The sequence below is a fragment of the Paenibacillus dendrobii genome (genome assembly GCF_009807035.1).
In the GTDB taxonomy this organism is placed as follows: domain Bacteria; phylum Bacillota; class Bacilli; order Paenibacillales; family Paenibacillaceae; genus Paenibacillus_AQ; species Paenibacillus_AQ dendrobii.
In genome coordinates this window covers 1153429-1211099 of record NZ_WUBI01000001.1, presented here as the reverse complement: position 1 = coordinate 1211099, position 57671 = coordinate 1153429, and the positions used below count along the sequence as shown (strand labels likewise).

56 protein-coding genes and 1 pseudogene (2 of these 57 only partly in view) are annotated in these 57671 nt (G+C 47.2%); 45 read left to right on the top strand and 12 right to left on the bottom strand.

Features of this window, described 5'->3' with window-relative positions:
* The 14 genes from GRF59_RS05125 to GRF59_RS05060 form a co-directional block, all read left to right on the top strand.
* On the top strand, positions 1–381 hold the 3' portion of the coding sequence (locus GRF59_RS05125; RefSeq protein ID WP_160496558.1) for a sugar phosphate isomerase/epimerase family protein. The gene continues 366 nt to the left of window position 1, outside the view; only the last 381 of its 747 coding nucleotides appear in the window; the start codon falls outside the window, past its left edge; the stop codon is at positions 379–381.
* A gap of 28 nt (positions 382–409) precedes the next feature.
* A complete protein-coding gene (locus GRF59_RS05120) occupies positions 410–1501 on the top strand; it encodes a Gfo/Idh/MocA family protein (protein ID WP_160496557.1) in 1092 nt (363 codons plus the stop codon).
* A 175-nt stretch (positions 1502–1676) separates the two neighbouring features.
* Complete coding sequence (locus GRF59_RS05115; protein ID WP_160496556.1) at positions 1677–2678, top strand: Gfo/Idh/MocA family protein; 1002 nt, start codon at positions 1677–1679, stop codon at positions 2676–2678.
* Positions 2679–2720: 42 nt separating this feature from the next.
* Positions 2721–3671 carry an AraC family transcriptional regulator gene (locus tag GRF59_RS05110; protein ID WP_160496555.1) on the top strand — a complete coding sequence of 317 codons (951 nt, stop codon included), beginning with the start codon at positions 2721–2723 and terminating at the stop codon, positions 3669–3671.
* A gap of 15 nt (positions 3672–3686) precedes the next feature.
* The gene (locus GRF59_RS05105) at positions 3687–4775 is read left to right on the top strand and encodes a Gfo/Idh/MocA family oxidoreductase (RefSeq protein ID WP_160496554.1); all 1089 of its coding nucleotides are present in this window, start codon (positions 3687–3689) and stop codon (positions 4773–4775) included.
* A 394-nt stretch (positions 4776–5169) separates the two neighbouring features.
* The gene (locus GRF59_RS05100) at positions 5170–6435 is read left to right on the top strand and encodes an MDR family MFS transporter (protein WP_160496553.1); all 1266 of its coding nucleotides are present in this window, start codon (positions 5170–5172) and stop codon (positions 6433–6435) included.
* A gap of 110 nt (positions 6436–6545) precedes the next feature.
* The gene (locus tag GRF59_RS05095) at positions 6546–7085 is read left to right on the top strand and encodes a superoxide dismutase family protein (protein WP_160496552.1); all 540 of its coding nucleotides are present in this window, start codon (positions 6546–6548) and stop codon (positions 7083–7085) included.
* A 244-nt stretch (positions 7086–7329) separates the two neighbouring features.
* On the top strand, positions 7330–7743 hold the full coding sequence (locus GRF59_RS05090) for a VOC family protein (RefSeq protein ID WP_160496551.1): 414 nt from the start codon (positions 7330–7332) through the stop codon (positions 7741–7743).
* A 205-nt stretch (positions 7744–7948) separates the two neighbouring features.
* Positions 7949–9775 (top strand): assimilatory sulfite reductase (NADPH) flavoprotein subunit, encoded by a 1827-nt coding sequence (locus tag GRF59_RS05085; protein WP_160496550.1) that lies wholly within the window; start codon positions 7949–7951, stop codon positions 9773–9775.
* A 40-nt stretch (positions 9776–9815) separates the two neighbouring features.
* Entirely contained in the window at positions 9816–11555 is a 1740-nt protein-coding gene (gene cysI / locus GRF59_RS05080) for an assimilatory sulfite reductase (NADPH) hemoprotein subunit (RefSeq protein WP_160496549.1), read from the top strand.
* Positions 11556–11685: 130 nt separating this feature from the next.
* On the top strand, positions 11686–12039 hold the full coding sequence (locus GRF59_RS05075; protein ID WP_160496548.1) for a hypothetical protein: 354 nt from the start codon (positions 11686–11688) through the stop codon (positions 12037–12039).
* A 257-nt stretch (positions 12040–12296) separates the two neighbouring features.
* Positions 12297–12791, top strand: coding sequence for a cation:proton antiporter regulatory subunit (locus tag GRF59_RS05070; RefSeq protein WP_160496547.1), 495 nt, complete (start codon positions 12297–12299; stop codon positions 12789–12791).
* Between the two features lie 4 nt (positions 12792–12795).
* Positions 12796–14016, top strand: coding sequence for a cation:proton antiporter (locus GRF59_RS05065; RefSeq protein ID WP_160496546.1), 1221 nt, complete (start codon positions 12796–12798; stop codon positions 14014–14016).
* A 74-nt stretch (positions 14017–14090) separates the two neighbouring features.
* On the top strand, positions 14091–14942 hold the full coding sequence (locus tag GRF59_RS05060; RefSeq protein WP_237391771.1) for a YitT family protein: 852 nt from the start codon (positions 14091–14093) through the stop codon (positions 14940–14942).
* 108 nt (positions 14943–15050) lie between these two features.
* On the opposite strand, the gene GRF59_RS05055 is transcribed toward GRF59_RS05060, so the two are convergent.
* From GRF59_RS05055 to GRF59_RS05045, 3 genes are all read right to left on the bottom strand, one after another.
* Positions 15051–15494, bottom strand: coding sequence for an SRPBCC domain-containing protein (locus tag GRF59_RS05055; protein WP_160496545.1), 444 nt, complete (start codon positions 15492–15494; stop codon positions 15051–15053).
* Between the two features lie 25 nt (positions 15495–15519).
* Positions 15520–15885: a VOC family protein gene (locus GRF59_RS05050; protein ID WP_160496544.1), complete on the bottom strand. Its 366-nt coding sequence runs from the start codon at positions 15883–15885 to the stop codon at positions 15520–15522.
* Positions 15886–15954: 69 nt separating this feature from the next.
* Positions 15955–16746, bottom strand: coding sequence for a helix-turn-helix domain-containing protein (locus GRF59_RS05045; RefSeq protein ID WP_160496543.1), 792 nt, complete (start codon positions 16744–16746; stop codon positions 15955–15957).
* 182 nt (positions 16747–16928) lie between these two features.
* Here GRF59_RS05045 and fdhF point away from each other — a divergent pair, with 182 nt between their 5' ends.
* Both fdhF and GRF59_RS05035 read left to right on the top strand, forming a co-directional pair.
* Complete coding sequence (gene fdhF / locus GRF59_RS05040) at positions 16929–19880, top strand: formate dehydrogenase subunit alpha (protein WP_160496542.1); 2952 nt, start codon at positions 16929–16931, stop codon at positions 19878–19880.
* A 2-nt stretch (positions 19881–19882) separates the two neighbouring features.
* Positions 19883–20419 carry a helical membrane plugin domain-containing protein gene (locus tag GRF59_RS05035; RefSeq protein ID WP_160496541.1) on the top strand — a complete coding sequence of 179 codons (537 nt, stop codon included), beginning with the start codon at positions 19883–19885 and terminating at the stop codon, positions 20417–20419.
* A gap of 86 nt (positions 20420–20505) precedes the next feature.
* Here GRF59_RS05035 and GRF59_RS30360 read toward each other — a convergent pair.
* Positions 20506–20580 (bottom strand): annotated as a pseudogene (locus GRF59_RS30360) (hypothetical protein); the annotation flags it as partial.
* 203 nt (positions 20581–20783) lie between these two features.
* Here GRF59_RS30360 and GRF59_RS05030 point away from each other — a divergent pair.
* The 6 genes from GRF59_RS05030 to GRF59_RS05005 all read left to right on the top strand — a co-directional run bounded on the left by GRF59_RS05030 (position 20784) and on the right by GRF59_RS05005 (position 28649).
* Positions 20784–21116 (top strand): metal-sensitive transcriptional regulator, encoded by a 333-nt coding sequence (locus tag GRF59_RS05030; protein WP_272914979.1) that lies wholly within the window; start codon positions 20784–20786, stop codon positions 21114–21116.
* A gap of 476 nt (positions 21117–21592) precedes the next feature.
* Complete coding sequence (locus GRF59_RS05025; protein WP_341480006.1) at positions 21593–24028, top strand: heavy metal translocating P-type ATPase; 2436 nt, start codon at positions 21593–21595, stop codon at positions 24026–24028.
* A gap of 58 nt (positions 24029–24086) precedes the next feature.
* A complete protein-coding gene (locus GRF59_RS05020; RefSeq protein ID WP_160496539.1) occupies positions 24087–24710 on the top strand; it encodes an NAD(P)/FAD-dependent oxidoreductase in 624 nt (207 codons plus the stop codon).
* 127 nt (positions 24711–24837) lie between these two features.
* The gene (locus GRF59_RS05015; protein ID WP_160496538.1) at positions 24838–25881 is read left to right on the top strand and encodes an acyl-CoA dehydrogenase family protein; all 1044 of its coding nucleotides are present in this window, start codon (positions 24838–24840) and stop codon (positions 25879–25881) included.
* Between the two features lie 99 nt (positions 25882–25980).
* Positions 25981–27657, top strand: coding sequence for a ribulokinase (locus GRF59_RS05010; protein WP_160496537.1), 1677 nt, complete (start codon positions 25981–25983; stop codon positions 27655–27657).
* Positions 27658–27809: 152 nt separating this feature from the next.
* A complete protein-coding gene (locus GRF59_RS05005; RefSeq protein ID WP_160496536.1) occupies positions 27810–28649 on the top strand; it encodes a metallophosphoesterase in 840 nt (279 codons plus the stop codon).
* Here the strand turns inward: GRF59_RS05005 and GRF59_RS05000 are convergent.
* Positions 28625–30988 carry an nSTAND3 domain-containing NTPase gene (locus GRF59_RS05000; protein WP_160496535.1) on the bottom strand — a complete coding sequence of 788 codons (2364 nt, stop codon included), beginning with the start codon at positions 30986–30988 and terminating at the stop codon, positions 28625–28627. The two genes, GRF59_RS05005 and GRF59_RS05000, sit on opposite strands and share 25 nt — an antisense overlap.
* A gap of 210 nt (positions 30989–31198) precedes the next feature.
* Between GRF59_RS05000 and GRF59_RS04995 the strand changes: the two genes are divergently transcribed.
* The 15 genes from GRF59_RS04995 to GRF59_RS04925 all read left to right on the top strand — a co-directional run bounded on the left by GRF59_RS04995 (position 31199) and on the right by GRF59_RS04925 (position 42087).
* Positions 31199–32086: a DMT family transporter gene (locus GRF59_RS04995; RefSeq protein WP_160496534.1), complete on the top strand. Its 888-nt coding sequence runs from the start codon at positions 31199–31201 to the stop codon at positions 32084–32086.
* A 239-nt stretch (positions 32087–32325) separates the two neighbouring features.
* Positions 32326–33000: a response regulator transcription factor gene (locus tag GRF59_RS04990; RefSeq protein WP_160496533.1), complete on the top strand. Its 675-nt coding sequence runs from the start codon at positions 32326–32328 to the stop codon at positions 32998–33000.
* Positions 32997–34406: a HAMP domain-containing sensor histidine kinase gene (locus tag GRF59_RS04985; RefSeq protein ID WP_160496532.1), complete on the top strand. Its 1410-nt coding sequence runs from the start codon at positions 32997–32999 to the stop codon at positions 34404–34406. The genes GRF59_RS04990 and GRF59_RS04985 overlap by 4 nt, the downstream gene beginning before the upstream one ends.
* Before the next feature lie 111 nt (positions 34407–34517).
* Positions 34518–35150, top strand: coding sequence for an undecaprenyl-diphosphatase (locus tag GRF59_RS04980; protein ID WP_160496531.1), 633 nt, complete (start codon positions 34518–34520; stop codon positions 35148–35150).
* A gap of 56 nt (positions 35151–35206) precedes the next feature.
* Positions 35207–35371 (top strand): hypothetical protein, encoded by a 165-nt coding sequence (locus GRF59_RS04975; RefSeq protein ID WP_160496530.1) that lies wholly within the window; start codon positions 35207–35209, stop codon positions 35369–35371.
* 247 nt (positions 35372–35618) lie between these two features.
* On the top strand, positions 35619–36143 hold the full coding sequence (locus GRF59_RS04970) for a cysteine hydrolase family protein (RefSeq protein WP_160496529.1): 525 nt from the start codon (positions 35619–35621) through the stop codon (positions 36141–36143).
* A gap of 94 nt (positions 36144–36237) precedes the next feature.
* A complete protein-coding gene (locus tag GRF59_RS04965) occupies positions 36238–36753 on the top strand; it encodes a DinB family protein (protein WP_160496528.1) in 516 nt (171 codons plus the stop codon).
* Between the two features lie 208 nt (positions 36754–36961).
* Entirely contained in the window at positions 36962–37555 is a 594-nt protein-coding gene (locus tag GRF59_RS04960) for a bifunctional transcriptional activator/DNA repair enzyme AdaA (protein WP_160496527.1), read from the top strand.
* A 3-nt stretch (positions 37556–37558) separates the two neighbouring features.
* The gene (locus GRF59_RS04955) at positions 37559–38098 is read left to right on the top strand and encodes a methylated-DNA--[protein]-cysteine S-methyltransferase (RefSeq protein ID WP_160496526.1); all 540 of its coding nucleotides are present in this window, start codon (positions 37559–37561) and stop codon (positions 38096–38098) included.
* Positions 38091–38804, top strand: a complete 714-nt coding sequence (locus tag GRF59_RS04950; protein ID WP_160496525.1) for a 2OG-Fe(II) oxygenase — start codon at positions 38091–38093, stop codon at positions 38802–38804. The genes GRF59_RS04955 and GRF59_RS04950 overlap by 8 nt, the downstream gene beginning before the upstream one ends.
* A gap of 30 nt (positions 38805–38834) precedes the next feature.
* Positions 38835–39653: an SPL family radical SAM protein gene (locus tag GRF59_RS04945; protein ID WP_160496524.1), complete on the top strand. Its 819-nt coding sequence runs from the start codon at positions 38835–38837 to the stop codon at positions 39651–39653.
* 52 nt (positions 39654–39705) lie between these two features.
* Complete coding sequence (locus GRF59_RS04940) at positions 39706–40320, top strand: DNA-3-methyladenine glycosylase family protein (RefSeq protein ID WP_237391630.1); 615 nt, start codon at positions 39706–39708, stop codon at positions 40318–40320.
* Positions 40321–40359: 39 nt separating this feature from the next.
* Positions 40360–41055: a DNA alkylation repair protein gene (locus GRF59_RS04935; protein WP_160496523.1), complete on the top strand. Its 696-nt coding sequence runs from the start codon at positions 40360–40362 to the stop codon at positions 41053–41055.
* 110 nt (positions 41056–41165) lie between these two features.
* Positions 41166–41828, top strand: coding sequence for an S-layer homology domain-containing protein (locus GRF59_RS04930; protein WP_160496522.1), 663 nt, complete (start codon positions 41166–41168; stop codon positions 41826–41828).
* A gap of 160 nt (positions 41829–41988) precedes the next feature.
* Complete coding sequence (locus GRF59_RS04925; RefSeq protein ID WP_160496521.1) at positions 41989–42087, top strand: sporulation protein YjcZ; 99 nt, start codon at positions 41989–41991, stop codon at positions 42085–42087.
* An 80-nt stretch (positions 42088–42167) separates the two neighbouring features.
* On the opposite strand, the gene GRF59_RS04920 is transcribed toward GRF59_RS04925, so the two are convergent.
* Positions 42168–43931, bottom strand: a complete 1764-nt coding sequence (locus GRF59_RS04920; RefSeq protein ID WP_160496520.1) for a methyl-accepting chemotaxis protein — start codon at positions 43929–43931, stop codon at positions 42168–42170.
* 204 nt (positions 43932–44135) lie between these two features.
* Between GRF59_RS04920 and GRF59_RS30110 the strand changes: the two genes are divergently transcribed.
* Both GRF59_RS30110 and GRF59_RS04910 read left to right on the top strand, forming a co-directional pair.
* Positions 44136–45944 carry a sulfatase-like hydrolase/transferase gene (locus tag GRF59_RS30110; RefSeq protein WP_160496519.1) on the top strand — a complete coding sequence of 603 codons (1809 nt, stop codon included), beginning with the start codon at positions 44136–44138 and terminating at the stop codon, positions 45942–45944.
* A 92-nt stretch (positions 45945–46036) separates the two neighbouring features.
* Positions 46037–47008, top strand: a complete 972-nt coding sequence (locus tag GRF59_RS04910) for a ring-cleaving dioxygenase (protein ID WP_160496518.1) — start codon at positions 46037–46039, stop codon at positions 47006–47008.
* Positions 47009–47093: 85 nt separating this feature from the next.
* Here GRF59_RS04910 and GRF59_RS04905 read toward each other — a convergent pair whose 3' ends face one another.
* Positions 47094–47354, bottom strand: a complete 261-nt coding sequence (locus tag GRF59_RS04905) for a hypothetical protein (RefSeq protein ID WP_160496517.1) — start codon at positions 47352–47354, stop codon at positions 47094–47096.
* A 28-nt stretch (positions 47355–47382) separates the two neighbouring features.
* Positions 47383–47754, bottom strand: coding sequence for a DUF2500 domain-containing protein (locus tag GRF59_RS04900; RefSeq protein ID WP_160496516.1), 372 nt, complete (start codon positions 47752–47754; stop codon positions 47383–47385).
* Positions 47755–47963: 209 nt separating this feature from the next.
* On the opposite strand from GRF59_RS04900, the gene GRF59_RS04895 reads away from it, so the two are divergent.
* Positions 47964–49289, top strand: coding sequence for an alpha/beta fold hydrolase (locus tag GRF59_RS04895; RefSeq protein ID WP_160496515.1), 1326 nt, complete (start codon positions 47964–47966; stop codon positions 49287–49289).
* Here the strand turns inward: GRF59_RS04895 and GRF59_RS04890 are convergent.
* The gene (locus GRF59_RS04890) at positions 49250–49957 is read right to left on the bottom strand and encodes a TioE family transcriptional regulator (RefSeq protein ID WP_160496514.1); all 708 of its coding nucleotides are present in this window, start codon (positions 49955–49957) and stop codon (positions 49250–49252) included. The genes GRF59_RS04895 and GRF59_RS04890 overlap by 40 nt on opposite strands.
* Positions 49958–50168: 211 nt before the next feature.
* Between GRF59_RS04890 and GRF59_RS04885 the strand changes: the two genes are divergently transcribed.
* The gene (locus GRF59_RS04885; RefSeq protein ID WP_160496513.1) at positions 50169–50597 is read left to right on the top strand and encodes a GNAT family N-acetyltransferase; all 429 of its coding nucleotides are present in this window, start codon (positions 50169–50171) and stop codon (positions 50595–50597) included.
* 120 nt (positions 50598–50717) lie between these two features.
* Here GRF59_RS04885 and GRF59_RS04880 read toward each other — a convergent pair whose 3' ends face one another.
* A complete protein-coding gene (locus GRF59_RS04880) occupies positions 50718–51329 on the bottom strand; it encodes a cupin domain-containing protein (protein ID WP_160496512.1) in 612 nt (203 codons plus the stop codon).
* Between the two features lie 192 nt (positions 51330–51521).
* Between GRF59_RS04880 and GRF59_RS04875 the strand changes: the two genes are divergently transcribed.
* Positions 51522–52769: a stalk domain-containing protein gene (locus tag GRF59_RS04875; protein WP_160496511.1), complete on the top strand. Its 1248-nt coding sequence runs from the start codon at positions 51522–51524 to the stop codon at positions 52767–52769.
* 99 nt (positions 52770–52868) lie between these two features.
* On the opposite strand, the gene cls is transcribed toward GRF59_RS04875, so the two are convergent.
* Positions 52869–54317, bottom strand: coding sequence for a cardiolipin synthase (gene cls, locus GRF59_RS04870; protein ID WP_160496510.1), 1449 nt, complete (start codon positions 54315–54317; stop codon positions 52869–52871).
* A 39-nt stretch (positions 54318–54356) separates the two neighbouring features.
* Positions 54357–55271 (bottom strand): LysR family transcriptional regulator, encoded by a 915-nt coding sequence (locus tag GRF59_RS04865; protein WP_160496509.1) that lies wholly within the window; start codon positions 55269–55271, stop codon positions 54357–54359.
* Between the two features lie 200 nt (positions 55272–55471).
* On the opposite strand from GRF59_RS04865, the gene GRF59_RS04860 reads away from it, so the two are divergent.
* From GRF59_RS04860 to GRF59_RS04850, 3 genes are all read left to right on the top strand, one after another.
* Complete coding sequence (locus tag GRF59_RS04860; RefSeq protein ID WP_160496508.1) at positions 55472–56227, top strand: SDR family NAD(P)-dependent oxidoreductase; 756 nt, start codon at positions 55472–55474, stop codon at positions 56225–56227.
* Positions 56228–56279: 52 nt separating this feature from the next.
* Positions 56280–57023: an SDR family NAD(P)-dependent oxidoreductase gene (locus GRF59_RS04855; RefSeq protein WP_160496507.1), complete on the top strand. Its 744-nt coding sequence runs from the start codon at positions 56280–56282 to the stop codon at positions 57021–57023.
* Positions 57024–57174: 151 nt separating this feature from the next.
* A protein-coding gene (locus GRF59_RS04850) for an arylamine N-acetyltransferase family protein (protein WP_160496506.1) crosses the window boundary here: on the top strand, positions 57175–57671 show its 5' portion. The gene runs 289 nt beyond the window's last position; only the first 497 of its 786 coding nucleotides appear in the window; the start codon lies at positions 57175–57177; its stop codon lies off the right edge, out of view.

The following is a 57671-nucleotide window of genomic DNA, read 5'->3' as shown; positions in this document are numbered from 1 at the left end:
CGATTGGGGTATCACAATCACGGAGTAGAGTTTCAGAAGTTTGAAGGTTTGACTGGTCTGGAATGGCTGGCCAACCACACGCACCCGGATCATTTATTCCTGGAATTGGATACATACTGGGCTGAACATGCGGGCTTCACTTCCGTTGATTGGATCGAGACACTGAAGGAGCGATGCCGCATCTTGCACATCAAGGACATGAAGAGCGAGCAGGACAAGCGGAACACGGAGATCGGCTCGGGCATCATGGATTTCAAGGCGATCACTGCGGCTGGCAAGCGTTACGGTGTCGAATGGTTCACGGTGGAGCAGGAGGAATTCGAAATTCCCCAGCTGGAGAGCATTGAAGCCAGTCTCACGTACCTTCGACAAATATTATAAACTAATGTAATCAAGGAGATGACAATGAATGGCTGAACAACAAAAAACACTTCGTGTGGGCATTATCGGCTGCGGGGGAATTGCAAACGGCAAGCATATCCCGAATCTGAATGCGCAAAAAAACGTTGAATTGGTGGCATTCTGCGACATTATCGAAGAACGCGCAATTCAGTCGGCACAGAAAATCGACAGGGAAGATATCGCCATCTACACGGATTATCAAGAGCTGCTGAAGGATGAGAGCATCGATCTGATTCATGTATGCACGCCCAATAAATCCCATTCCTTCATTACCATTGCGGCGCTGGAAGCAGGCAAGCATGTCATGTGCGAAAAACCGATGGCCAAGACCTCCGAGGAAGCTAGAGCGATGCTGGAAGCGGCCAAGCGTACAGGCAAGAAACTGACGATCGGTTACGATAACCGTTATCGTCCGGATTCGTTGCTGCTGAAGAAAATATGCGAACGCGGAGACTTGGGCGATATCTATTTCGCGAAGGCGCATGCGATTCGCAGACGCGCGGTTCCGACATGGGGCGTATTCCTGAACGAGGAAGAACAGGGCGGTGGCCCGCTCATCGATATCGGTACGCATGCCCTGGATTTGACGCTGTGGCTGATGGATAACTATAAGGTGAAGAGCGTTGTGGGTAACGTATATCACAAGCTCGGCAATAAAAAAGATGCTGCGAACGCATTCGGTCCTTGGGATCCGGAGCAGTTCAAGGTTGAAGATTCCGCATTCGGATTTATCACAATGGAAAATGGTGCAACCGTGACGCTGGAATCCAGTTGGGCGCTGAACACCCTGGATGTAGGCGAAGCCAAAGCGACGCTGTGCGGAACGGAAGCTGGCGCGGATATGCGGGACGGACTCCGGGTCAATGGCGAAGAACTTGGACACTTGTACACCAAACAACCTGAGCTGAATACCGGCGGAGTGGCTTATTTTGACGGGAAATCGGAAAGTCAGGCTGCCAGAGAGTGCAGACTTTGGATCGATAGCATTCTGAATGATACGGAGCCGATGGTAAAGCCTGAGCAGGCACTGGTTGTCACGGAAGTGCTGGAAGCGATCTACGAATCGGCACGGACGGGAAAAACCGTCTATTTCGAATAGAATTGAATGGTTAAAGAATGAAGGCTCACCCTTTTCTGAAAGAGAGAGTGAGCTTTTTCTTATATGTCGTAAATTTAGATACATTTGTCGCAATGTTATACTGTTATGATCGGGGTTTCCTATGATAGATTAAGGGCATGATGTCCTAATATTAAATAGATTGAGGTGGCTGGAAATGATTAGAATCGGAAAAATTAGTTATTGGCATGTACATGCATGGGATTATACAAAACAAGCTCAGGAGCATCCTGAGGCAGAGATTGTAGCGGTATGGGATGAAAATCCGGAACGCGGGCAAGAAGCGGCTGAAAAACAAGGCGTCAAGTTCTACGACTCGCTGGACGAGATGCTGGCACAGGACGATATCGATGCAGTAATCGTAGATGCTCCTACGCGTATGCACCGTGAAGTCATGCTTAAAGCTGCAGCAGCCGGCAAGCATATTTTTACGGAGAAAGTGTTGGCTTCTACGCTGCATGAAGTTAACGATATCTTGAATGCGGTCCAAGAAAATCATGTGAAATTGACGGTCTCCCTGCCCCGTTTAAATGATGGCTACACGCTTGCCATCCGTGAGATTCTTGAACAGGAGCTTCTTGGGCAAGTAACGCTGGTACGTGTTCGTTTGTCCCATAACGGGGCAACGGCAGGCTGGCTGCCGGAGCATTTCTACAGCTTGGAAGATTGCCTTGGAGGGGCGCTCATTGACCTTGGTTGCCACCCGATGTATTTGACGCGGCTGTTCCTGAACCAAGAGCCTATCGATGTCAGCGCGCAATTCGGCTATGTTACAGGTAAGGAAGTAGAGGATAATGCAGTTGCCACTTTGTCCACGAAAACTGGAGCCGTGGGTATTGTTGAAGCAGGTTTCGTAAACAATTTCTCACCGTTTACCATCGAGGTTCACGGAACCGACGGTACGCTTTTATATGGAACGCCGAATGAGAAGCTGTTGATCCGTACCACGCGTAAGGAAGAGTATAAAAATGAATGGGTGGAAGTGCCTGTTCCGGGAGCACGCGAAAGCGCGTTCCATCAATGGATCGGACATATCCAGAACGATACGACTGCAGATGAGAATGTGGCCTTTGCGGTTGAACTGACCAAGCTGATGGAAGCGGCGAATCAGTCGGCCCGCGAACACCGGAATGTGCGCCTTTCCGAGCTGCAGGGTTAGCAGTGCCGAATCCCCCAAATATGGAATCAAGGAATGTGCTGCATGATAAACAACTTTCCGTATGACATCATGGTGGAGCGTCAAGACGCTTTGGAACGTCTGGATTTGAAGGTGTACTGGGGAACGTACGAGATTCGGGTATTACGATTTCACTTCGTAACGTTCCCCTCGGGCAAAATGGTGACCTTTCACAAGCATGCCGAGTATGAATTTCATTTTATACCGCGCGGCAAAGGCAAGGTCATATTAGAGGATGAGCCGTTTGCGCTGCGTGAAGGCATGTTATATCTGACAGGTCCCGGCGTCATGCATTATCAGGAAGCTGACGCGGCGGAAGCCATGGATGAGCTCTGCCTTCATGTCGATATCGTAAATCTGGCGGACAAAGAGAAGAATAACGGGAAATATGCACGTCACGGAGCAGATCCTTGGGAGATGGCCGAAGCTCATGACTGTATGGAGAAGTTAACACGGCTGCCGCTCAGACCCGTGATGGATACGCACCGGGCGATGCCCTTTTTCCTGGAAGCCTATCAGGCTTCGCAGATGAAATATGCAGGTTTGTATACCACGATCAAGCACTGCGTCATACAGATTTTGCTTCGTGCCGTAAGAGCATATGAATCTGAGCCGATGGAGGCGATGCTGCCCGCAAGAGACATGAAAGCCTACCGTTATCAGCTCGCTCTGGAATACATGCAGGCGAATTCGTCCGGGGAGGTTATCCTTGATGATGTTGCGGATAAGCTTCATATCAGCACGCGCCAGCTGCAGAGAATTATTAAGGAGATGGGGGGCGGACATTCATTCAGTGCAATTCTGGAGGATATCCGCCTGCAAGCGGTGTGCCGCAGATTGGTGGAAACCAAGGAACCCATGGATACCATTGCCAGGCTGGAAGGTTTCTCGAGCGGCAGCTATCTACATACGGTGTTCCGGAAAAGGATTGGCATGACACCCACCGAATACAGGAATTTGAACACAAGCATATAGGAGGATGGCATATACGTGGGAAAGACGATACGGATAGGTATAATCGGAAGCGGAGGCATTGCAGGCGAGCATGCCCGCGCATACAAAAATATCGAGGATGTTGAAATTGTCGGCGTAGCCGATATTTTACCGGGCCGGGCCGATCAATTTATTGAGCGCTGGGATTTGCTTCAGGCGAAGGGCTTTGACGACCATCAGAAGCTGCTTGAAATGGAGCTGGACGGGGTAAGCATCTGCACGCCTAATGTAGCGCATCATCATACCACGATCGACTCCTTGCTTGCCGGAAAAAACGTCATGGTCGAAAAACCGATGTCCGTCACGCTGGAGCAGGCAGTTGACATGGTGCAAATCTCCAAGCAGACCGGCAAAATCCTCAACATAGGATTCCAGCCTCGTTATGATCCGAACATGGGACTGATCAAGGATCTCGTGCAGAGAGGGCAGCTCGGGAAAGTCTATTATGTAGAAACAGGCGGGGGAAGACGCCGGGGAATGCCGGGAGGCACATTTATTCGCAAGGATATCGCCGGTGCGGGTGCGATGGCCGATATCGGTTGCTACTCGCTTGATCTGGCTTTGAATACATTGGGTTATCCCAAACCGTTGACCGTTTCGGCCTACACTTCAAGTCATTTCGGCACGAATCCTAAATATCACCCGGAAGCAGATCGGTTTGATGTGGAGGACTTTGGCATCGCGATCATCCGTTTTGAGGGCGATTTAGTGCTGAATTTCAAGACGTCCTGGGCCATGCATATGGATACGCTGGGGGCGACCATGTTCCTGGGAACGGATGCAGGCATGAAGGTACTTCCGGGTAGTTCAGGCCCTTGGGGAGGCGTCTGGGATGGCAATGTCGGTGCCATATCCCTTTTCCATGATATCCAAGGCCATCACACGGAGAGTATCATTCCGTTGATCGATCATAAACTCAGCGTCTTTGAGGAGAAAATCAAGGCCTTTGTCCGGGCGCTCCGCGAAGGGGGACCTGCGCCGATTCCGGGAGAACAGATCCTCCGTAATCAGGCGATTCTGGACGGCATTTTACGTTCGTCTCAAACGAAGAAGGAAGTCGAAATTCAAATTCCGGATATCGGTTGATTCCGGCTGTTCATGCAACAGTCTGCCTCCTGGCTGCCAGGGGCAGACTGTTTTTGCTGGGTAGAGGCGTTTGGGATTCCCATAGAATGAATTATACTAGGCAGATTGATTTCTGACTGTGATGAAGTTCACGACGACTAAGAAGCGATCACAACGATCATCTGGACGTGAGGATGATTCCTTCAATTTCATAAAGATCGGATCAGGTTCGATCATACAGTCGTCCATGAGTCAAAATAGACTAGGTTCAAGTCCGTTGAACCCGGTCTGTTTTGGCTTTTCGCTTGTGGTTTTTTGATTTTGTGGTATATTAGAACTCCTTCCTTTTTTCCCAACATCTCACTATTCATACGGAAATCGATCTTTGCAAATCCAAGCAGGAGGACTTTGTTTAATGTACTGGTTGAAATGGGATCTTAATCTCAAAATCAGGCTTATTGGTGATACGCTGTTTAACATGCTTTTTTGGATGTACTTCCCATTTATTACCCTTTATTTCAGCGGAGCCTTCGGCAAGTCCGTTGCCAGTTTGCTCATGACTGTACCACCGCTGGTCGGCATCTTCGCGAATTTGTTTGGAGGGTTCCTGTCAGACCGATTCGGCAGACGGCCTTCCATGCTCTTGGGCTCTTGCGTGCAATCTGCGATGTTCGCTGTATTTGCTTGTTCCACCAACCATTGGCTTGATTACGTGGCTTATATCGGCATTGGGCTGGGAGGATCTATTTTCACGCCTGCCAGTTCAGCCATGGTTGCAGACATTACGTCCGAAAAAGACCGCAGAATGGTTTTCGCGACATTTGTTACAGGCCGGAATATCGGTGCGGTTTTCGGACCTGCGCTTGGGGCGGTGTTTTTCATCCACTACCGTACGGAATTGCTGTGGACGTGCACACTGGTAACGCTGCTTTATTTCATCACGATCTGGTGGAAAATCCGCGAGACTCTTCCGGTTCAGGCAAACCGTCCACGGAAGCAAGAGAAATTGTCCGGGCTCCTGAAGGAGCAAATCCGCAACTACGGAGTCATATTTAAGGACAAGGCATTTGCCATATACATTCTGGCCGGGGTCCTGGTGACGATTGCTTTTATGCAGCTGGACATGTACCTTGCCACGTATGTCAAAGAATACGTACCTGCCCAGCCGCTGCTTGCGTTTAAAGGTTGGTCCTTTACGCTTAGCAATACTGGGGTTTTTGGATGGATGATCGGGCTTAATGGCCTGCTGTTTGTCCTCTGCGTGATGCCGGTAACGAAGCTGTTCGAGCATTGGAGCGACCGGAACGTATTTATTTTTTCATCCGTTTTGTTCGGTCTTGGCATGTTTCTGATGAGTTTTACGACCAACGTATGGTTGCTCTTGATCTTCGTGACGATTATGACAATCGGAGAACTATCCCGCTCGCCGGTTACGGAAAGCTTTGTCAGCAAATATGCGCCTGCGCATGCCCGGGGACAGTATATGGGAGCTTCCAATCTGCAATATTCGTTAGGCCGCTTTATAGCCCCAGTCGCGGTGTTCCTGTCTTCGTGGGTCGCTCCGGTCGGGGTGTTTGGATTCATTTTTTTATGTACCTTGCTGAGTGTCGGGTTGTATATACTCCTGTTCCGGATCATTCCGAACGAGAAGTCTTCCGCAGAAAAAAGCATCGATTTGTAATGCGAAGGCTTTATTCAATATTTTACCTGTGATGAGGTTATCTTTTTCCGGTAAAAAGGCAAGCATGAGAAAAGGAACCGAAAACATCTACAGGAGGAAGAATCAGCATAATGAAAAAACAAGCCATCTGCCTGAGCGTACTCAGCACACTCGTATTCGGTGCAGCTCCGATGAGTCCGTCCGTATGGGCAAAGTCAGAGGAAACGCAATTAAAAACAACCATTATCGACTCCAAGGGGGTTGAAGTGGGCACGGCAGTCTTGACGCAAAAAAAAGATGTGGTGCAAATCCATATTGAAGCCAAAAATCTGCCTCCGGGAGAGCATGGCATTCACTTTCATGAAACAGGTAAATGCGATCCGCCAGACTTTACGACGGCCGGAGCCCATTTTAACCCGCAGGGCAAACAGCATGGGTTCAAGAATCCGAAGGGGTATCACGCAGGGGATCTTCTGAACATTCATGTTAAGGCAGACGGAACCGTGAACGCTGACCTGGAGAGCAAAACCGTTACTTTGCAAAAAGGTACAGCGAATTCCCTGCTGAAGGATGGCGGCACTTCTCTCATGATTCACGAAAAGGCCGATGATTACGTTACGGATCCATCCGGTAATTCCGGTGCGCGGATTGCCTGCTCGGTCATTCGGTAGATCAAGTCAGAGATAGTGGGAAAGGCAGCTAAAACTTATGTTTTGGCTGCCTTTTTTTGTGGGTTACTTCATGCAATTGCTTCAACATCTTTTTCTTATTTCGGTTAGGTCAGACACGGCATAGCCTACAGGCTGTGCATATCAGAGAAATCCGGTCTAATTAAAAATGCTCCTGCGGACTCTATAATTAGGAAGAAAGCCATGCTTTAATTACAATGAAAACATGAATAGGGGTGACGTGATCATGACGACGAAAGCCAAGCAAATTTTTGTCAATCTGCCAGTTAAGGATTTGAAGAGATCCATTGCTTTTTTCACAGCTCTCGGTTTTGAATTCAACGATCAATTTACGGATGAGAACGCAGCTTGCCTTATCATCGGTGACCAGATTTACGCCATGCTGCTTGTCCATGATTTCTTCAGATCCTTCACGAAAAAAGATATCTCGAACGCTGCCGCAACGACGGAGGTCATCACCGCCTTGGCGGTAGAGAGCAGGGAACAAGTAGACCAAATCGTTCATAAGGCACTTGAAGCTGGGGGCAAGGTTTCCAACGATCCTCAAGATCACGGTTTTATGTATACCTGGAGCTTTCAGGATCCGGATGATCATCTGTGGGAAGTTTTTTATATGAACATGAATGCATCACAGGAATAATACTTTAATGCGTCAAAACGATGTTTGAACCGTGCACTAGCGCGGTTTTTTTATATTCCATGGACCTGAATTTTTGGTAAAAAGCTGAAAATTCTTCGTTGACCTCATACGGATGCTGTGATAGATTCAAGAAAGTATAATATTAAGTGGATAGTTTTAGTCGGAATTATAATTAAAAAAGCATGACGACGTGAGGTGGATGGGGTTGGAGCTTCAAGTAACAAACAGTCCTTTTAATCAAGAGCAAGCAGATTTACTGAATCGTCTGCTGCCGACACTTACCGGATCACAGGCGAGCTGGTTAAGCGGATATTTGGCAGCGCTGCACGGATCGGCTGCGGCTATCCCTGTACAGGCGAACTTGCAGACTGCGGCGGTACCTGAAACTGCGGCAGCCCGCGAAGTGACGATTCTGTTCGGTTCACAGACAGGGAATTGCAGCGGATTAGCACAGAAGATATCCAAAAAGCTGACCGCACAAGGAGCACAGGTAACTGTGTCCTCCATGAGCGATTTCAAGCCTAACAACCTGAAAAAAGTCCAGAATCTCCTGATTGTCGTGAGCACGCACGGCGAAGGCGAACCGCCGGACAATGCAATCTCCTTCTATGAATTTTTGCATGGAAAACGCGCACCGCAGTTGGATGGCATGTCTTTCTCCATTCTTGCTCTTGGCGATACTTCATATGAATTCTTCTGCCAGACGGGCAAGGATTTCGATAAACGACTGGAAGAGCTTGGCGGTAAAAGAATTGCGGATCGCGTTGATTGCGACGTGGATTTTGATGAACCGGCAGACGAATGGATGAATGAAGTGTTGAAGGCGTTAAGCGCTGCGGATGCTTCTGGGATATCCGGTACTCCGGGTTCTCCAGTGACAGGCATTGCGTCTGAAACGGAATCCGAATATTCGCGAACCCATCCATTTCATGCGGAAATACTGGAGAACTTGAATTTGAATGGACGGGGCTCCGACCGTGAGACCCGGCATGTAGAGATATCTTTGGATGGCTCCGGCCTGCAATATGAACCAGGAGACAGCTTGGGAATCTATCCCGAGAACCATCCGGACTTGGTGGACGATCTAATCCAGACCATGGGTTGGAATCCGCAGGAGTCTATTACGATTAGCAAGCATGGGGATCAGCTTGCTCTACGTGAAGCCCTCTTAAGGCATTATGAAATTTCGGTGCTGACCAAGCCGCTCATTGCTCAGGTTGCAGAATTATCCGATAATCAACAGCTCAAGGAACTTCTTGCTTCCGGACATGAGCAGGAACTAAAGGGTTACATCGAAGAGAGAGACCTGCTGGATCTCGTACTGGATTATCAACTGCAGGGCATAACCGCTCAAGCTTTTGCCGGGATTCTTCGGAAACTTCCTGCTCGGTTGTATTCCATTGCAAGCAGCTCGAAGGCTTATCCGGATGAGGTTCATGTAACGGTTCGATCCGTTCGTTACGATGCACATGGACGGGACCGCTACGGCGTCTGTTCGGTACAGCTTGCAGAGAGATTGCAATCTGGAGATTCCTTGCCAGTGTACATACAGCATAATCCAAACTTCAGGCTTCCCGTTAACCCGGACACGCCAATCATCATGATTGGTCCAGGCACCGGCGTTGCGCCGTTCAGGGCTTTTCTGGGTGACCGGGAAGAAAGCGGAGCGGAAGGCAAGACATGGCTCTTCTACGGGGACCAGCATTTTTCAACGGATTTTCTGTATCAAACCGAGTGGCAGCGTTGGCTTAAAGACGGCGTACTGTCCCGCATGGATGTCGCATTTTCCAGAGATACGGACCAAAAGGTATATGTTCAGCACCGGATGTTCGAGAAGAGCCGCGAGCTTTATGAGTGGCTTCAGGAAGGTGCCTGTGTCTACGTTTGCGGGGACGAGAAGAAAATGGCCCATGACGTGCATAGCACTCTTGCTGCGATACTTGAGCAGGAAGGCGGCTTCAGCAAGGAAGCAGCTGCTGAATATTTACTCCAAATGCAGCAGGAGAAACGTTATCAGCGGGATGTTTATTAAGCCCAGAGGAATCCTTAGGTAGCGAGAGGAGAAGTTCGAAATGTCTGAGAATAACTTGTTATCCAAGAACAGCGCCCCGCATAGCGACGTCGAGGAGATCAAAGTACGAAGCAACTATTTGCGTGGAAGCCTGACGGAAACATTAAAAGATCCGATTACCGGATCCATACCGGAAGATGATAACCGCTTGATGAAACATCATGGCAGTTATATGCAGGATGACCGTGATTTACGGAATGAGCGCCAGAAGCAAAAGTTGGAGCCGGCATACCAATTCATGCTCAGAGTGCGTGCTTCCGGAGGCGTGGTCACTCCGGAGCAATGGCTGATGATGGATCGGCTTGCGCATAAGTATGCGAGCGGCAGCATTCGGCTGACGACACGTCAGTCCTTTCAGCTGCACGGCGTACTCAAATGGAATCTTAAAAATACGATCCGCGAAGTAAATGAAGCGCTGTTAACGACGCTTGCCGCTTGCGGCGACGTAAACCGCAACGTGATGTGCAACCCGAATCCGCATCAATCGGAAATTCATAGCGAAGTATATGATTGGGCTTGCCGTGTCAGCGAGCATCTGGATCCCAAGACGAGTGCCTATCATGAAATATGGCTGGACGGGGAAAGGGTCGTTTCAAGCGAACAGGAAGGCGAGGAGCAGGAACCGATCTATGGCCGCGTCTATCTCCCGCGTAAATTTAAAATCGGCATTGCCGTGCCGCCTTCCAATGACGTGGATGTTTTCTCGCAAGATCTGGGATTCATTGCCATTGTTGAAGAGGGACGTCTCCTGGGATTTAACGTATCCGTTGGCGGAGGCATGGGAATGTCGCATGGCGATCCGAAAACGTACCCGCAGATCTCGAAGGTTATCGGATTCTGCACGCCGGAGCAGATGATTGACGTTGCCGAAAAAACGGTTACGATTCAGCGCGACTATGGAGACCGTGCCGTGCGCAAGCATGCTCGTTTTAAATACACTATCGATGACCGCGGCATTGGCTGGTTCACCGATGAGCTGACCTCGCGTCTCGGCTGGAAACTGGAAGATGCGAAGCCATACCAGTTTGATGATAACGGGGACCGTTACGGCTGGGTGAAGGGCAGCAACGGTAAATGGCATTTCACATTGTTCATACAAAGTGGACGCATCAAAGACGAGGAAGGGTATCCTCTGATGACCGGCTTGCGTGAAATCGCCAAGCTACATTCGGGAGACTTCCGTTTGACACCGAATCAGAATCTAATCATCGCGAATATCAGTGCACAGAAGAAGAAGAAAGTCGAGTCTCTGATCGAGCAGTATCATCTAACCGACGGAGTACACTACTCTTCGCTTCGACGTAATTCGATGGCATGCGTTTCGCTTCCAACCTGCGGCCTGGCTATGGCGGAGTCTGAACGTTACCTGCCTTCGCTGCTGGACAAAATCGAACCGATGCTGGAAGATTCGGGTCTGCACCAAGAGGACATCGTTATCCGCATGACAGGCTGCCCGAATGGATGCGCGCGTCCTATGCTTGCAGAGCTCGCGTTCATCGGTAAGGCTCCAGGGAAATATAACATGTACTTGGGCGGCGGATTTGCCGGTGACCGTTTAAATAAACTCTATAAGGAAAATATCGGTGAAGCGGAGATCTTGGATTCACTCCGTCCGATCATTTCGCGTTACGGTGCAGAGCGGAAGCCTGGAGAGCATTTTGGCGATTTTGTCATTCGGGTGGGTTATGTGCAGGAGGTACGTGACGGCCAGGAATTCCATTCGGAACGTATTACAATCTAAGGCAAATCAAGAAGACCACCCAGATGTTAGGGTGGTTTTTTTATGGAATTTAGGCCCCCGGATTTGATACACAAGCTTGATTTATGTTAAAATTAATATATATGAATTTTTCACAAGAGGGAGGGATGGGATGACGACACTGACCAAAAGGCTTCGTATGCTGCTGATCGTTGTGCTCGGATGTATCCAGATGTTCACCTTTCCCGTTTCCTTTGAAGAGGAAGTTACTTCTACCTACAACAGTGAAACTGAGACGGTTCACAGCCGCCTTGATCCGCAAGGTAAACCTCTTGCGCGTAAAACTCCTTCCTTTTTGCAAAGATTGCTCCTGATGGCATCAGCGCTGCCGCTTCTTTTTGTAATGCCGCTGCTGCTTGTGCTGCGCATACCCAAACCCCGATTACCGTTTGTTCCGTTCATTCTCATCCGAAAAAAATACCTGCTTCTTTTACCGATTAAATTCACCTCGAGTTATGTTGCTTAAGCTGCATTCCATGTGACGGTTCCGTATTTTTGCTTGCCAAAGGAAGAGCAAAAATGCCCATTTTGGAACGGTCTATTTCTCATACCCAAAAACATCTGTTCGAAAGATAAATGAACGTTTTAGCTGAGTTAGACATGTGTGAATCGTAAGGAACTCTAATGCGAAAAAATGTTATTTCGAGAGACTTTTATGACACCCAATATATATGTGAATATATTCTCAAACTATAAAATGAAAACATCGGGAGGCTATTTTTCATGGATATTCGTGAAACCATTTTACCCGGAATCGGGATGAAGTATCAGATGGATACCGCCAGCGGCGATCGCATTGTTATCGTCATTCATGACGACGGAAGACGTGAGCTTTTTCACTTTTCCTATGAGGATTACGATCAGAGCATATCAATGGTGACTTTGGATGACCAGGAGGCAAGGCAGCTGGCTGCTCTTGTCGGGGGCATGGTTTATAAGCCGAAGCAGCTGGAAAGCGTGGAAATGGCATTTGATGATTTAACGATTGAATGGTATCGAATCGAGACTCATTTTAGCTGTGTAGGCAAATCGATTGGAGAGCTTGATATCCGTCAAAACTCAGGGGCATCCGTGATTGCGCTCATGGACCGGAAACATGGGAAGCAAGTGAATCCCGGACCGAATGCCGTACTGAATGCGGAAGCAACGGTTGTAGCAGTAGGGGAGCGGGAACAGCAGAAGCGCTTTAAACAAATTCTAATGAACGGAAGCGGGTGAAAGGATGGATCATTTGATATTTGAAATTGGATTGGCTCTTGGATTGATTGCACTTGGAGGATTGATATCGGCGAAGCTGCGCTTTTCGGTTATTCCTTTTTATATCCTCATTGGAATGGCCGTTGGACCGCATGCGATGGAGCTATGGCATTTTGATTTCCGCTTCATAGACAGCGCTCCGTTTATCGACTTTATGGGGAGGATCGGCGTCCTGTTCCTGCTGTTCTACCTAGGTCTGGAATTCTCTGTAGGAAGACTGATCAAGTCGGGACGGAATATTGCAGTCGGCGGATCGATCTATATTGCCATTAATTTTACGCTCGGATTGCTGCTCGGATTTCTTAGCGGATTTCCGGTAGCGGAATCCCTGATCATAGCCGGTATAACTACCATATCGTCCAGTGCGATTGTAGCAAAAGTATTGGTGGACTTAAAACGGACGGCGAACGCGGAGACTGAAATGATACTCGGGATTATCATGTTTGAGGATGTTTTTCTCGCCGTCTATATTTCCATTCTCTCCGGCTTTGTGCTCAGCGATTCCAGTTCCATTGGCGGTGTGCTGTTATCGGCACTCGTATCACTCGGATTTATGTTAGCGGTCATTATCATCGGGCGTAAAGCGGTTCCTGTACTAAACAAATGGCTGCGCATTCGATCCAATGAGCTGTTTGCACTTGTTATTTTCGGATCCTTATTCCTGGTGGCAGGATTCTCCGAAACCATTCATGTAGCCGAAGCCATTGGCGCGCTGCTTGTCGGACTCGTGCTGGCCGAGACGGAGCATGCCAAACGGATAGAGCATTTGATCACGCCTTTCCGGGATTTCTTCGGGGCGGTTTTCTTCTTCAGCTTCGGTTTGTCCATTGATCCGATGTCGCTTGGAGGAAATGCGATTTGGCTGGCATTGGCCGCCGTTGTGGTGACCTTGATCGGAAACTTCAGCGCAGGCATGCTCGCCGGACGAACGGCGTCCTTATCTCCTAAAGCTTCGGCTAATATCGGCCTTACGATCGTCTCCAGAGGCGAATTCTCCATCATCATGGCTAACTTGGCGAAGGATGGGGGACTGCTGGATATACTACAGCCATTCTCGGCAATTTATGTCCTTATTCTGGCTATCCTTGGACCTCTGCTGACCAAGCAGTCCAAGTCCATCTTCGTATTGTTAAACCGGTGGATTAAATTTAAAGACAGGCGGGTCACGAAAGAAGAGGCGCTCTGACGGTAAGGATCATGATACTTCCATTCATAAGGAGGGAAGGTTATGAATGATATGAATAAAAATGCCGCGTGGCGATGAAAATGCCGATATTGAAACGTGGGAGAAGAACAACGATTCTTCAATCCGTTCTTGGAGGGATTGCGGCATCCATAGGCTTGGAATTGTTTTTGCATCCGCATGAGCTGATTGCGGGAGGCGTAACGGGCATCTCAGCACTGGTGTCGTTTCATACCGAAAAGGAGTTTGGTGTTCTTCTTCTGTTATTCAATCTCCCGCTGCTGCTGCTCTTTTCCTTTCTTGGGCACAAGCCAGTACTGCTGAAGGTGCTGCCGGGAATGTTGGCTTTCTCGGGTTCAGCAATCCTCCTTGCCCCGCTGCCAGCCGTGAGCGGTGAACCGGTCATTGCAGCTTTGGCAGGCGGGCTGTGTTTGGGGATCGGAGCAGGTTTCGCGGTGAAATCAGGAGGGCTGCTGGATTCATTGGGGCTGGAAAGGCCATATGAAGCACGTCCGCCTGTCTGGTTATTTTTCCGTCAGCCTATTTCGACGGAACAGCTGCTTCTGCTATGTCATGGTACAGTGCTTATTTTGGCTGGTATAGCCATGGGATGGGAAAGGACGTTATATTCGGCCCTGGCTTGTGCTGCAGCATACGAAACCTCTGGCTTGATCTTGTGGGGAATCCGCAGAACGGTATGGGTGGCAGCTTCCGATCCGGATGTTATACGGAATGAATTAAGACAGAGATTATGTATCGAAGCCGTGTCCCAAGAACGGGAAGATGGGAAGAACTCGATGAATCAATACTTGGTTTATCACGTGCATGTGTTGGATATCCCTCGTTTCAAGGCCATTATCAAGCAGGAGGATCCAGGTGCGGAAGTCATATTCATCGATCGGACGACAACGCGTCCGAAAAACTCTTAGGAGCCTGGGAGTGCAATGCAAATCGAAAGAACCCCGATGATGAATCGGGGTTCTTTGACGATTGAATGATAATTAAGCTTGCGCACTTCATTCACAGCATAAGTTACTTTAAGCGGATTCCACGGATGTCTTTAAGTTGCCGAGCCATTGCTTCCACGCCTCCTCATGCCAAGCTCTGGCAGATTGCCAATCCGTCGACGCTCCCCAACCGGAATGCTTCAGACAAACGAGAGTCGTTGTATCGCTTGTGGGCTGTAGCCATATATCCACGTAGGTTAAGTGCTGAGGATGATACATGATTTCAGCAAAGAGGTCGGGGCCTTTCCATTCAAAAATAATCTGTCTGTACTCTTTCAGACCGACGATTTTGCAGCCGGCAGTATTCATCCCATTCTTGTCTTCAGAGTCAAAAAAAAGCTCAAACTTGCCGCCAACCACAGGTTCAATGTCCGCAGCAGGGGCTAACCAGGACGTAGTCCGGTCGGAGCATGTCCATGTCTTCCATAATATAGGGATAGAAGCGTCAATATGTATTTCCTGTTTAAGGGACACTCCAGCCAGTCCTCCTCATAGTTCATCAAGTATGATCAAACTCAAGCAGCTCAATTACGTTTCCAAACGGATCCCTGAAAGCGCTGTATATTCCTGCCGGGCATTTCTGGGGAGAGTCGTAAATGATCTCAACGCCCTTTGCGGATAACTCCGAAATGGACTGGAGCAAATTGTCTGTCTCAAGGCCTGGCACGACTTGTGCCTGAAGCGGGTAATTCATAGTGACGGGCTCCTCTACCTTGTAAAGCAATAACGGCAGCAAGTCGTGTTTCAGTCTGATCAGATCTTCCGAGAATTCTTTCGAGATGCTAAAGCCGAGCTTATTACAATAAAATTCCTTTGCCACGTTCATATCCGTTACTAAGATTGAAATTACGCAAATGCTGTTCATGTCTATATCCCCCTGATGTTTGAGTATCACACCCGGTAGTATATCAGGGAAATAAAACGGAAAATTCTTCTACTTTGCTTTGTTTTTCTCCTTTTGCTCGAATAAAAGTAGCGGAAGATTAATGACGATCGGCGGATCAACGGCAAGAGGCTCCCTGATCAAAATGGGTATTTCGATTTCTGATGTTTCCGTGACCTCGATGGCGGATGGGAATTTGCCGCGAAGAGCATGAGTCAGTACAAAATAGTCTTTGGGGTTGATGCTCCATGGAATGCCCGCAGCCAAGGCATGATAGGTGCCGGGCGGTACTTTGGTAAAGGTGCAGGTCCGGTTCTTACGGTTCAATGCAGTTCCGGCGACGGGCCTCTGATCCGGTATGGGATGAGGGAATAATCCTACAAAAATGATGCCGCGAAAAGATTCCGGTGCTTCGATGTGGCAGCAAATCCGCTGTGCTGAAGCGAGAAGAGCATCGGCTTCGGTTTCCTCCAGTTCTTGTTCCTCAAAGCGTCTTACATATCTGGACAAGGGGAGAGACACGGCCCGAAATTTTCGAGGAGATATACCCACATTCTGCTTGAAACGAGTATTAAAGGAACCGGCACTTCGGAATCCGATGGATAAGAGGACTTTCATGAGCAGGGAAGGCTCTTTAAGCAGTGCTTTTTTTCCGGTTTCGATACGAAGTGCAGAGAGATAGTGACGCGGTGAGATGCCTGTTGCATTTTTAAAAATCCGCGCAAAATGAAAAGGGCTGTAACCGACATGAGCGGCGAGTTGATCGGAAGTGATGTCCTCATCCAAATGCTCTTTCATAAATCGGATTGCCTCTTCAGCGGCAGCAAGTTGTTCTTTATTCATGACGGTAAAATCCCTTTTATTTAGAATAGTAACAAAAAAAGCAGATTTTCGCTATTGACTTAAGCGGCACCGGAGCCTCTTGATTCAAGCTAATTATTCACGTGTAACTATACATAAGCTGACATTTTCATTTTCGGCTTATTTTTTGAATACCAGATTATTTGACAGAGGTGATACCTTGCATGAACGCAGAATCGTTTGTTTTCCGAATCAATGACAAGACTTACGACGCCAAACCGGGTCAAACCATTTTGCAGGCATCCGGGGATACCTATATTCCAAACGTCTGCTATCATGAACAATTAGGGCCTATTCAGACATGCGATACATGCCTGGTAGAAGTGAACGGAGAGCTTATTCGAGCGTGTGCGACCGAAATTCAGCCGGGCATGCAAGTCCGTACCGATACCCAACGGGTGAAGGAAGCTCAAGAGGAAGCGATGTCCCGGATTCTCCAGAACCACGAGCTGTACTGCACCGTATGTGACAATAACAACGGAAACTGCAAGGTACATAACACGACGGAGTTCCTGGAGCTGGATCATCAAAAATATGAATTTAAAGAGAAGCCTTATGAGAAGGACATGTCGCATCCGATGTACCGTTATGATCCGGATCAATGTATTTTATGCGGCCGGTGCGTGGAAGCCTGCCAGGATCTGCAGGTCAATGAAACATTAAGTATCGACTGGAGCCGTGAGCATCCCCGCGTGATTTGGGATCAGGATGTCCCGATCGATGAGTCCTCTTGCGTATCCTGCGGCCATTGCGTCTCGGTATGTCCGTGTAATGCATTGATGGAGAAATCCATGATCGGCGAAGCTGGGTACTTGACGGGAACGTTTGCAGATGTGCTGGAGCCAATGATTGATCTGACGAAGGAAGTGGAGCCAGGATACCGGGATATTTTCAAAATATCTGAAATTGAAGCTGCGATGCGGGATTCCCGTATTCAACGTACCAAGACCGTTTGCACCTATTGCGGTGTAGGCTGCAGCTTTGAGGTATGGACAAAAGGACGTCATATCTTGAAAGTAGAACCAAGCGAGGAAGCCCCGGTTAACGGAATTTCGACCTGCGTCAAAGGGAAATGGGGTTGGGATTTCGTCAATAGCGAGGAGCGGCTGACCAAGCCTCTGATCCGCCAAGGGGATGAGTTTATAGAAGCCAGTTGGGATGATGCCATGGACTATATCGCACGGAATCTTGGAGGAATCAAAGATCGATTCGGATCAGATGCTATCGGTTATATTGCGTCATCCAAATGCAGCAATGAGGAAAATTATCTGTTCCAGAAGTTTGCCCGTGCCATTATGAAGACCAACAACGTTGATAATTGTGCACGATATTGCCAGACCCCGGCATCCAGGGCTCTGCAGCGTACTGTCGGGTACGGCGGTGATTCGGGTACGATCAAAGACATCGAGAATGCTGATCTGGTGATCATTGTTGGAGCCAACACGGCGGAATCGCATCCGGTGCTGGCGACCAGAATTAAACGTTCTCATAAGCTTCATGGTCAAAAATTGATTGTATCGGACCTGCGTAAGAATGAGATGGCTGAAAGAGCGGACATCCATCTGCATCCGAAACACAGCACCGACTTGATCTGGTTGAATGCCGTGGCCAAGTATATCATCGATCAGGGCTGGGAGGCGCGTGAATTCCTGAATCAGCGTGTGAACGGCTATAAAGAGTTTGTACAATCGCTTCAAAAGTACACCCTTGAATATGCAGAGAAGTTCACCGGAATTCATCAGGAGACTTTGATTCAGGTGGCCACGATGATTCATGAAGCAGACTCAACCTGCATCCTGTGGGCGATGGGGGTCACGCAGCATAAAGGCGGAGCGGACACAAGCACGGCGATCTGCAATCTGCAGCTGGTAACAGGCAACTTCGGAAAACCTGGAACAGGCGCTTATCCGCTGCGCGGCCACAATAACGTTCAAGGCGCTTGTGATTTCGGAACTCAACCGAATGTATTCCCAGGATATGAGCCGGTCGAAGATCGTGAAATCCGCGGCAAATATGAACGTGCATGGGGTGTAGAGCTGCCGAAGCACAGTGGCTACGATAATCACGAAATGGTAGATGCCATTCAGGAAGGGAAGATCAAAGCCATGTACTTGTTTGGAGAGGATATGGCTCTTGTTGATGCGAACGCGAATGTGGTGGATGAAGCCTTCAAAAAGCTGCAGTTTTTCATCGTACAAGATGTCTTCTTTTCACGTACAGCCAGATATGCCGATGTTATTTTGCCAGCCGCCCCAAGCTTTGAAAAAGAGGGCACTTTCACGAATACGGAAAGACGCATTCAGCGCTTCTATCCGGTATTTGAGCCACTGGGCGAGTCCAAGCCGGACTGGGAGATCATTCAAATGGTGGCGAATGCGATGGGGGCAAATTGGAATTACACGCATCCTTCACAAATTATGGATGAGGCTTCCGTATTGGCACCCGTATTTGCAGGTGTCAGTTACGACCGGCTAGATGGCTGGAAGAGCCAGGTTTGGCCGGTGCAACTGGACGGTACAGATACGCCGCTGCTGTATTTGGATGAATTTCACTTTCCGGATGGCAAAGCCAAGCTCTTCCCGGTAGATTGGACGGCACCGCATGCGTATGAAGAGAAATATGATCTTCATATCAATAACGGTCGGGTGCTGGAGCATTTTCATGAAGGGAACATGACTTACCAATCCAAAGCTCTTACGCATAAAGCTCCAAGACCCTGGCTGGAAGTGTCGCCAGAGCTCGCGGAGGAACGCGGAATTAAAAATGGTGCTCTGGTGCGGCTAACCTCCCCTGAAGGGGCGATCAAGGTCAGAGTTGAAGTTACTGACCGCGTCAAAGGGAACGAGCTCTATCTGCCGATGAACACTTCAGATGAAGATCAAGCGATCAATTTTCTGACCAGCAGTGACCATGATGATGTGACCGATACGCCTAATTATAAAGAAACCGCTGTAGCCATGGAGATTCTGTCTTATGATGGCGAGGCTCCTCTGCCAAAATCCAATCACCGGGTGGATACGATGCGTAATCCGCAGATGGGTGTACGTGTAGAAGATAAGTGGGACCGCCCGGATTTCGTTCCGGTACCCGAAGTGATTCGCAGAGAGGAGGAGTAGTTATGGCCAGTCCTATTACCCGAATCAATCGCCGTATTCCGACAGAAGAAGAAATCCGCGAGCAGGAGCTGAAGCATCTCGCTGAAGGTGCGGCCAAAAGCAATCCCGGTTTGCTCATGTTCATGGATATCATACAGGAGATGTACGATGCGGGTTACCTGGAAATTTTTCATGGCATGGTAAAAAACCGTGAAAAGGTGATGCCTTATGTGTTTGATTTTATCAAGGTATCGGGAACGCCTATCGTGTTGAAAAATGCGGTAACCGGGTTGCAGTTTCTGAGTACCCTGGAACCGCATCAAGTGCAGCGCACGATGAATGCCGTCAGTCATGGCATGAATAAAGCGCTGGATACGAATACAGAGGAGGATCAGAAGGGATTTTTTGATCTCCTCAAAATGATGAAGGACCCGGACGTGAACCGCTCGATTACGATGCTGCTGAACTTCCTGAAAAGCATGGGGGAACATCTCGGGAACTCGCCGCAGGACGTGAATCGCGAGATGAACCAGGATAAACAGGAGATCACGAATGAATGATAACGGATTGTTCGTCACAACATGGGTTTTGTTATCATGGTAAATAAGAGGGTACCCTGTCTTCTGCAGGGTACCCTTATTATAATCTAATGCGTGGTTACGTTCAGAGTATAGGTTATTGTTGCGCTTCCGTCCTCAGGAGTGACAACCACTTGAACGGTAGCTGATCCTAAAGGATATCAGGCCGGGATGCTGCTCATCGTCTTCGCCATGAGCTTATGTTCTGTGCACCAGACAGTTTCCAATAAACTTCAAGTCTGATTTCTTATAGAAGTTATTTAGGGAATGGTTTGTATACCCCGACTTGCCGAGTATAATAGAAATAAAGGAAAGGGAGGCGAGTCGTATGAATACGGTACCGGAAATGATGGATCAAAACACGGAACAGAACGCGGACACCTGCTCTGGTGACCATTCGGAACGGAAGAGCCATCATTCGGATAAGGTTAAAAACAGTCTGATAAGCCGCTTAAACCGCATTGAAGGTCAGGTGCGCGGCATCAAGGGACTGATTGAGAAGGATACGTATTGTGATGATGTGCTGAACCAGATTGCCTCCGTACAATCCGCATTGAACGGTGTGGGGAAATTGCTGTTGGAACATCATATGAAAAGCTGCGTCGTGCAGCGCATCCAGGAAGGCGATCAAGAGGTGCTGACCGAGCTGATGACCACGATGAATAAATTGATCAAGTAAGACAAAAAAGCCGCCTTTAGGCGGCTTTTTGTTGTGATATGCTGTCCAAACGACAGAGGATTCATCATCTCCCCGCTCTCTGACACTTTTCAATATCCTCATAAGCCCATCCGCTGGGCGAAGAGAATTCTCAAAAACCTATAAGCTGATACGGTATGTTATTTGTATGTATGTAATGTCGGACATGCCTTTATCCAGCAGCCGTATTCATTTCCTTTGTACGCGGTAACGACTCATAATGACGAAGTTTAAAACACATAAGAAATCGCTGATTGTTGGAACAAGGGGGCGGTTCTTTTAGCGATGAAAAACAGTTATCTAAAGTTTTAAAAATAGGGTAGAGGAGTATTGTAAAATGTGTTGACGAAATATAGGGATGGGGGGTATACTAAAAACAAGAAGTTCATTGGAAGAGAATGTAATGCGTTAAACGATATGCAATTCTCATAAAGAGAAGCATTAAGGAGTGAATGACGGTGGAATCAGCTGCTACGAAAACTCAGAAGCAATCGACATTACAAATAACCGGTATGACCTGCGCGGCCTGCGCGAACCGGATTGAAAAAGGCTTGAACAAAATGGAGGGTGTCGAATCCGCCAACGTGAATTTCGCGCTCGAAAGAGCCAGCGTTTCTTATGATCCTGATCAGGTCAAAGCCAGTGATCTGGAAGCGACAATCAAGAAGCTCGGATATGATACGGCGAAGGCAGTGACTCATTTCAAGCTTGAAGGCATGACCTGCGCAGCTTGTGCGAACCGGATCGAAAAAGGTCTGAGCAAGCTGTCCGGAGTAACCTCTGCATCGGTTAACTTCGCCATGGAAACGGCAACCGTAGAGTATACGCCAGGCGAAATAACCATTTCGGATATGCAAAATAAAGTGAAGCAATTAGGATATGCTGCTGTGTCTCAGGATGAGAATGATACGCAGCTGAGCTCCAGGAACGAGGGGATACGGAAGCAAAAACGCAAGCTCTTCATTTCCATCATTCTCTCTATACCTCTGCTATGGGCGATGGTGGCGCATTTCTCCTTCACGTCATGGATTTACCTTCCCGATCTATTCATGAATCCATGGTTCCAGCTGATGCTGGCAACACCGGTGCAGTTCTATATCGGTAAACCCTTTTATACGGGAGCTTACAAAGCGCTTCGCAATGGTAGCGCGAATATGGATGTACTGGTATCGCTTGGGACATCGGCAGCGTACTTTTACAGTTTATATCTGACGTTGGACTGGTACGCGAAGGGAAGCGGCATGCATCATGGACCTGCCATGTATTATGAAACCAGTGCCATCCTCATTACGCTTGTCATTATGGGGAAGTTGTTCGAATCGCTAGCGAAAGGGAGGACGTCCGAAGCCATCAAATCGTTAATGGGATTACAGGCTAAAACGGCAAGGGTCGTGCGCGATGGACAGGAGCTAACGTTACCGGTTGAAGAAGTTGTTGCAGGAGATACCGTGTTGATCCGTCCTGGAGAAAAGGTACCCGTGGATGGCGAAGTACTTGAAGGAATATCGTCTATCGATGAGTCCATGCTGACAGGCGAAAGTCTTCCGGTCGAGAAAAAGTCCGGTGATACGGTTATCGGAGCAACGCTGAATAAAAATGGAGTTTTGCGCATTCAGGCTACCAAGGTCGGCAAGGAGACAGCGCTGGCCCAGATCATCAAAGTCGTGGAAGAAGCACAGGGCTCCAAGGCACCGATTCAGCGGGTAGCCGATGTGATATCAGGCATCTTCGTTCCAATCGTCATAGGCGTTGCGGTCATTGCGTTTCTCGTGTGGTATTTCTTTGTCACTCCCGGCGATTTTGCCGGAGCATTGGAAAAAGCCATTGCCATTCTTGTCATCGCATGTCCATGTGCGCTTGGTCTGGCCACGCCGACTTCGATCATGGCAGGTTCCGGCCGTGCGGCTGAGCTGGGTATTCTGTTCAAGGGCGGCGAACATTTGGAGCAAACGCATAAAATTGATGCCATCATCTTAGATAAGACCGGAACGGTTACCAAAGGCAAACCGGAATTGACCGATGTGATGACGGATAGAGATACTGAAGAATTTCTCGGATTGTTGGGTGCTGCCGAGAATAACTCGGAACATCCGCTGGCCGAGGCTATCGTGACGGGAATTCGGGAGCGGGGCATCCGCTTGCCGGCAACACAATCATTCACGGCCATTCCGGGTTACGGAATCCAGGCGGTTGTGGAGGGCAAAGATCTGCTTATCGGTACGCGCAGATTATTGGAGAAATACGGAGTAGAGGCAACTTACGTCTACGATGAAATGTCCCGTCTGGAGGAAGCTGGCAAAACAGCCATGCTGGTCGCGATTGATCAGGAATACGCAGGCATGGTAGCCGTAGCAGATACCATCAAAGAGACATCCGAGGAAGCGGTAGGCAGACTAAAAGACATGGGAATCCAAGTCATAATGATTACAGGGGATAATGAACGCACGGCGAAAGCCATTGCGGCACAAGTCGGTATCGATCACGTACTTGCCGAAGTTCTGCCGGAAGGAAAAGCAGAAGAAGTGAAAAAGCTTCAGTCTCAAGGCAAAAGAGTTGCTATGGTGGGCGACGGTATCAATGATGCGCCTGCTCTTGCGACTGCGGATATCGGTATGGCTATCGGGACCGGTACGGACATCGCGATGGAAGCCGCAGATGTAACTTTGATGCGCGGAGATCTGTCGAGCATTCCTGATGCCATCTATATGAGCCGCAAAACGATGGGGAATATCAAACAGAATTTGTTCTGGGCACTCGGATACAATACACTCGGAATACCGATTGCCGCACTTGGACTCTTGGCTCCTTGGATTGCAGGCGCTGCCATGGCTCTCAGCTCTGTTTCGGTTGTACTCAATGCACTGCGGCTGCAGCGTGTGAAGGTGCGTCAATAACCGGTTAAAATAGAAAGGAAATAATCAGCTTCAGATCAACGGTAAAGGGAGATTTAACATGTCAGATTTCATAAAAATTGCAGTCTCAACACCCATACAAATCGGAGGAAACGTGATCAGCCAGGAACAGCTGAATGCTATTGCCAGCGCCGCCGGGCCGAACGCAGGCATTGAGATCACGCCATTCAGACAGATATATATCGAACTTCCGCCGGACGAAAAGGATCAGGTTGAAGAGAAATTAATCCGCGCAGGACTCGAGGTATATCCTGCAGGGGCCGTGATCAAAGGCTTGATCGCCTGCCAATTTTGCAATGGTGCAGAAGCAGCCGGACTGAGTACGGCCAGATCCATCAACCGCGCAATCGCAGGCATCGAAACTCCAGCTCCGCTTAAATTGGGCTACGCGGGCTGTGCTCTTGGAACGAGCGAGCCACTTCTTAAGGATATGAGTGTCGTCAAAATGAAGGATACTTTCAACATTTACGTGGGTGGTGAACCGAAAGGAATCAAGACCGTCATCGCGGAGCTGCTGGTGGCAGGCCTGGAAGAAAATCAAATCATACCCATTCTCATAAAAATCATTGATCATTATAAAGCGAATGCAAAGGGAAAAGAGAAATTCAGCAAGTTCGTCCGACGTACGTCGGTTGAGGCCTTAAGAGAAGTCATTGGTTACTAGCAAATCCAAGCCGTCTGCCTGAAAGTGAGGTTGCAGACGGCTTTCATGCTTCTAGGGTGAATAGAGCCACGGAGGGCTTGTTCATGGTAGAATAGATTAAACATACATTTAAGAAAGTGGTGGAAGCATGGGATTTACCGCGCACGAGATCAGCAGCATTCGGGAACAGTCACAGCAAATGGAGCATGATGGCGTAATTACCCCGGAAGCACTGCAATACATATATGATAAAAAACTGTTTCATTTGTTCGTGGCTGACGATTTGGACGGGAACATGACTCCGCTGCCGGAGGCAATCCGTATTTTCCAGGAATGCGCACGCATCGACGGCAGCTTTGGCTGGCTGGTGACTATTGGAGCAGGCGGCGGCTACTTTGTACCTTTCATGACGCAAAGCGTAGGACTAGATGTTTTCGGAAAACCGGAAGCGGTTATTGCCGGCAGTGGAGCAACGACAGGTACGGCGCGAAAGGTAGATGGAGGTTACATCGTAAACGGACGATGGAAATATTGTAGCGGCTCGACGCATGCGACTTCATTTACGGCAAATTCAATTCTGGAGCAAGAGGGTCGTCCGAATTCGGATGAATCTCCTCAGATCGTCACCCTGATCATGACCCCCGATCAGGTTCAGATCCTCAAGGACTGGAATACCTTTGGATTGAAGGCTACGGCCAGTCATAGCATTGTAGTGACCGATGCTTACATACCGGATGAAATGACCTTTTCATTCACGGAATACCGCTCACATCAGGATGAAGTGCTGTACAAATATCCGTTTCTTGCGTTTGCCCAAACTTCATTTGCGGGGGTAGCCATGGGGCTCGCCGATCATTTTCTGGAAGCGGCTGAAGAGATGATGAAGGTACGCGGAAACGATAAAGTGCTCGCCGAGATCATTGAACAAAAACAGGAGTTTGCCCGTCAAAAGGATGCCTTTTATATGGTATTGGATAAGTCCTGGGAAGATTTAAATCAAAAGGGGACTCTCTCTCCGGAAATGGAACTAAGGATCTCAAGCGAATGCGTTACAGCAGCCAGGGCTTCCTTGGGTTGCGGGCTGAAGCTCTTCCCGATGCTGGGCTTGTCAGCCTGCATGGAAGATACGGTCGTGAACCGGGTTTGGAGAGATTTGCAAACGGCGTGTCAGCATGCACTGCTGCGCGGATAAGAAGACGGCGACAAGCCGTTTTCTTTTTGCATATCTGCAGGATTTGGATGGTGGTAACGTCGAAAAGGTTGGTAGCTTGCCAGATTAGGAGGGAACAGAATGGTACAATCTACGATTCATAAATTCGCAATAGGCATTGATTACGGAACGCAGTCGGGTCGTGCGGTTCTGGTAGATTTGACAAGCGGAGAGGAGATCGCCGATCATGTCACTTCCTATCCCCATCACGTGATCGATGAACGGCTGCCGGGCTCCGATAGGAAACTGCCTATGGATTGGGCGCTTCAGCATCCGGACGATTATTTGGAAGTTATACGCGTATCTGTTCCTGCTGTCTTGAAGGTAGGCGGCGTACCTGCTGAAGACGTTATTGGTATAGGTATCGATTTTACGGCATGCACGATTTTGCCGGTGGATTCCCATGGGACACCGCTGTGTATGCTTGATCAATGGAAGCATCAGCCCCATAGCTGGGTGAAGCTCTGGAAGCATCACGCGGCTCAACCTGAAGCCGACCGCCTGAACCGGGCAGCTGCGGAGCGGGGGGAAGCATTCCTACCGCGTTACGGAGGCAAAACCTCATCGGAATGGATGTTTGCTAAGGTATGGCAGGTCCTTGACGAAGCGCCGGAAATTTTTGAAGCGGCAGACAGATTCCTGGAAGCGGCAGATTGGACCGTGTTCCAATTGACAGGCCGTATGACCCGCAACAGCTGTACGGCGGGATACAAAGCCTTGTGGCACAAGAAGGATGGATATCCGAATCCGGAATATTTGAAGGCATTGGACCCTAGGCTGGAACATTTGGCATCCACCAAACTCAGAGGTGAAGTCATGCCGCTTGGAACAAGCGCCGGTGGACTGAACCCCGAAATGGCAGCACTTACCGGATTGAATCCGGGTACGGCGGTAGCCGTAGGCGTAATTGACGCGCATGCCGCTGTTCCGGCCATGGGCGTAGTTACACCCGGCAAACTGGTCATGGCGATGGGAACTTCATTGTGCCACATGCTGCTTCATGAGGAAGAGAAGCTTGTGGAAGGGATGTGCGGTGTTGTTGAAGATGGTATCATCCCGGGATATTTCGGTTATGAAGCAGGTCAAAACGCGGTTGGCGATATTTTTGAATGGTTTGTGGAAGAGGCAGTTCCGGCATACGTAAAAGAGCGAGCCGAGTCGGAAGGCATGGATGTTCATCCATGGCTCGAGCGGGAAGCCGCATTATACAAACCGGGAGAAACGGGGCTTGTAGCTTTGGATTGGCATAATGGCAGCCGTTCGGTCCTGATGGATACGGATTTATCGGGATTGATCATCGGACTGACGCTGTCCACCAAGCCTCAGGAAATATACCGTGCGCTGCTTGAATCAACGGCTTTTGGTACCCGCAAGATCGTGGATACATTCGAAAGAAGCGGTATTGCTGTCGATAAGCTGTACGCATGCGGTGGACTTCCGCAAAAGAACCGGCTGCTGATGCAAATCTTTGCGGACGTTACCAATCGGGAAATTGTGGTTGCGGATTCCAAGCACACGACCGCTCTCGGGGCCGCCATGTTCGCAGCTACAGCTGCCGGCGAAGCGGCGGGCGGATACAACAGCATCGTAGAGGCGGCGAAGCACATGGCCAAGGTAAAAGAAGAAACCTTCAAGCCGATACCCGAACATGTTCGTATGTATGAGGAGTTATATCAGGCATATTGCGAGCTCCATGATTATTTCGGCCGCGGCGGCAATGATGTTATGAAAAGGCTCAAGGCCATGAAAAAGCTCTGATTGATTGCCGGCATTTTGCGATATATGTGTAACGGTTTTGGTGTGGCCTTCTTTTACAAAATATGTCCCCATGTTTAACGACCTCATAATACTTGTTCCTTATGATGGAAGGAGAAGGATTATATGCTGCAGGACGAAAGGGGACAGTCAGGGTGAAATTAGCACTGCTTGGAGACTTGCATTATCATGAGGTCGATCGGTCCATCCCGGGACTTGCGGAGGCCCGGACAACTTTCTACCATTGTGTACTGGAACAGTTTTTGAATCTGGATGCGGATTTATATATTTCGTTAGGGGATTTGACTAATTTTGGTTTGGCATCGGAACTTCAGGACGTATATGCATTGTTAAAGCGTCAGGATAAGAAATTTATTCACGTTCTCGGTAATCATGACCTTTACGGCCAAACGAGGAACGAAGTTCTTCGAATGACCGGTCAGCAAAGATATCATGTGCTTGATACGGATGAAGCGATGCTGGTTTTCCTGGATACTGCGAAAGAAATGGATTATAAAGACTGGGGAGGCTGGCTCGATTTTGAACAGTTGGAATGGCTGGAAAGCATGGTTATTGCTTCGAAGGATAAGCCGCTGCTCGTTTTTGGCCACCACCCCGTATACCGTACCACCCGAGGTTCAGAACGGGAAAAGGGCTCCATCCATCCGAGCATTGATATGTGGAGTATCCTGAATCAAAACAAAGGGATCGGCATTTATTTTAATGGACATACCCATATGGATTCGATCAATCAGCAGCAGGAATGGTCTTTTGTACAATTATCTGCCTGTCTGGATCAGCCCGGGTTCCGTTTGGTTGACATCGGAAGTGAAGCGATCCGGATTTCCGCCGTGGATGTCATGGAACCGGAGATCATGAAGAATGCACAGCTGCTTCACCGGCAAATGAAGCACTTCTCGCCCACAGCGGATGCCCGGGGAAATGACAGTGATCGCGAACTGGAAGTCATTCAAGTTTCCTCTTCACTGCGATAATGAGCAAACATGTGATCAATCATATGAATATCGTCGTCATGTGATACTATTTTTGAGGATTCCATCCCTGTATCGCCTTCTATATAGTTATCCGTGACTTGATAAGCTACATGTTCAAATGAACTTTCTTCCAAAATAATATCATAGTCAATTTTTAGTTCCCTTTTGCAGAATATGATTGAATTTAATCTTTTGATTAATTGATCAGACAATAGTGATATTTCAGATTTTAATTCCATTGTTAAATTTGAAATGATATGATCCGGGAATTCATCATCAAGATTTTCATCATGATACTTTGCTATCTTATTCATGATTAATTCTTTCATGCGATAATTGAGTGTACTGACGATTTCCAGCTCGATGGCCCATTTAATATTGAATCTAATCGGAACTATCACATCATCGATATTATTACGCAAAATATTTCCATCGGAAAGAATTCTTAAATATTCCTCGTGAATAGGTATGAACTTTTCCATGAAAGAATAATCCGTTTTTTCGTAGATATACTCCATTCTGTTCAAACTATTGAATAATGAATGTAATTTGTAAAACTGGATCATATCCAGGTTACAAAAATACTTTCCTAAGAGAATGGAATGATCTTTTAAACTGTTCTGTTTATACGTTTCTCGATCAAAGAGCAGGTTGTGAATGGTGTAGGATAAATCATGATTCATGATATTTAACTCTGCGATATAGAATAAATAAAAATATTGTATTGGCGCAGTGTACGTTTTCAAGGATAAAAATTCGCGAGTAGTTATTTTATCGATGAATATGTTCTGGAATAATCCTTTATTGATAATCAGAAGTTTTTCCATTTGCTCAAAATAAACACTATGTTTGTATATGGCTTGAATTTCCGAATAATTATTTTGCAGCTCGTGAAAGATGTAATCATTTATAGATGGGTTGATGACTCCGACGAACCTCTCCATTCCCAAATCTACTATTTTTATTAGCGAATCGGTCAGTCTATCAAGACAATCCGCAAAAACATTAATTGTAGTGTCATATTTACTATGGTTTAGTCTTTTTTCAAAACATTCCCGAAGGATTTCTATGTTAATTTCTTCGTTGGTTAAAGAGTACAGTGTGTTTATAAATATGCGGTCAAATGTACTGAGCTTCTCAAATTCATTTTTCCAAACGTCTTTAGGATTCAATAAATGGTTCATCATTACACTGAAGTAACTTTCCGGATCGGTACTGTTCCAAGTGGATCTTCTTGTTATGTATTCAATGATTCGCGGATTATAATTCGGATGTTCGATAATTTGTAAATATCTCTTATCCGTTAATATTTGATTAAAATGTTTTTGGGGAAGCTTATAGTAATAAATATGAGAGTAAAGAATCCTTGCTTTTTCAAAATAGGTTAATTGGCTCACATCGATTCTTAAAGCTTCAATCGTGCTATCTTCCAAGAAAAATTTAAAATCATTATTTTTCATCAGGACTTCATTTAATATCGTAATTCTCGTGTTAAGAATTAACTTTTTTTGATGCGGATATTTTACGAAGTAATTGATTAGTGCTTTTATTTCTTCTAATAACTCGGGTTTGTATTGCTCATAATGTTGTCCGAGAAAATCGTTTAGCAGTATCAGCTCTTTTTTATCATCATTAAAAAGTGAATTTTTGATTTGATGGGTCGAATTGTTACTCAAGTATTTGGGAGAGTATCCATCTTTGATAAAGTGGGTTATCAGCATTTGGGACACTGTCGTTTTTCCAACTCCCGGATTCCCATCGAGCAGAATGCAGTTGTTTTTCTCCAACACCTCTAGAGCTTTCAAAAATTGTTTAGTCTCTACGAACAGGTTCATTTTTCGATCAATTTCGTAAATGTAACTATTGGTGTCAATGATAAGGCTGTTATGATTTAGCGTATCCAGGACATTCGTAGAAGTAAGCCACAGTTTATAATTCTTTCGCACGATATCTAGATTGTCCGCTTCTGCTAAAATAGTATTTAACCGGGAACCGTCAATAATTTGTTTTTTTGTATCCATATAGTTCTCGAACATAGCAAAGATTTCATCTTCTTTTTCAGGAGTCAAAAAAAATGAGGTTACAACAATATATTTTTTTATATTCAGTTTTTTTATCTTTGCTACTTCTTTATCGAGCGAGTTCTTTAAATTTGAAAATGAACTTTTAGGATAGTGTTTCACTTGGACAACCACATCATTAGCCACAAAACCTCTAATATCAATGCCGCCATCTCTTCCTTTCGTATAGGTTCTTAAATCTAACCCAAATTCTTTAGACACGACATCCCTGGATAAAAGTTCGAATTCGAAGTCATTTAAATTTTGAAAGTTAAACATGAATTGAATCCCTGCCTCCAATAAAAATTTCCTCTTAAATATATTGTATTGATGTTAGAATTCGACAAAGTTCTGCAGCTTCCCTCCCGCATGTGGCTCACGGTTAAAAGAGATTCGGAAAAATACGCTTTCAGAAAAAATACATGACGCAACTGACATATAAGAGTATAATTCACACCATGCTTATGTTCTTACAGGGAGTGAAGTCAGATGCGTCACAATAAAGCGATTTTGAATCTAGCATTTTTGATTTTGGTTTGGGGAATTAACTGGCCCTTATCCAAATTTGCACTTCAATATACGCCGCCGATCCTATTTGCCGGACTGCGCGCGCTCATCGGCGGATTGCTGCTTATCCTGGTGGCATTGCCGAAATATAAGGAATTACGGTTCCGGAAGAACTGGCCGATTTATCTCTTGTCCGCTTTGCTCAGCATCGTGCTTTATTATGGCGTTCAAACGATTGGGCTGCAATATACTCCTGCGGGCTTGTTTTCTGCGATTGTCTTTCTGCAGCCTGTACTGCTGGGCTTATTTTCGTGGTTGTGGCTGGGAGAGAGCATGACACGTCAAAAAATGCTCGGTTTATTGGTTGGATTTGCCGGGGTCGCTACGATGAGTTTGGGAGGATTGAGCGGGAATATTTCTGCGGTTGGCATCATCTTGGCGATTATCACGGCATTAACATGGGCGCTAGGCACCGTATATGTCAAAAAGATTGGTCATCAAGTGAATTCGCTCTGGCTCACCGCAATGCAGATCATGATCGGCGGCGTTATTTTGCTGGCAGGGGGATCGGGAGTCGAGAAGTGGTCGGCAATCGTATGGAATGCATCTTTTATTGCGGACACCGTGTTTATCGGCATTTTCGTTATCGCGCTTGGCTGGTTTGTGTATTTTAAATTGATCCATGAGGGTGAAGCAAGCAAGGTGGGTTCATATACCTTCCTGATTCCGTTGGTTTCTATTTTTACAAGCGTAATATTTCTGAATGAACATGTTACGCTGAACCTCATCATCGGTCTGGTACTGATTTTGGCCAGTATCATTCTCGTGAACGTCCGTTTCCGCAAATCGAAAGAAACCAGCGTAATCTGAATAGGTTTTCGTTCCGAAATAATCACTTGAAGCAGATTAAATAAAGCATGAATATAGCGCAGGCTCCCGAATCTACGGGGCTTGCGTTATTTGATTAAATTGCCAGGATTTGCCCAAGACTATGATACAAAAAAATATGCGAGATGATCTCCACCAAACCGCCGATCCAAAGATTCTCATCGATTTCTCATACTTTACTTTTATAATATTATCGTAATATTGCAATAAAGGAGAACATGATGAAGCGAATATTAATTATAGAGGACGAAAAGAGTTTGGTCCGTTTTATTCAGCTGGAGCTTGAGCATGAGCATTTTGAAGTAAGAGGGGTCAATGACGGAATCAGTGGCTTGCATCTGGCTTTATCGGAAGAGTGGAGTTTGATTTTACTGGATATCATGCTTCCGGGGATGGATGGTGTCGAGGTGTGCCGAAGAATCCGCGAGGTCAAGAGAACACCGGTGATCATGCTGACCGCCAGAGATCGTCTTGAGGACAGAATATCGGGGCTGGACAGCGGAGCCGATGATTATATAGCCAAGCCCTTCGATATTGAAGAGCTGCTGGCCCGCATGCGTGCCTTGTTCCGCCGTATTGAGATGGAAGATCGGCAAAGCCGCTCCATGATTACGTTTCGTGATTTGACGATGGATATGGATGCTCGAACGCTTTTACGGGCAGGCGAAGCCGTGGAGCTCACCAAGCGGGAGTTTGATCTCTTGGCTGTCTTCATGAAGCATCCGAATCTGGTGCAAACCAGAGATATGCTTCTGGATCTGGTATGGGGCTATGACTCGTTGGTCGAGACCAATGTAGTCGATGTGTATGTCCGATATTTGCGGAACAAGCTGGATGTGCCGGGTGAAGAGAGCATTATCCAGACCGTGCGGGGAATGGGATACGTGATGCGATGATGGAACGGTTAACCTTATTATTAAAAAGACTGCCGGTCATATGGAAACTAATGCTGGGTGCCACGCTTCTGATTTTCATGGTGTTTGCTACCTACAATTTTGCCCAGTACCTTGTGCTGAAGCAGTGGATGTTGAAACAGGAGCAGGACACGCTGCATAACATGATGTCCCAGGTCCAGGTTTATGTACAGGATAAGGCAAACTCGGAGGAAGCTTTTCAACTGAACGAGACGAAGTCCTATATGAGAAATATGATGGGCAAAAATCAGATGATCCGTATCATTGACGACAAGAACCACGAATTACTGCTCACGACGAATCATTTCAAGGCTGAATGGATTCAGCCGATGCACACACCGGAGAAGCAATTGCAGGATATTCGGCATGATGAGGATCATATTCTGGTATACCGGAGTCCGTTTGACTCAGGGAAAATAAAGGGCACCATAGAGATTGCGAGTAATTTGGAGACCTTTGACCACTTTAACAAGACATTGCTGCTGGTCATGGTTATTGGCGGAGTGATCGCCGTTGGTATCAGTGCGGTTATCGGATGGGCGATTGCCAAGCAATTTTTACGTCCGATCAAAGCACTGGCAGGTACGATCCAAAACGTAAAAGAGAACGGCCTCCAAGAGCGCGTTGAGAATATAGAGAATGGGGATGAACTCTCTGAGCTTGCCCGCCTGTTTAATGAGCTGATGGATCAACTCGAAGTGTCGTTCCGGCAGCAGCAGCAGTTTGTGGATGATGCATCCCATGAGCTTCGGACGCCGATTACGATTCTTGAAGGTCATTTGAATCTCCTAAACAGATGGGGAAAAAAGGATCCGGACGTGCTGGAAGAATCGCTTGGAGCTTCATTGCAGGAGGTCCGCAGACTGAAAGGCCTCGTACAAGAACTGCTTACCCTGACAAGGTCGGAAACCCGGCCATTGCCGGATCATGTGGAATACATTCGCATCGATCCGATTCTGAATCAAACGGTAAAGCGAATGGAAATACTGCACCCTGAATGGGTGTTTGATCTGCAATTGGAGCAAGGCTTGATGGTGAAAATAAATCCGCTGCATTTGGAACAAATCATGCTCATTGTCATCGAAAATGCCGTTAAATACTCGGATGGAGATCAACGGGTACACATTGCATCCCGCGTGATGCATGACAACATATCCATAACTGTACAAGACCACGGCATCGGCATCCCTTCGGAAGAGCTGCAGCATGTATTCGACCGGTTTTATCGGGTTGATAAAGCCCGCAACCGAGAAATCGGGGGCACGGGTTTGGGACTGTCGATAGCCAGAAATCTCGTGCAGCATTATCAAGGTGAGATTTCAATGACCAGTGTGGAGAATGAAGGCACCCGGGTGTCCATGACATTTCCGGCAGTTGCTGTCAGATGATTCGGCCCGAATCAGAAGTTCAATTCTCATTAATTTTTCATTTTTCTGCTGTAAGGTGAAAGGGTCCGGTACTTCCGGACCAATAGAACCAGGCAGAAGGAGAATGGAGCAATGAATTTCAATCAGATGGATTATCAGTTATTTCATGCGATGAATGAGTGGGGAAGAACGGCTTCCTTTTTAAATCCGGTCATGCGGTTGTTGGCCAACGATGCATTTTACCTGTTTTTTATCGGATTATTGGTTTACTGGTTCATAAGAAATGAAAACAACCGGAAAATGGTTGCGGAATCGGTTATCGCCGCATGTGCAGGGCTGACGATCAGCTGGATTCTGGGACATCTGTTTTACCGAGACAGACCCTTTGTGTCACATACCGTTCTTCAGTTGATCGACCACCCGGCTAACGCGTCCTTTCCTAGCGATCATGCACTGGGCGCATTTGTAATTGCCGCTGCGATTGCCATGTATCGAAAGAAGGACGGCATGATTTGGTTGATATTGGCAGCCCTGATCGCCTTCTCCAGGGTGTGGACGGGCGTGCATTATCCAACGGATGTTCTTGCCGGAGCGCTGATCGGTATTTTGGTTGCCGCAGGCGTACATTGGGCAATAAGCCATTCCTTCACTTTATCCCGCTGGCTTCAAGCTTGTATACAATTCTATGAAAAGTACGAAACGAAAATCTGGCCGCAGCATTCGAAAAATGAACCGCGTGCAACCGCACAGGAGAAGCGATTGTAATTCGTTAAGCTTTGCTCTCATCAGTCCATTCGGCTTACAGAAGGGGGAGTATTCGAATGAATGAACATCTTGAAGATATGGATGTGTTTCTGCAGACGATGCACCAGTTGGAGGATCAAATCATTAAGCTGATTCGAAGCTCTGATCTATCGGAGAGACAGCAGCAATTTATTCTGAATCACATTCTGGTCATCCCCGGCAAGGAATCATGCTTCGATTAGACGGAGAAATCTGAAACATGGAGAAGGCAGAGGCCAATGGCCCTGCCTTCTTGCTTTAATGGAGGAGCTTGCCGTAATCCTTGACACCTCGAGGATATTCTTCCCATGGCATATCCGAATATGCATCTTTTGGAAGTAGCCGTTCCTTTGATTATTATATTTACGCGAACAAACGTTCCTGATATAATGAGGTCAGCAGCTTTGTCATTACATACGTTGAAAAATGAATAGCGGGGATGGGATAAGAATGAATAATACGGCCTTTCTTGTCATTGACGTACAGGTTGCCATGTTTCCGGAGTCGGATCCGGTATACAACGCGAATAAGCTCTTGGAACGGATCAAAGGATTAATCGAACAGGCAAGAGCCCATCAGGTGCCGGTCATCTATGTGCAGCATAATGAAGGGCCTGGTGAACAGCTGGAATCCCATACGCCCGACTGGGAGATTCATTCAGACATTGCACCGGATCCGGGGGACGTCATCATACAGAAATATGTACCGAATTCCTTTCATGAGACGGGCCTTCAGGAAGTGCTTGCCGACAAAGGCATAGATCGTCTTGTAATCGCAGGTATACAAACGGATATTTGTGTCGAAGCAACCACTCAAAAAGCAAGCGAGCTCGGGTATGTTGTGACCGTTGTGGAGGATGCTCACGGCACATGGGCGCAGGGAGGAAAAAGCGCGGAAGAAATCATCGCGGATTATAACGATCAATTCCGGGCTTATGCCGAATTGAAGCCGGCTTCGGACATCAATTTCGCTTGATGGGAGGACTGCCGGTTCGTGGATGAGAACATCTGATACCCAGAAATAAAATGAAATGATATACTATGTGAAACTTTGAAAAGGGGATGTTTTCATGTCGCAGCGGCCATCAAGCACAGAATATAATTCTTATTTCGATAGGTATATCCGTTTGGTTCCGGACGGGCATGTGACCGATATCCTGGAGAATTCGCTTCAAGAGACAAGTAAACTCTATTCGTCTTTGACCAAGGACCAGGCCGATTTTCGACATGCTCCTGACAAATGGAGCCTCAAGGAAGTCCTGGGTCATATTACAGACAATGAACGGATCATGAGTTATCGTCTGCTTCGGATCGCTAGGGGTGATCAAACTCCCTTACCCGGATATGATCAGGACGAACTGATGAAGGTAGCTGCTTTTGATGCTTGCCAACTTACGAATTTGGTCGACGAATATCGGCTTGTCCGCCAATCGACGCTGGCTCTGCTTCGTGGACTGCCTTCGGAAGCATGGACTCGAACGGGAACGGTCGGTGGACGCGAATCCTCTGCTCGAGCTTGGGCATACATCATGGCTGGACATGAGCTTCATCATATGAACGTGATTCGGGATAAATATCTGCGCTAATGTCATTCGACTGTCAGTGTTTCGGCATCGAAGAGAAGAGAAAGAGCAGATGAAAGCCGGAATCATCGCGAACGGGATGCTCAATCGAGATCATCCCGTTTTTGCTGTGCAAACCAGAAGGTTGAATATCAAAATCTTGCTTTTCTATTCCTAAAAACCTTCTTCGAGCGAAAATTCAGGATATACTGTCGATAAAGAGGTGATCATTATGCCGGATTTAGAGGCCCCGGAAATGCTGACGGAGGAGAAATGGGAGGCCATCGTCCACAACGATGAATCTTATGATTTCAAGTTTTTCTATGCCGTCAAATCAACGGGCATATTCTGCAGGCCATCCTGCAAATCCAAGGTGCCCAACCGAGAGAACGTTCGGATATTCCGGAACGCGGAGCAGGCGATACGGGAAGAATTCCGGCCTTGCAAGCGCTGCAAGCCTACGGGAGAGCGGCTGCCGGACAGAGAATGGGTCGAGGTTATGACTCAATACATGGACCAGAACTTTGCCGAGCCGCTTAGCTTAACCGAGCTGGCAGAGGTTTGCCATGGCAGCCCGTATCACTTGCATCGGACGTTCAAAAAGGTAATGCATATGACTCCTGCAGAATACATGCAAAACATTCGGATTGGCAAAGCGAAAGACTATTTGCGAAATACCGGCAAAACCGCCGCGGAGATCGGCATGCTGGTTGGATTTCAGCATACCTCGTACTTCATTACGGTGTTCAAGAAAATGACAGGGGTTACGCCAACTGAATATAGGCAGCAGAGAGTTGAAGAAGGAAATGAAGATGGAGGTGCTTAAGGCATGAATAGACTTCAGAGCAACACGATTCACTGGACTCTGCTTGATTATGAAGATTGGAAGATGCATCTTGCCGCGACGAACCGGGGGCTTTGTTATGTCGGAACGGCGAATAAGCCGTATGAGGAAATGGAAGCATGGATTCGGAAGCATTTCAAGGCGGCAACGCTGGAACATAATGACGAGTACATGAATCCCTACGCTGATGAACTGAGTGCATATTTGGCAGGGGAACTTGTTGACTTCACCATTTCATTCGATTTGGCGGGGACTTCATTTCAAAGATCCGTGTGGGATGCACTTTGCGCAATTCCCTACGGGAGCACATGCTCTTATTCGGAGATCGCTCATCAAATCGGCAAACCTGATTCGGTGCGGGCGGTCGGGACAGCCATCGGCGCGAATCCGGTTCTAATCTCGGTCCCCTGTCATCGCGTCATCGGAAAAAACGGCAACCTTACCGGTTATAGAGGCGGTTTGGATATGAAAACCCGCCTGCTGGATCTGGAAAAGTCAAAGACCGGAGAGCACGTACATGGATAAGCGACTCTCCGAACGAATCGCAGCGCTGGATTGGACGAGTCTTCATCGCAGCATGGATGAACAGGGATTTGCCCTTTTTCCCCCGATACTGGATGAGTTGGAATGCGCGCAGCTTGCGGATTCCTACGAGGACGAGCCGCTATATAGAAAGACCATTGACATGAAGAGATACCGCTTTGGTGCCGGAGAGTACAAATATTATCAGGCACCTCTGCCGGATATTCCGCAGCAGCTTAGGCAGGGATTCTATCCCGAACTTGCGCAAGCCGCCAATCGCTGGTTGAACCAGCTTGGCAAACCTCCCCGTTATCCGGATTCTCTTCAGAACTTTCTGGAGGAATGCCATGCAGCCGGCCAAACTCGTTCAACTCCGCTCATACTGAAATATGAAGCCGAGGGCTACAACTGTCTTCATCAGGATTTGTATGGAGAGATCTACTTCCCTTTTCAAGTCCTGCTGGTATTGAATCAACAAGGAGCCGATTATGAAGGCGGGGAATTTCTGCTGGTTGAACAGCGTCCCCGCGCGCAAAGCAGAGGGCATGTGATTCGGCTTGACCGGGGCGCAGGCGTCATATTTCCGACCCAAATGCGTCCGGTACAAGGCACCAGAGGGCATTACCAAGCCAAATTGCGGCATGGGGTAGGGACCATTACTTCGGGAACGCGGTATAGCTTGGGGATTATTTTTCATGACGCGACATGACTCCGTATTGAATGAGACCAAGGAGGCATTATGGCATACACGCTTGAATATAAAACTCCCAAATCGATGATGAACAAAGGCACAGGCTTTCTCACCGGCTACAGTCATTCATTAAATCCCTATGCAGGCTGTTCGTTCGGCTGCTCTTATTGTTACGTAAGGCAGATGCCGGTCTCTACTTTCCGCGGAAAGCCTTGGGGGACCTGGGTTGATGTTAAGGAGACTGCTGCTGATGTGTTCTGCCATGAGCTGCGGCGGGCGAAAGCCAAAGGAAGGGTTACGATTTTCATGTCTTCAAGCACCGACCCGTACCAGCCTGCGGAAGCCAAGGAACGTGTTACCCGTTCTTTGCTCGAAGTCATGGTAGAAGACCCGCCTGATTTTTTACTGGTACAGACACGAAGTCCGCTCGTGCAAAGAGATACGGATTTGTTGCTCCGGCTTGGCGATCGCGTCAGGGTCAGCATGACCGTCGAAACCGACCGTGAGGATATCAGACGTCATTTTACACCGGGAACGCCTCCGATTGAAGCCAGGATAAGGACACTTCAGCAGCTAAGGGAAGCCGGCGTGCCGGCTCAAGCCACCATTGCCCCTGTCCTGCCAAGCACTGAGAATTTCCCTGAAAGGCTCCGTCCTCTTGTGGATCGCATCTGCATAGACGATTATTTCATGGGGGACGGCAGCGGAGGCAAGCGGACGCAAAGACTAGGCATGAGAAGGATTTATTGCGAAATCGGTATGGAGGAATGGTATCATCCCGATGCTTATCGGAAGGTGTATGAACGTTTTGCAGCGGTTTTTCCGCCGGACAGCGTTCGTATAAGCCAAGATGGCTTTGAGCCCTGAACCGTGAGCCATTTGATTTGTTCATTATCCATCAGAAGGGCGGTCTTGTGATTTGACGATCGAAACATCATTTTTTTCTTATGGAGATACAGAAATCAGAGCCCTGCAAGCAGCGGATGATGTGCTGGGAGCAGCCATGAAGCGGATTGGAAAAGTGGAACGGACCACCATGCCGGATTTGTTTACGGCATTGATCTACGCAATAGTGGGACAGCTGATTTCGGTCAAGGCTGCCGAGGCCGTTTGGGGCAGGCTCCGGGATCAGTTGGGTGAAATTACGCCGTATTCTATAGCTATTCAGACGCCAGATATCATTCAATCATGTGGACTGACTCAGAAGAAGGCGTCATGCATTCATCAACTGGCATCCCGAATTGAACATAACCAATTTGATTTGAAAAGACTGATTCTACTGTCTGATGAGGAAGTGATCAGGGAACTGACATCTTTTGATGGAATCGGAAGATGGACGGCCGAGATGCTGCTTCTGCATTCCCTCCAACGTCCCGATGTGGTCAGTTGGGGGGATATTGCCATTCGGCGCGGTATGATGAAGCTGTACGGGCTCCGAGACATGGACAAGAAGAAGTTTGATCAGTACCGTCAGCGATATTCACCATACGGGTCTGTCGCCTCAATTTATCTTTGGAAAATATCCTATGAGTAAATGTATCGTATTTAATGCTACCAAGTAAGGAGTATACAGATGGCAGTAAGTGTGCGTGAACAACTATTTTCCTTGGCAGATGAAGAATACCGGAAATTTTCTGCGGCGCTGATCCCCAATATCTCGAATGTACTTGGTGTCAGACTCCCGGAGCTGCGCAAGTTGGCGAAGCAGATTGCTAAAGGGGACTGGCGAAATTATTTGAAGGAAGCGGATAGCGATTATTTCGAAGAGATCATGCTTCAAGGCATGTTGATTGAATATGTAAAAGAAGATGTCGATGTGAAGCTGAAGTATGTAGCCGCATTTGTACCCAAAATAGATAATTGGTCGGTATGTGACAGCTTCTGCACAGGTTTGAAATTTGCCAAAACCAATCAGGAGATAGTGTGGGAATTTCTTCAGCCCTATCTGAATTCCTCGCTGGAATATGAAATCCGGTTTGGCATTGTCATGCTGTTGGATTATTTTATAGACGTATTATATATCGATAGAGTGCTTCAAGTTTTGGATACGATTAAACATGAAGGATATTACGTTAAGATGGCTGCAGCGTGGGCATTGTCCATATGCTATATTAAGCTGCCCGAATCAACGATGGCTTATTTTACGACATGCAGCATTGATGATTTTACATTCAATAAGGCATTGCAGAAAATAACGGAATCATATCGTGTTGATCCAGAGACTAAAAAGCTGATTCGGAGTATGAAACGCAAGGCAACCACTGAATAAAAGGCAAGGCCGATAAAATAAATTAAGATGGGTTTTAGGTTATGCAACTTCTTTGATGAAGAAACCGTCAAAAGGACAGATGAAAAATCATCCAAATAGGGGGCGGGATCATGAAAAAGTTAGCAGGCATTGCTGTGATGAGCGTATTATTATCCACGCTGTTGCAACCGCAGCATATATTCGCAGCTGATGGTTTTAAAGACCTGGACCAAACGAATTACAAAACGCAAATTGAGGCATTGAAGCTGAAAGGTTTCCTGCATGGGGTAAATAACGAGGAATTCAAGCCGCAAGCGGAGTTAACCAATGCACAGGGGATCCAGCTGATCGTGGATTCCATGCAGCTGAGCCTGGCTGCCATTGATTTCAACAAAGCGCCTGAAGCTGAAGGTCTGTTCAGCAAGATTCGTAATGATGCTTGGTATGCTCAAGCATTCATTAACGGGTATTATAACGGACTGGATATCCCTGCCGATATCGACCCGCAAAAGCCGATGACCAAGGAGCAGTTTACGCATTATCTGGTTCAGGCACTTGAAAAAACAGGACAATTTCCGCTGATCAAAATCTTTATTCAGATCCATGATGAACAGGATATCACTCCCGGATATCAAGGAACCATTCAGCGGTCGCTCATTTACAAGTTTACCACGCTGGATGACCAACAGAATTTCAATCCGAAGCAAGTGATGAAGAGGGACCAGGCTGCGGGAATGGTCTACGAGGCTGTCAAATTTGCAGAAGACCATAAGAATTCCGCTATTCAGCCATAAACAATGATTCCAAGGGGTACCCTATGAATGAATATGAGGGACAGTTGAATTTGATATGAATCTGCGTAACTTGAGTCAATGAACCAAGTAGATTAATCCATGCATTTTCCTTGATGAAATCATAGAATATCTTGAAATCGTTGATAGGAGGTGCTTGGGTATGTCTGAGGTAGGTGGAGCTTTCCGTAATCCTGGCGCAATTCTTGTATTGTTTATCTTGCTGGTCATCATTTTGGCTTCTGGATGTTTTGGAGTTTAAGATACGTTGAGCGATTTACAAAAAAAGGCTGATTCTTCAAAATTGAAGATCAGCCTTTTTGAGTTGTTTATTGTTAACGTTTAAATTTTGATTTGTTTAACGGATTCCCGTAACTTGTGAGTCATTTCATTCATTTCACCAGCGGATTTCGCGAAATATCGGACAATATCGAGCTGTTTGTTGGTCAAATGTCCGATATGGGATATTTGCTCCGAAGTGCTATTCGCTATTCCGGCGACTTCGCTGACAGCTGCCGCGACTTCCTCGGAGCGGGCCGTCATTTGCTCGGTAGATACGGAGATATCTTGAATCTGTTCGTTAACGATACCGAACATTTGAACGACATCGGAAAAGGAGGTTTCCGCTTCTTCAGATATACCGGTGCCTGCCATTACCTCAAGTGATCCTTTTGCCATTGCATCGCTGATCTGTAGGGTTTCATGTTCGATGTTCATTAGAAGCGAAGCTATTTTTTGGGCTGCAAGCGAAGCTTCTTCCGCTAGTTTTCCTACTTCGCCGGCAACCACAGCAAAACCTGATCCGTGTTCTCCTGCATGAGCCGCCTCGATGGATGCATTGAGCGCTAGAAGCTTTGTCTGACTTGCAATACCTGAGATCGACTTCAGACTATCTTCAATCTGGGAGGAATATTCCTGCAGCACGGCAACTCTTCTGACTGTTTCGTCGGTTGCTGAGGAGATGGATACGATTTGACGGTTCATGAGACCGATTTTATCCCTGCCCAGGTTAGCGTTTTGAAGGGCTTTGAAGGATGCATTCGACACGGTGGCGGAAGCCTCGGAAATGCGCTGCAGCGAATCCGAAATTTCCTCCATGGAACGGGCACCCTCATCAGAGCTGATTCGCTGCGTATTGGCGCCTCCGGCTACATGATGTGCAGTTTCACTGACCCGAGTATTCATCTCAAGCAGTTCAGTAGATTCCGAAGCGATTCGATCAGAGGCAGCGACAAGCTGCTCGGACAAGCTGGCAACATCAGACACGATTCCGCCTACAATGGCATTCAGATTGGTGGACATGGTCATCATGGCGTGATACATCGTTCCAACTTCATCTTTGCTTTTGACCGGATGTGCAAGTAGAAGGCGGTTTGCTGATGCGAACTCGCCCGCAGCAACCTGTTCCGCGCTTGCTGCGATCCATTTCAGCGGACGGATGGCACGGATCAGCAGTGTAAAGATAAGCGTCATGGCGGCCAAGGTAACGATAAACATCAAAACATAAAACGGGATGCTTTTCCGGATCACGCTAGCCGAGATGCTGTCTATTACGTCAGCCTGCGTATCAATTCCCAATACACCAAGGACAGAACCATCCGGTCTCTTAATGGGCACATAGGAAGATATGTATTTTCCGTACTGAGGGTTATCGATAAGATCCGAACTTGCTGCTTGTCCTTTTAATAGTTCTTGAATGGCCTGGGTTGGTATATCTGTGATTTCATTAATTGGTGAAGCTGTACTGGATCCTTTGGGTTGTCCGTCGATCATTAAGAGCGGCTGCAGCTTCTCGTCGATTCGTACCAAATACACATAGAGAGCTCCGATTTCCGAACGGAAATGGTTCAATTCATTGCGGATAGACCAATAGGTTTCATTTTCTGCCGGGTGGCTTAAAAACCGATCAACCTGTTCTGTATCCAGCAGGGAGGCGTAGTTCTCTGCGATCCGGATTCCATAGCTAGTAATAACATCATTAGCTGCGGTCTTCGTATTCATGATTTGCAGCCTGATGTATCCAGCTGACAAGCACAGAATGATCACCATCACCGCAATTGCAATCCGTAAAGCCAGTTTCCTTTGAATTCGTATAAGCCATTTCATCTTGTTGCATCAAGCTCCTTTTACCTATATATAGCTATCGATGTGCAATCTCATATTTTTCGACAAAATTCATATATTTCCTTCTTTTCCTCAGCCAAAGGGTGACAGATCTGTGTCATTCCGGGTTTAATTTGTGTTTTTCATTTGTTTTTAAGATAATTATCGTATACTGTTCACCTAGAAAAGCTGGGGAGAGGGTGTATCGTGCGTCAGTATTTCATACCCTCCAAACGGATCGGAGCCGTACTGCTCGTGCTTCTGTTTGGTGGATTTATTCTTAATTTCATTATGCAGGCAGCCTCATTAAATATGAATATCGTCAGTGTATTCAACTGGATTTCGCAATATTATTGGCTGTATATTTCGGGAAGCTTGTTTTTCTTTTTCGTTCTGCTCATTTTTAGCGCCATCATTCCGAATGTCTATTCAGGTGCACTGTTAGCATTTGTGGTGTGTTTTATTTTGGCGATTGCCAATTATAAAAAACAAGGAACTACCGGAGAGCCGTTGTTTCCCTGGGATTTGATGCAGGTCAAAAATGCGCAGGAAATGAGCAAAATTACGAAAGGCATGATTTCGCCGTATGCAGTGATCGGAACTATTATAATGGTTGCTGTGCTTGTTTATGTCATTTATAAGCTGCCGAAAGTGAAGATTCAACTGCCGCTCCGTTTTCTAATGATCGTCATATCCGTGGCCATTATTGGAGGATTCGTCCAAATGGTAGGAGGTCAGTCGGTACTCGCCACGTCGATGAAGTATCAAAATATACCGTGGAATCAAAAGGTGAACTATGCCCAGAACGGGTTTGTGTACGCCTTTGCTGGCAATCTTAATCAGAACCTGATGGAAAAACCGGACGGATACAGCAAAGCTGCCATCGAAGAGATCTCCAAAAAATATAGCGCATGGCCAGGCCAAGTCTCCGGAAAAGCACCGTCAGAGCAGCCTAATATCATGTTTATGATGGACGAAGCCTTCTTTGACCCGACCCGCCTGCCAACCTATACGATGAGTGAAGATCCGCTGAAATTTATTCATCAGGTGCAGCAATCAACACCGTCAGGCTTTATGCTGTCCCCTGAATTTGGCGGAAATACGGCGAATATCGAGTTTGAAGCTTTAACGGGCTTGTCGATGTACTTTTTGAAAGACGGTTCTATTCCATATCAGCAAAGAATCGTTAAAATGTCTTCCTTGCCGTCCATCGTGAGCATTCTCAAAGAGAGAGGGTATAAGGCAGAGGCGCTTCATCCTTTTGACGATACGTTCTACAACCGCAATCGCGTCTATCCCATTATGGGCTTTGACCGGTTCACGAGCGAAAAGGACTTGCAGGATGCCCAGCGTTTCACCCCGAACGGTTACATTTCGGATATGTTTGCCGTGAAGGAAGCCGTGAGGGAGCTGCAAAATTCCGATGATCCGACATTCCTTCATCTGGTGACCATGCAAAACCATTTTCCGTTCACCAAAGGCCTGAATGGCTCCAATACGATCAACGTGGAGGGAGTCAAACCCGAATATAAGGATGAGCTGGAAACCTACGTGCATGATACCAAGCTGACGGATGAGGCACTGGCTTACTTGAGCGAACAGCTCAAAACCATCAAGAGACCTACGATCGTCGCATTCTGGGGAGATCATTTACCGGCATTGTCTGCAGGCATATATACGCAGGCAGGCTGGGACGATAAACCGAGATTGAAGCATGAGACCAAGCTGCTGTATATGGCAAACTTCGATATTGGCAAACAATCCGTAGGCACGCTCAGTCCCGCTTATATCGGACCTACCATTTTTCAGCTTAGCGGTCAACCAATGCCTCCGTATTACAGACTGTTGGAAAAGATCAAATCGGAAATTCCGGGACTCAGCAAACATGTGCTGATCGGTTCGTCAGGTGAATTTTCGCAGTTGAATGCCGAGCAGACCTCGCTTCTGGATGATTATCGCATGATAGAATACGACATACTGGAGGGAGACAATTACTCGAAAGATCTGCTGTTCTAACAAGGTATGACATATTAGCCCGCCCATAAGGCGGGTTTTCTGCAATGAAAATGACAGCCAGCAAAACATCTTGATGAAGGAGGTTTTTTATTTTGGAAATCAAAGGAATACATCATGTCTCGGCCTTAACCACGAATGCGCCCGAAAATTTTGATTTTTACACGAATGTGCTGGGTATGCGACTGGTGAAAAAGACCGTCAACCAGGACGAGCCCTCCATGTACCATTTGTTCTATGCCGATGAGAAAGGGAGTCCGGGGACGGACTTGACCTTTTTTGAGATTCCGATGCTTGCGCGAAACTATGAGGGAACCAACAGCATATCGGCAGTATCTCTTCGGGTTCCGAATGACGCCGCTTTGATGTTTTGGGCAAAACGTCTCGAAGAACATGGGATCGAGCATGAACCCATCACCGAACGCGGCGGCAGAGCCACTTTGGCTTTTCGGGATTTTGAACAACAGCGCTTGATCCTTGTATCCGATGAGAATAATATCGGCGTTCCGGGAGGACAGCCATGGGAACGAAGTACGGTTTCGGAAGAACATGGCATCTACGGACTGGGTCCCGTGAAGATTACGGTGAGAGAGGCTGCTCCATCTGTGGATGTATTGGTGAACATCTTGGGATTTCGAGAAAAAGGACATTTTCCGTCAACGTCACTTGGTCAACCGGATATTCGGGTGTTCGAGGCGGGGGAAGGAGGGAGCGGGGCTGAGATCCATGTGGAAGAAAGAGCCGATCTTCCAGTGGAACGACCCGGCCGCGGAAGTGTGCATCATGTTGCTTTTCGCGTAGACAATGAAGAAGAGCTTCGCAAATGGATCCAGCGGATTGACGAAGCGGGGTTTCAGAACTCCGGGTTTGTCGACCGGTATTACTTTCGCTCCCTATACTTTAGAGAGCCTAATGGCATTTTGTATGAGCTGGCTACCGATGGTCCCGGATTCGCTACGGATGAGGATGTCAGCACGCTGGGAGAGTCGCTGGCGTTACCGCCATTTCTGGAGTCTCACAGGGAGCAGATTGAGAAGCTCTTAAAGCCTCTGAATACGAAAGCTTAACTTAGAGATACGGAAAGCCTTAGCCCGGTAACCAGAACCGGAACTAAGGCTTTCTTTGGTCTCAACATCACGAATCTATTAATATCTATGTTTTTTTGATAAGAATATACTGTCTTTCCTGCCATACAAATCGTTCTCCCAATTCAAACGAATGGATATCCAGCTCAAGGTCAAGGCGATGATCTTGCGGCTCCTCGAAGCTGCCCTTACCATCATCCCACCCTGCATAGAGCTCGATCTCACTCCCCCGTTCAAGATTCAGGTCCAAATAAGCGAATAGTTCTTGAATGCACTTGCGGGCTCTGAGGTGCATTTCAGGATAAAATTCGGGCTGTGTCGTGTCCAATTCGAAGGAGCCTCCGTCGTGTCTCTCGTCACACCTCCCTTTCGAAAGCTACGATCCACTCGCCCTGAATAGCGGCATATCCCGTATCGCCTTCAGCAACGAGTCCATACAACCTTTTCACGTCCAGATATTCCTGTCTTTCACCATTGTCGAATTCCAATGTAATGTAGTAATACGTTCTGGAAGAATGTACATTTCCGTTAGCGCCACCTGTATGATGGCGAGTATCCATCCGTTTGGAGATAATTCGGACATAGGTGGATGTGCGCGGCGAACGGGCATTTTTGAAATATCTCGCTCCATTAAGAATCAAAATGACGATCATCACGATGAATCCAATGGCTATGAGCGTTGGAACGAGCGTAAACATAAAACCAAAGTCAGGGCCGGGGGAAACCATGTTGCGGCAATGCCTCCTGTCTTCATGTGGATGGGTAAAGATACGGTATTATTACAATCTATGTTTCATCATTTTCCTGCGTAACAATTCGGTTCATACATAAGACGTTTCTTTTCAACAAAAGTTTTATTATTCGTTGCTTCGCACACCAGGAAATCCCATTTATATGATATGATTTACGTATCAATGTATACGCGGGAGGGAGAATCATGCCACACAGAAGTCTCAATGGAATTCAGATTTATTATGAGGAAAAGGGAAGCGGAGAACCCTTGCTGCTGCTTCATGGGTTGGGTATGAATATACTTGCCCATGTACAGGAGATGGAGGCATTGGCGCAACAAAACCGTGTGATTGCGATGGACGCGCGCGGACACGGTAAATCCGATAAGCCTTCAATGTACACACTTCAGGACCATATTGATGATGTAATCGCATTATTGGATGAATTGCATATCGAGAAGACCATTTTGCTCGGCGGCTCGATGGGGAGCTACATCGCACAGGGTGTGGCAATGGCCGTACCGGAGCGAATTCACAAATTGATCCTGGTTGCGGCCAAGTCTAACGGCAAAACCTCCTCAATGGCACGGATGATGGCAGAGCATGAGAAGGAAACGGCAGGAATGGAGGTATATGAGAAAATTCAGCTACTCTCCAAGTACATGTTCCACAGACTTGATCGTGTAGGTATATGGATGAATGATTTCAATCAAACATGCCCGGCACCTACGGAAGCCCAGCAGATGGCTGCGAACAAAGCACTGGAAGGCTTCGATTTCAGGCCGGACTTACACCGCATCACGGCAAGAACGCTGGTCATTGGCGGAGCCCACGACGGATTGAATCCGCCCGATGAAGGCAGAGTGATTGCCTCGCTTATCCCGAAGGCCGTATTCGTTGAATTCGATCAGTCGGGCCATGCGCCGAATATCGAAGAACCGGATCGGTTTCTGGAGACCGTGAATCATTTTTTGAAGACTTCTGAACCTATGGATGTTGCTCATCTCTTGGAGATATACCGGGACCATTTAACAGTGTTCTCCCCGGAACAGCTCGAGCTCAGGATGAATGGAAAGGCTTGGACGCTTGGACAATTATATGATCATGTCATCGAGGTCGCGCTGGAGTATCTTGCGAATGCAGAAGCCTGCATGAATGCGACCGGCGAGGATTCTGGAGAGAAGACGAATGCTGGAATCGTTTTGTTCAAGCTTGGAGGGTTTCCACCCGTTAAAATCAAATTACCTGAAGAATGGGATCATCCGGCCGCTGGCCTTAGCAAGAAGGAACTGGCTGAAGGATTGGAACAAGTTAAGGAAAAGGTAGTCGATTGGATGGAGAAAGCGAAGACCGTTCCTCCGGGTCAAAAAGTATTGCATGACGGATTCGGGTGGCTAAACTCGCAGGAGTGGGTTGAACTAGTTGAAATGCATTTCCGTCACCACTTACGCCAACTCGGTGAATTTGAAGCGATGCTGGGCATTGCACCGAATCAGATCAAGTCCAGCAGATTACAGAGCTCGACCAATTGATGAACGCCAAGCAACTGCTGGCGCAATCGCTCATGGATGGTGCGGATCGCATCCTCCGTGAGCTTTTTGGCTTGCTCAATATTCTGATGATCCAAAGCCATCACAATATCTTTCATGCTTTTAAGAAAATAAACCGTAGTGCGCAGCGTACGAATAAGCAGAATCTTGCGTATTTCGGCAGGCGTAAATACCCGGTAACCATTGTTTGGATCCCTTTTTGAGCGTAACAAGCCTTCCTTCTCCCAGTGGCGAATTGCCGAGGTAGTGACACCCGCGAAAACGGCTGCTTCACCAATGGTCATTTCGTTTTTCAACTTTTGCTGGGGAAGAGAGGGAAGTTCGAGCTGTAGCAAAAGAGCCAGGGTTTGATCTGCTGCTGCTTTCTCTTGATAAAGCTCCGATTGTCGTTTATTCACCAGCCAAAAAGCCGTGTCCGCGTCATTGTGCTGAATGCTGCGGAGAACATCGCATGTCACCCGAACCCCGAAACCGGGAAACATGGAGCGCACACAGCGGAAATATGCGAAATGAACGTCAGTATACAACCGATATCCGTTGGCTGCCCGATCGGGAGAAGGGATGATACCCCAGGATTCATAATGGCGCAGCGCGCTTGTACTGATATGTAATTCTCTAGCGATCTCGCTTGGCTTGTAATATTTCTCCATGCAGGTCCTCCTTGAAAACGGCTCTTTCGCCCAACACTATATCAGAAGAGGCAGTCACCGGCAAATCTTATCATAAAACCTTGAAGTTGCAAGATAAGGTTATGCCCGGACAGATGTAGGACGGAACGTCATAGAAGCTTGGGACCTTCTCACTTGCATGAATGTTGTAAAGTGAATGTATATCCTGCGTTATGCCAAGGAGGACAAGAAGATGAATGTCATAAATGAAACCCCCGGTTTAGAGGAGTTTGTTGAGTTAAGATTTGCTGCAGGTGCTGAACCCGTGAGTCATCAAGCATTAAAGAACGGCCTTGATCATTCGGTTTATGTAGCGACAGTCCGGGACGAGCGGTCTGTACTGATCGGGACGGGCAGAATCATAGGCGATGGCGGATGTTATTATCAGATCGTAGATCTTTTCATACATCCAGATCAAAAAGAGCATGGTTTGGAAGAGGTTATATTGAGCAATCTGCTCGACTTTCTGCATGAGTATGCATCCGCCGATGCAACCATCATGGTCATGTCGGATGTGGCTGGGATGAAGTGGTATCAAAAGCAAGGATTCAAGCTTGTATATCCGGATTATTACGGTATGACCCGAAAAGTTGGCCGGCATTCAGCAATATCCGATATCTAATAGTCATGTTCATGCGTGCACCTCCAATAACCTTTGGCATTGGAGGTGTTCGCCATGACACGATGTACATCATTGTGGCTAAAGTGATAACAAGTTTTTGACGTATCCCGGGTTGCAGAACTATCGTTGATCCTGCCATCCATTTCCTATATATTGGCGTTGTTGCATGTGATGCGGATCAGGATTGCTGTTATTCGAAGGTTTGCAATTACTTGGAGGACCAATGACAACCGTATCCGTGATCGGTGCCAACGTTTCTTTGACCTGAGCTTCATTCAAACAATAAGTATGGGCTAAAATCTCAGCAGGGGTCAGGCGAAGCAGGTCCGAACCGGCAATGAATTCTGGAACCGGAGCATCGAAAATGGCCAAAATATGCGTATTGTCCACCGTCGCGATTTCATAATGCCACCAGCCTTGCGGTACATTAGCGACTTGGCCTGGAGTAACCGGAATGTTAATCAGCTTCTTGGTGAAGGGATTGACCAGAGATACGACGGCTGCACCGGATATCAAGTACACCAGTTCGGAAGCATTCTGATGGATATGCGGCTCAACAACGTTGGATCTGCTCAAAAATATGTCCAAGAGGGAAACGTTGCCGAGCGTATTCAGCTGCTTAACAGAAAGAGCGTTGATATAGTTTTGATCATCTTTTTTAAACATTGGATTATTTCTCAGATCGTACGAGAACTGAACTGACGGTGATGTGAAATCCATGTACGAAATCATGCTTTTGCTTCACGTCCTTCATGCGTTATGGGTATTTGCCTTCGTGGGTTATCATATGCGCAACCTGTGCGAATGTCCCTGTTTCCATCTCCATTCCCTTTAAAAGATAGAAATGGTATCTCTGGAAGTGATATAGTAAATCTAGTATTCTATGAATACAAATCTATCACTAGATAACAGGAGAACCAAAATATGAAGGTATTAGGAAAGTTACTTCTAAGTTCTGTCATTTTCGCTGGATCTTTGTCTGTTGTTCCTCTGCATAAGACAGAGGCAGCCGCCGGAAAAGTAAGCATCATGCTGGATGGCTACGCGCTTCCTTTTCCAGTGCAGCCAACGGTTATCAAAGGAACGACGATGGTTCCATTCCGTGCTATTTCCGAGGCGCTGGGCATTCAAGTCATTTGGAATCAAAAGGAGCAAAAGATAACAGCAACGAAGGTTAAAGGTGGAGAAGCGAAGCAGGTTGTCTTGAAAATAGGAAGTAAAAACGCTCTGGTAGACGGAAACACAACGACATTATCCATTGCACCGCAGACCATACAAAACAGTACGATGATTCCGCTGAGCTTTTTCAGCCAGCAATTCGGAGCAGCCGTTGCCTGGGATCAGCCGTCGCAGACGGTATCCATTACTTCGCCGCAAAAAGATATGTATACGATGGGCTTTTATGCTTTATCTTCCTATGATGAACGGGCATATATTCCTTCTTTTGACGCCATCTCCTTTGGCTGGAGCCGAATTGATACCAATGGCCAGTTTACGATTGAAGGGAAAGAGTATAAATGGCCTCAGGCAGCTGGCGATGTTACACCGGAATCCATTATCCAAGATGCGGATCAGCAGGATACTTCGCCTTATTTGATGGTATATTCGGTTGACTCTAGTCTAGAGCTGACTAAGAATCTGGAAGATGCGGCGCTACAGGAAAATACGACTTCGCAAATCGTTGCCACGGCATCCGAGAAAGGCTTCAAGGGAATTGCGCTTGATTTGGAGGGACTGGGCTTATCCGGTGATAAGAGCAAGGTGAAATCCGAGTATAATGCATTTATTAAGAATTTATCCGCCAAAGCCCATCAAGCCGGACTGAAGCTGACCTTGGTCCTTCACCCGTTGAACAGTTCTTATGCCGGTTACGATTATAAGACCTTGTCGAGTCTAGCAGATGATTTAGTTATTATGGCGTATGCTTTTGAACAAGAGAAGGGCCCCGAGCCTTTGAATAAAGTGGATGAGGCTATCCGTTTGGCCTTGAAGGAGACGAGCAAAGACAAGCTGATTCTCGGCATTTCTTTTGGAAGCGAGAAGGATTCTACCGTTAACTCCAAAATCGGTCTCGCAAAACGATATGATCTTAAGGGTGTCGCATTCTGGCGTTTGGGCTTGATCGGTCAACCGGCGTGGGCACAGATTAACCAATCTATTGAAATGAAATAATAGAAAAAAGAGCTATCCCAATAGGGGACAGCTCTTTTTTTACAATTCCGTCAAGTGCGGCCTGTTTCCAAGTGAATAGGTTGATAAACTTGTTACCTATCAGAGAATAGGAGACAACAGCCTGGACACGGACTCTTTAATTCGTATCCATCGAGGGCGTTCCAAGTATTCCTGCATGGTAAGCTGCCTGGATACACGCAGATCCTCTTCAAACACCTCCATCAGTTTTTGGGAAATCCGGTCATCATATAAAAATGAGTTCACTTCGAAATTAAGCTTAAAGCTGCGGTAATCGATATTGGCGGTTCCCACGGAAGCCAGTTCTCCGTCAATAACGATCGTTTTTGCATGGATAAAACCATTGTTATAGAGATATATCGTTGCGCCAGTCTTCAACAATTCACCTATGTATGAGTACGTCGCCCAATATACGAAGATATGATCCGGTTTATCCGGAATCATGATTTTCACTTCGACGCCGGAAAGGGCCGCGATCCGCAAGGCATCCAGCAAGCTCGCATCCGGAATGAAATAAGGGGTCTGGATATAGATCGATTTTTTGGCTGAAGTGATCATCTTAATGTAACCGTTCTTGATATGTTCAAATTCGCTGTCCGGACCGCTGGTTACGATTTGCATGCCGATCTTGCCTGAAGGACCCACGCGTGGAAACAGATTCGGCGAATAGGTAATCGAGTGATGATGGGAAGCCTGATTCCAATCCAGTATGAATCGGATTTGCATGGCATACACAGCGGAACCCGAAATTCGTAGATGCGTATCGCGCCAATAGCCGAATTTGGAATTGAGGCCAAGGTATTCATCGCCCACATTAAAACCGCCTACATAACCAATTTCTCCGTCAATAATGACCAGCTTTCTGTGGTTGCGGTAATTCAGCCGGAGATTGATCAGCCTAAGTCTTGAAGGGAAGAAGGCTTCTGCCAGACCACCCGCTGCGCGGAATTCGCGGAAAAAGCGTTTGGTCAGCTTCTTGGATCCCAGTTGATCGTATAGGACTCTGACTTTTACGCCTTCCCGTGCTTTTTGGGTTAGAAGATTCATCAATTTTTTGCCGAGGTTGTCGTTTTGAATAATGTAATACTGGATGTGGATATAATCTTTGGCAGCGTCAATATCCTTGAAGAGCTTGTCGAATTTCTCTTGGCCGTCCGTGATGATATCTACCGCATTATTTTCGGTGAAAATAGAGTGGTTGTTGTTTAGATGCATGTAAATGAGATCGCGATTTTTGCTGGCGGATGCATTATGAAACTGATAGCTGCCCGTTTGGATTTGTTCGATTTGCTCCAAGATGATCTCTTCCACGCCGATTTTTTTCAAGTCGCCCCAATGAAACAGACGGACATGCCTGAAGTTCTGGGCGAACAGCAAGTACAGCATAAATCCGGCAATCGGAATAAAGGACAAGACAAGCAGCCAAGCCCATGTGGCACCGGCATCCCGCCTTTCTTTAAAGACGACGACCAGAGCGAATATGAAATTCAGAAATAGAATTAACCCTAATATCATGGATGAAAAATTCATTGCTACGAAATCCTCCTACTGCTTCATGCGTTTCAAAAATTACATTAGTTGCTGCAAATCGGAAATGTCGTGCTTAAGTCGGTTAAGAAAATGTCTTGAAATAACGGAAGGGGTATGATCCTTCTGCTGAATCACACCCAGATACACCGGGCTTGTCTGGGGAAGGTCGAAATTCAGAATCACCGTGTCATCATCGGTAAAAAGAGGCTCAGTGATGAATGAATAATTAAGTCCGACGGTGACGGCCAAATGATTCATGCAGGCTCTGCTGATCAAGGCCCGATTGTTGGTTGTGTACGCGATGTCGACCTCTCCGTATTTCTTCTGGAAGTCGTCCATGAACCATTTCACGTAATCATCATTATACAGTACAACGGTTTGCTGTTTAAGCTCTTTTGGCGTAATTACTTTCTGATAGGCCAAAGGAGAGAGGATACTGGTCGCGGCAACCATTTTCACCTTAAGCAGGCGTTCAAAATCAACCCCCAAGTGCTCGACCAGCCGGTTCTTGAAAAGAATGATGAAGCCGAGATCGATTTTGTCATTCAAAATGTCGTCGATGATGTCCTGGGAACCTTGTTCGACAATCTCGATTTTAACTTGCGGGTATTGCTTTTTGAAGTCGAGCACCGCTTGCTCCAACAAGAATATGGGGCCAGGAATCGTGGCTAATCGCAGTCGCCCTTGAATCGTATTGGAATATCCCTGCGCAGCTTCTTTCAGTTCATCGTATTTCTGAAGCAGTTCAATCGCTTTCTTGATGATGGCAGCTCCTTCTACGGTAGGCACGGCTCCGGTGCGCGAACGCTTGAGGACGGTGACACCCCATTCTTCCTCCAGACTGGATATGGATTGACTGACAGCCGATATGGTCACATGCAGATTTTGCGCCGCTTTGGAGATCGAACCCGTCTTTGCAACTTCGACCAAATACTCCAATTTTTCAATATGCATAATGTCGGATCGATCCTTTTCTTTAAGAAATACTTAATTTAAATTAAATATGTTTAAATTTCGTTTAATCAATAACGATGATACCATAGAAGTAAAGCCTGAGGTACTCAAGATTTGCAGCTGCAGCGATTTATCAGGCAATATGTTCATTTATTTCAGGGAAAGCTATAGATACATCATTTCAGAAAGGGAGTAATGACATGAGACTGGAAGGTAAAGTTGCACTCATCACTGGAGCAGGAGCCGGTATCGGAAAAACGACAGCACTTCGGTTTGCACAAGAAGGCGCCAAAGTCATCGTAACGGATATCAACTTGGAAAGCGTGAACCAAACGGTTGCTGAAGTAAAAGAGGCCGGTGGAACGGCTGTCGCATTTAAGCATGACGTCAGCAATGAAGAGAATTGGAAGAGCATTGTAGACGCATCGGTGCAACAGTTCGGTTCTATCGATATTTTGTTCAACAACGCCGGCATTTATTTTATCAAACCGATTGCCGATATTGGTCTCGACGAATGGAACCGCATGATTTCGATTAACGTTACAGGTGTATTCCTTGGCATGAAACATGTCTTGCCTGTGATGGCCAAACAAAATGGTGGTTCGGTTATCAATGCTTCGTCGATTGCGGGATTGACAGGTGCTTCGGGTCACGTAGCTTACGGTGCTACCAAAGGCGCTGTACGAATTATGACCAAGGATGCGGCTATCGAGTATGCATCGCATAACGTTCGCGTGAATTCGATCCATCCGGCCTACATCAATACGGCTATGGGCGACTATGCAACGCAAGTGAATCAGATGTCGGCGGCGGAGCTTGGCAAACGGGTAGCTCCGATCGGGCGTTTCGGTACAGTGGAAGAAGTATCGAATCTCGTGTTGTTCCTGGCTTCGGATGAGTCTTCGTATTCAACGGGTTCTGAATTTATTATCGATGGCGGGGCTACAGCGATCTGATCGGATATGCACTAAAAAATCATTCAGCTATATAAGATGGGAGAGAACATTCATGAAATTTGAAAATAAAGTTGCCATTGTAACCGGCGGCGCAAGCGGCATTGGGGAATCTTCAGTCAGATTGTTTGCATCGGAAGGGGCCAAAGTCGTTATTGCCGATTTTTCGGATCGCGGACAAGCCGTGTCGGATGAGCTGAACGGACAAGGCTTCGATACATTGTTCGTCAAAACCGATGTCACGAAGGAACAGGATGTTATCAGCATGGTCGAACAAACCGTAGCGAAATACGGCAAGCTGGATATTTTGTTTGCCAACGCAGGCATCGCTCAAGACGGACCGGCCGATCAGTTGGCATTCGACAGCTGGCAGCGCACCATTGACATCAATTTGACGGGTGTGTTCCTTTGCGATAAATATGCGATTAAACAAATGCTTGCACAGGGTAACGGCGGCGCGATTGTCAATTGCGGTTCCATTCACAGCCATGTCGGCAAGGCAGGCGTGACTGCATATGCATCTGCCAAAGGCGGCGTGAAGCTGCTCACCCAGACACTAGGGACGGATTATGCACAAAAGGGTATCCGCATTAATGCGGTCTGCCCTGGATATATCGACACGCCGCTGATTAAAGGCAGAACCGAAGCCATTACGCAGCATTTGGTTGGACTTCATCCGATGGGTCGTTTGGGTAAACCTGAAGAAGTAGCCAAAGCCGTCTTGTTCCTGGCGAGCGATGACGCTTCGTTTATCACCGGCACGAGCCTGCTTGTTGATGGCGGATATACAGCGGTGTAAATTGATTTGGCAATTTCGTTCTATTACAAACCAGTCGTTGGCTATACAGCCGACGGCTGGTTTTTTGTCGTTCCGGGAGGAGATGGACATATACATATGGAAAGATAAGAGCATGTGCTGTAATTCTAAAAAGGCGGAGGTTCATTGCAACATGAACAAAAACATTCCCGGCATCTCGGCGCAAGTCGCCGCTTACCTTGAACGGATCCGTTACGAGGGAAAGGTTGAACCGACGGCGACCGTACTCGCAAGTCTTCAGGAGCATCATATTCACGCCGTTCCTTATGAGAATCTGGATATCCTAAGCGGCGTGCCATTGTCGCTTGACCTTGAAGATTTATATGATAAGATCGTCGTCCGCCGTCGCGGCGGCTATTGTTTCGAATTGAACGCTTTATTCAGCTGGCTTCTCGAAGAGCTGGGGTTCGGAGTGACCCATTATTTCGCCAGGTTCTGGCGCGATGAACCTCAACCGCCGCCAATGCGCAGACATCATATTCTGCGGGTGGAAGCGGAAGGGGACATCTATCTCTGCGATGTTGGCGTAGGGGGAATCGTTCCCGTCCGCCCGCTGCTGATGGCAGATGGAATTGAACAGGATCAGGGCCAGGAATGTTATCGGTTTGAACGCGATCCATTCTATGGATG

Bases quoted from the DNA above. Each gene is read 5' to 3' on its own strand.
- GRF59_RS04965 (WP_160496528.1), top strand. From the start codon at position 36,238: ATGTCGCAGCGGCCATCAAGCACAGAATATAATTCTTATTTCGATAGG.
- GRF59_RS04880 (WP_160496512.1), bottom strand. From the start codon at position 51,329: ATGATTTCGTACATGGATTTCACATCACCGTCAGTTCAGTTCTCGTAC.
- GRF59_RS04970 (WP_160496529.1), top strand. From the start codon at position 35,619: ATGAATAATACGGCCTTTCTTGTCATTGACGTACAGGTTGCCATGTTT.
- GRF59_RS04885 (WP_160496513.1), top strand. From the start codon at position 50,169: ATGAATGTCATAAATGAAACCCCCGGTTTAGAGGAGTTTGTTGAGTTA.
- GRF59_RS04935 (WP_160496523.1), top strand. From the start codon at position 40,360: ATGGCAGTAAGTGTGCGTGAACAACTATTTTCCTTGGCAGATGAAGAA.
- GRF59_RS04900 (WP_160496516.1), bottom strand. From the start codon at position 47,754: ATGGTTTCCCCCGGCCCTGACTTTGGTTTTATGTTTACGCTCGTTCCA.
- GRF59_RS05050 (WP_160496544.1), bottom strand. From the start codon at position 15,885: ATGAACAGCATTTGCGTAATTTCAATCTTAGTAACGGATATGAACGTG.
- GRF59_RS04920 (WP_160496520.1), bottom strand. From the start codon at position 43,931: ATGAAATGGCTTATACGAATTCAAAGGAAACTGGCTTTACGGATTGCA.
- GRF59_RS05115 (WP_160496556.1), top strand. From the start codon at position 1,677: ATGATTAGAATCGGAAAAATTAGTTATTGGCATGTACATGCATGGGAT.
- GRF59_RS05035 (WP_160496541.1), top strand. From the start codon at position 19,883: ATGGCCAGTCCTATTACCCGAATCAATCGCCGTATTCCGACAGAAGAA.
- GRF59_RS04875 (WP_160496511.1), top strand. From the start codon at position 51,522: ATGAAGGTATTAGGAAAGTTACTTCTAAGTTCTGTCATTTTCGCTGGA.
- GRF59_RS04950 (WP_160496525.1), top strand. From the start codon at position 38,091: ATGGATAAGCGACTCTCCGAACGAATCGCAGCGCTGGATTGGACGAGT.
- GRF59_RS04995 (WP_160496534.1), top strand. From the start codon at position 31,199: ATGCGTCACAATAAAGCGATTTTGAATCTAGCATTTTTGATTTTGGTT.
- GRF59_RS05100 (WP_160496553.1), top strand. From the start codon at position 5,170: ATGTACTGGTTGAAATGGGATCTTAATCTCAAAATCAGGCTTATTGGT.
- GRF59_RS04855 (WP_160496507.1), top strand. From the start codon at position 56,280: ATGAAATTTGAAAATAAAGTTGCCATTGTAACCGGCGGCGCAAGCGGC.
- fdhF (WP_160496542.1), top strand. From the start codon at position 16,929: ATGAACGCAGAATCGTTTGTTTTCCGAATCAATGACAAGACTTACGAC.
- GRF59_RS04980 (WP_160496531.1), top strand. From the start codon at position 34,518: ATGAATTTCAATCAGATGGATTATCAGTTATTTCATGCGATGAATGAG.
- GRF59_RS04925 (WP_160496521.1), top strand. From the start codon at position 41,989: ATGTCTGAGGTAGGTGGAGCTTTCCGTAATCCTGGCGCAATTCTTGTA.
- GRF59_RS05010 (WP_160496537.1), top strand. From the start codon at position 25,981: ATGGTACAATCTACGATTCATAAATTCGCAATAGGCATTGATTACGGA.
- GRF59_RS04975 (WP_160496530.1), top strand. From the start codon at position 35,207: ATGAATGAACATCTTGAAGATATGGATGTGTTTCTGCAGACGATGCAC.
- GRF59_RS04895 (WP_160496515.1), top strand. From the start codon at position 47,964: ATGCCACACAGAAGTCTCAATGGAATTCAGATTTATTATGAGGAAAAG.
- GRF59_RS05065 (WP_160496546.1), top strand. From the start codon at position 12,796: ATGGATCATTTGATATTTGAAATTGGATTGGCTCTTGGATTGATTGCA.
- GRF59_RS05015 (WP_160496538.1), top strand. From the start codon at position 24,838: ATGGGATTTACCGCGCACGAGATCAGCAGCATTCGGGAACAGTCACAG.
- GRF59_RS05075 (WP_160496548.1), top strand. From the start codon at position 11,686: ATGACGACACTGACCAAAAGGCTTCGTATGCTGCTGATCGTTGTGCTC.
- GRF59_RS05030 (WP_272914979.1), top strand. From the start codon at position 20,784: ATGATGGATCAAAACACGGAACAGAACGCGGACACCTGCTCTGGTGAC.
- GRF59_RS05110 (WP_160496555.1), top strand. From the start codon at position 2,721: ATGATAAACAACTTTCCGTATGACATCATGGTGGAGCGTCAAGACGCT.
- GRF59_RS05020 (WP_160496539.1), top strand. From the start codon at position 24,087: ATGTCAGATTTCATAAAAATTGCAGTCTCAACACCCATACAAATCGGA.
- GRF59_RS04945 (WP_160496524.1), top strand. From the start codon at position 38,835: ATGGCATACACGCTTGAATATAAAACTCCCAAATCGATGATGAACAAA.
- GRF59_RS04985 (WP_160496532.1), top strand. From the start codon at position 32,997: ATGATGGAACGGTTAACCTTATTATTAAAAAGACTGCCGGTCATATGG.
- GRF59_RS04990 (WP_160496533.1), top strand. From the start codon at position 32,326: ATGAAGCGAATATTAATTATAGAGGACGAAAAGAGTTTGGTCCGTTTT.
- GRF59_RS05000 (WP_160496535.1), bottom strand. From the start codon at position 30,988: ATGTTTAACTTTCAAAATTTAAATGACTTCGAATTCGAACTTTTATCC.
- GRF59_RS04865 (WP_160496509.1), bottom strand. From the start codon at position 55,271: ATGCATATTGAAAAATTGGAGTATTTGGTCGAAGTTGCAAAGACGGGT.
- GRF59_RS05060 (WP_237391771.1), top strand. From the start codon at position 14,091: ATGAAAATGCCGATATTGAAACGTGGGAGAAGAACAACGATTCTTCAA.
- GRF59_RS05120 (WP_160496557.1), top strand. From the start codon at position 410: ATGGCTGAACAACAAAAAACACTTCGTGTGGGCATTATCGGCTGCGGG.
- GRF59_RS04960 (WP_160496527.1), top strand. From the start codon at position 36,962: ATGCCGGATTTAGAGGCCCCGGAAATGCTGACGGAGGAGAAATGGGAG.
- cls (WP_160496510.1), bottom strand. From the start codon at position 54,317: ATGAATTTTTCATCCATGATATTAGGGTTAATTCTATTTCTGAATTTC.
- GRF59_RS04930 (WP_160496522.1), top strand. From the start codon at position 41,166: ATGAAAAAGTTAGCAGGCATTGCTGTGATGAGCGTATTATTATCCACG.
- GRF59_RS04890 (WP_160496514.1), bottom strand. From the start codon at position 49,957: ATGGAGAAATATTACAAGCCAAGCGAGATCGCTAGAGAATTACATATC.
- GRF59_RS05090 (WP_160496551.1), top strand. From the start codon at position 7,330: ATGACGACGAAAGCCAAGCAAATTTTTGTCAATCTGCCAGTTAAGGAT.
- GRF59_RS05070 (WP_160496547.1), top strand. From the start codon at position 12,297: ATGGATATTCGTGAAACCATTTTACCCGGAATCGGGATGAAGTATCAG.
- GRF59_RS05045 (WP_160496543.1), bottom strand. From the start codon at position 16,746: ATGAATAAAGAACAACTTGCTGCCGCTGAAGAGGCAATCCGATTTATG.
- GRF59_RS04860 (WP_160496508.1), top strand. From the start codon at position 55,472: ATGAGACTGGAAGGTAAAGTTGCACTCATCACTGGAGCAGGAGCCGGT.
- cysI (WP_160496549.1), top strand. From the start codon at position 9,816: ATGTCTGAGAATAACTTGTTATCCAAGAACAGCGCCCCGCATAGCGAC.
- GRF59_RS04955 (WP_160496526.1), top strand. From the start codon at position 37,559: ATGAATAGACTTCAGAGCAACACGATTCACTGGACTCTGCTTGATTAT.
- GRF59_RS05095 (WP_160496552.1), top strand. From the start codon at position 6,546: ATGAAAAAACAAGCCATCTGCCTGAGCGTACTCAGCACACTCGTATTC.